The 57,190-nt window shown below is 60.0% G+C and carries 51 protein-coding genes; 33 read left to right on the forward strand and 18 right to left on the reverse strand.

The genetic code is table 11. The annotated features are described in order from the left end of the window. Positions 1-538: 538 nt before the first annotated feature. On the forward strand, positions 539-934 hold the full coding sequence (locus M0808_RS03700; RefSeq protein WP_247839968.1) for a DUF6124 family protein: 396 nt from the start codon (positions 539-541) through the stop codon (positions 932-934). A 63-nt stretch (positions 935-997) separates the two neighbouring features. Here M0808_RS03700 and M0808_RS03705 read toward each other — a convergent pair whose 3' ends face one another. The 4 genes from M0808_RS03705 to plsB form a co-directional block, all read right to left on the reverse strand. Continuing rightward, positions 998-1,687, reverse strand: coding sequence for a DUF4197 domain-containing protein (locus M0808_RS03705; protein WP_086792179.1), 690 nt, complete (start codon positions 1,685-1,687; stop codon positions 998-1,000). Positions 1,688-1,708: 21 nt separating this feature from the next. Next, the gene (locus tag M0808_RS03710) at positions 1,709-2,107 is read right to left on the reverse strand and encodes a YbaY family lipoprotein (RefSeq protein WP_098967439.1); all 399 of its coding nucleotides are present in this window, start codon (positions 2,105-2,107) and stop codon (positions 1,709-1,711) included. 50 nt (positions 2,108-2,157) lie between these two features. Beyond that, a complete protein-coding gene (locus tag M0808_RS03715; RefSeq protein ID WP_098967441.1) occupies positions 2,158-2,844 on the reverse strand; it encodes a hypothetical protein in 687 nt (228 codons plus the stop codon). A gap of 97 nt (positions 2,845-2,941) precedes the next feature. Further along, the gene (plsB, locus tag M0808_RS03720; RefSeq protein ID WP_210558109.1) at positions 2,942-5,440 is read right to left on the reverse strand and encodes a glycerol-3-phosphate 1-O-acyltransferase PlsB; all 2,499 of its coding nucleotides are present in this window, start codon (positions 5,438-5,440) and stop codon (positions 2,942-2,944) included. Positions 5,441-5,677: 237 nt separating this feature from the next. Here plsB and M0808_RS03725 point away from each other — a divergent pair, with 237 nt between their 5' ends. Then, positions 5,678-5,887, forward strand: coding sequence for a cold-shock protein (locus tag M0808_RS03725; protein ID WP_003222087.1), 210 nt, complete (start codon positions 5,678-5,680; stop codon positions 5,885-5,887). 145 nt (positions 5,888-6,032) lie between these two features. On the opposite strand, the gene M0808_RS03730 is transcribed toward M0808_RS03725, so the two are convergent. From M0808_RS03730 to M0808_RS03745, 4 genes are all read right to left on the reverse strand, one after another. Continuing rightward, positions 6,033-6,410, reverse strand: coding sequence for a hypothetical protein (locus tag M0808_RS03730; RefSeq protein WP_007964251.1), 378 nt, complete (start codon positions 6,408-6,410; stop codon positions 6,033-6,035). Between the two features lie 75 nt (positions 6,411-6,485). Continuing rightward, a complete protein-coding gene (locus M0808_RS03735) occupies positions 6,486-7,295 on the reverse strand; it encodes a putative RNA methyltransferase (RefSeq protein ID WP_247839970.1) in 810 nt (269 codons plus the stop codon). Beyond that, a complete protein-coding gene (gene dapE, locus M0808_RS03740; protein WP_247839972.1) occupies positions 7,295-8,446 on the reverse strand; it encodes a succinyl-diaminopimelate desuccinylase in 1,152 nt (383 codons plus the stop codon). Before dapE ends, M0808_RS03735 begins: the two co-directional genes overlap by 1 nt. Before the next feature lie 239 nt (positions 8,447-8,685). After that, positions 8,686-11,277 carry a glycosyltransferase gene (locus tag M0808_RS03745; RefSeq protein WP_247839974.1) on the reverse strand — a complete coding sequence of 864 codons (2,592 nt, stop codon included), beginning with the start codon at positions 11,275-11,277 and terminating at the stop codon, positions 8,686-8,688. Between the two features lie 382 nt (positions 11,278-11,659). On the opposite strand from M0808_RS03745, the gene tcdA reads away from it, so the two are divergent. Then, on the forward strand, positions 11,660-12,478 hold the full coding sequence (tcdA, locus tag M0808_RS03750) for a tRNA cyclic N6-threonylcarbamoyladenosine(37) synthase TcdA (protein WP_039762445.1): 819 nt from the start codon (positions 11,660-11,662) through the stop codon (positions 12,476-12,478). A gap of 99 nt (positions 12,479-12,577) precedes the next feature. Here the strand turns inward: tcdA and M0808_RS03755 are convergent, their stop codons facing one another. The 4 genes from M0808_RS03755 to M0808_RS03770 all read right to left on the reverse strand — a co-directional run bounded on the left by M0808_RS03755 (position 12,578) and on the right by M0808_RS03770 (position 15,766). Further along, a complete protein-coding gene (locus M0808_RS03755; RefSeq protein ID WP_115988119.1) occupies positions 12,578-12,982 on the reverse strand; it encodes a SufE family protein in 405 nt (134 codons plus the stop codon). Continuing rightward, a complete protein-coding gene (locus M0808_RS03760) occupies positions 12,979-14,184 on the reverse strand; it encodes a cysteine desulfurase (RefSeq protein WP_247839976.1) in 1,206 nt (401 codons plus the stop codon). Before M0808_RS03760 ends, M0808_RS03755 begins: the two co-directional genes overlap by 4 nt. A gap of 152 nt (positions 14,185-14,336) precedes the next feature. After that, positions 14,337-15,371 (reverse strand): 2,3,4,5-tetrahydropyridine-2,6-dicarboxylate N-succinyltransferase, encoded by a 1,035-nt coding sequence (dapD, locus tag M0808_RS03765; RefSeq protein WP_085697324.1) that lies wholly within the window; start codon positions 15,369-15,371, stop codon positions 14,337-14,339. 32 nt (positions 15,372-15,403) lie between these two features. Next, entirely contained in the window at positions 15,404-15,766 is a 363-nt protein-coding gene (locus M0808_RS03770) for an ArsC family reductase (RefSeq protein ID WP_003222107.1), read from the reverse strand. A gap of 293 nt (positions 15,767-16,059) precedes the next feature. On the opposite strand from M0808_RS03770, the gene M0808_RS03775 reads away from it, so the two are divergent. Continuing rightward, positions 16,060-17,691 (forward strand): Na+/H+ antiporter, encoded by a 1,632-nt coding sequence (locus M0808_RS03775; RefSeq protein ID WP_202369579.1) that lies wholly within the window; start codon positions 16,060-16,062, stop codon positions 17,689-17,691. A 21-nt stretch (positions 17,692-17,712) separates the two neighbouring features. Here the strand turns inward: M0808_RS03775 and M0808_RS03780 are convergent, their stop codons facing one another. The 5 genes from M0808_RS03780 to map all read right to left on the reverse strand — a co-directional run bounded on the left by M0808_RS03780 (position 17,713) and on the right by map (position 24,325). Next, on the reverse strand, positions 17,713-18,474 hold the full coding sequence (locus M0808_RS03780; RefSeq protein ID WP_223849621.1) for a hypothetical protein: 762 nt from the start codon (positions 18,472-18,474) through the stop codon (positions 17,713-17,715). Positions 18,475-18,621: 147 nt separating this feature from the next. Beyond that, positions 18,622-19,314, reverse strand: a complete 693-nt coding sequence (locus M0808_RS03785) for a M12 family metallopeptidase (protein WP_247839978.1) — start codon at positions 19,312-19,314, stop codon at positions 18,622-18,624. A 163-nt stretch (positions 19,315-19,477) separates the two neighbouring features. After that, positions 19,478-20,677, reverse strand: coding sequence for a succinyldiaminopimelate transaminase (dapC, locus tag M0808_RS03790; protein WP_115988116.1), 1,200 nt, complete (start codon positions 20,675-20,677; stop codon positions 19,478-19,480). Between the two features lie 121 nt (positions 20,678-20,798). Next, the gene (locus M0808_RS03795) at positions 20,799-23,501 is read right to left on the reverse strand and encodes a [protein-PII] uridylyltransferase (RefSeq protein WP_210558092.1); all 2,703 of its coding nucleotides are present in this window, start codon (positions 23,499-23,501) and stop codon (positions 20,799-20,801) included. A 41-nt stretch (positions 23,502-23,542) separates the two neighbouring features. After that, a complete protein-coding gene (map, locus tag M0808_RS03800) occupies positions 23,543-24,325 on the reverse strand; it encodes a type I methionyl aminopeptidase (protein ID WP_007964271.1) in 783 nt (260 codons plus the stop codon). Positions 24,326-24,698: 373 nt separating this feature from the next. On the opposite strand from map, the gene rpsB reads away from it, so the two are divergent. From rpsB to ispD, 23 genes are all read left to right on the forward strand, one after another. Further along, positions 24,699-25,436: a 30S ribosomal protein S2 gene (gene rpsB, locus M0808_RS03805; protein ID WP_003222119.1), complete on the forward strand. Its 738-nt coding sequence runs from the start codon at positions 24,699-24,701 to the stop codon at positions 25,434-25,436. 203 nt (positions 25,437-25,639) lie between these two features. Beyond that, a complete protein-coding gene (gene tsf, locus M0808_RS03810) occupies positions 25,640-26,503 on the forward strand; it encodes a translation elongation factor Ts (protein ID WP_027611027.1) in 864 nt (287 codons plus the stop codon). Positions 26,504-26,715: 212 nt separating this feature from the next. Continuing rightward, the gene (gene pyrH, locus M0808_RS03815) at positions 26,716-27,459 is read left to right on the forward strand and encodes a UMP kinase (RefSeq protein WP_003222124.1); all 744 of its coding nucleotides are present in this window, start codon (positions 26,716-26,718) and stop codon (positions 27,457-27,459) included. Further along, the gene (gene frr / locus M0808_RS03820) at positions 27,456-28,013 is read left to right on the forward strand and encodes a ribosome recycling factor (RefSeq protein WP_047291868.1); all 558 of its coding nucleotides are present in this window, start codon (positions 27,456-27,458) and stop codon (positions 28,011-28,013) included. Before pyrH ends, frr begins: the two co-directional genes overlap by 4 nt. Positions 28,014-28,027: 14 nt before the next feature. After that, entirely contained in the window at positions 28,028-28,783 is a 756-nt protein-coding gene (gene uppS, locus M0808_RS03825) for a polyprenyl diphosphate synthase (protein WP_003222128.1), read from the forward strand. Continuing rightward, positions 28,783-29,589: a phosphatidate cytidylyltransferase gene (locus tag M0808_RS03830; RefSeq protein ID WP_007964272.1), complete on the forward strand. Its 807-nt coding sequence runs from the start codon at positions 28,783-28,785 to the stop codon at positions 29,587-29,589. Before uppS ends, M0808_RS03830 begins: the two co-directional genes overlap by 1 nt. Further along, positions 29,586-30,776, forward strand: coding sequence for a 1-deoxy-D-xylulose-5-phosphate reductoisomerase (gene ispC, locus M0808_RS03835; protein ID WP_247839980.1), 1,191 nt, complete (start codon positions 29,586-29,588; stop codon positions 30,774-30,776). The genes M0808_RS03830 and ispC overlap by 4 nt, the downstream gene beginning before the upstream one ends. Positions 30,777-30,830: 54 nt before the next feature. Further along, positions 30,831-32,183 (forward strand): sigma E protease regulator RseP, encoded by a 1,353-nt coding sequence (gene rseP / locus M0808_RS03840; protein WP_247839982.1) that lies wholly within the window; start codon positions 30,831-30,833, stop codon positions 32,181-32,183. 74 nt (positions 32,184-32,257) lie between these two features. Further along, entirely contained in the window at positions 32,258-34,633 is a 2,376-nt protein-coding gene (gene bamA / locus M0808_RS03845) for an outer membrane protein assembly factor BamA (protein WP_098967465.1), read from the forward strand. Positions 34,634-34,678: 45 nt separating this feature from the next. Beyond that, the gene (locus M0808_RS03850) at positions 34,679-35,182 is read left to right on the forward strand and encodes an OmpH family outer membrane protein (protein ID WP_003222140.1); all 504 of its coding nucleotides are present in this window, start codon (positions 34,679-34,681) and stop codon (positions 35,180-35,182) included. Positions 35,183-35,185: 3 nt separating this feature from the next. Continuing rightward, the gene (gene lpxD / locus M0808_RS03855) at positions 35,186-36,241 is read left to right on the forward strand and encodes a UDP-3-O-(3-hydroxymyristoyl)glucosamine N-acyltransferase (RefSeq protein WP_096795835.1); all 1,056 of its coding nucleotides are present in this window, start codon (positions 35,186-35,188) and stop codon (positions 36,239-36,241) included. A 106-nt stretch (positions 36,242-36,347) separates the two neighbouring features. After that, the gene (gene fabZ / locus M0808_RS03860; protein ID WP_003222142.1) at positions 36,348-36,788 is read left to right on the forward strand and encodes a 3-hydroxyacyl-ACP dehydratase FabZ; all 441 of its coding nucleotides are present in this window, start codon (positions 36,348-36,350) and stop codon (positions 36,786-36,788) included. Further along, on the forward strand, positions 36,785-37,561 hold the full coding sequence (lpxA, locus tag M0808_RS03865) for an acyl-ACP--UDP-N-acetylglucosamine O-acyltransferase (RefSeq protein WP_007964278.1): 777 nt from the start codon (positions 36,785-36,787) through the stop codon (positions 37,559-37,561). The genes fabZ and lpxA overlap by 4 nt, the downstream gene beginning before the upstream one ends. Next, positions 37,561-38,694: a lipid-A-disaccharide synthase gene (gene lpxB, locus M0808_RS03870; protein ID WP_247840292.1), complete on the forward strand. Its 1,134-nt coding sequence runs from the start codon at positions 37,561-37,563 to the stop codon at positions 38,692-38,694. Before lpxA ends, lpxB begins: the two co-directional genes overlap by 1 nt. 8 nt (positions 38,695-38,702) lie before the next feature. Further along, entirely contained in the window at positions 38,703-39,329 is a 627-nt protein-coding gene (gene rnhB / locus M0808_RS03875; RefSeq protein ID WP_247840294.1) for a ribonuclease HII, read from the forward strand. 76 nt (positions 39,330-39,405) lie between these two features. Further along, complete coding sequence (dnaE, locus tag M0808_RS03880; RefSeq protein WP_097086450.1) at positions 39,406-42,927, forward strand: DNA polymerase III subunit alpha; 3,522 nt, start codon at positions 39,406-39,408, stop codon at positions 42,925-42,927. Positions 42,928-43,066: 139 nt separating this feature from the next. Continuing rightward, complete coding sequence (locus tag M0808_RS03885; RefSeq protein WP_064586192.1) at positions 43,067-44,014, forward strand: acetyl-CoA carboxylase carboxyltransferase subunit alpha; 948 nt, start codon at positions 43,067-43,069, stop codon at positions 44,012-44,014. A 133-nt stretch (positions 44,015-44,147) separates the two neighbouring features. Next, complete coding sequence (tilS, locus tag M0808_RS03890; protein WP_247839984.1) at positions 44,148-45,476, forward strand: tRNA lysidine(34) synthetase TilS; 1,329 nt, start codon at positions 44,148-44,150, stop codon at positions 45,474-45,476. A 274-nt stretch (positions 45,477-45,750) separates the two neighbouring features. Further along, positions 45,751-47,382: a CTP synthase gene (locus M0808_RS03895; protein WP_003222153.1), complete on the forward strand. Its 1,632-nt coding sequence runs from the start codon at positions 45,751-45,753 to the stop codon at positions 47,380-47,382. Positions 47,383-47,386: 4 nt separating this feature from the next. After that, positions 47,387-48,232 (forward strand): 3-deoxy-8-phosphooctulonate synthase, encoded by an 846-nt coding sequence (gene kdsA, locus M0808_RS03900; RefSeq protein ID WP_098967470.1) that lies wholly within the window; start codon positions 47,387-47,389, stop codon positions 48,230-48,232. A gap of 156 nt (positions 48,233-48,388) precedes the next feature. Beyond that, positions 48,389-49,678, forward strand: coding sequence for a phosphopyruvate hydratase (gene eno / locus M0808_RS03905; protein WP_098967472.1), 1,290 nt, complete (start codon positions 48,389-48,391; stop codon positions 49,676-49,678). Between the two features lie 171 nt (positions 49,679-49,849). Next, positions 49,850-50,128, forward strand: a complete 279-nt coding sequence (gene ftsB, locus M0808_RS03910; protein WP_007964293.1) for a cell division protein FtsB — start codon at positions 49,850-49,852, stop codon at positions 50,126-50,128. Continuing rightward, entirely contained in the window at positions 50,125-50,832 is a 708-nt protein-coding gene (gene ispD, locus M0808_RS03915; RefSeq protein ID WP_027611041.1) for a 2-C-methyl-D-erythritol 4-phosphate cytidylyltransferase, read from the forward strand. The genes ftsB and ispD overlap by 4 nt, the downstream gene beginning before the upstream one ends. 143 nt (positions 50,833-50,975) lie before the next feature. Here the strand turns inward: ispD and M0808_RS03920 are convergent, their stop codons facing one another. Next, positions 50,976-51,872 (reverse strand): LysR substrate-binding domain-containing protein, encoded by an 897-nt coding sequence (locus M0808_RS03920; RefSeq protein WP_095138366.1) that lies wholly within the window; start codon positions 51,870-51,872, stop codon positions 50,976-50,978. A 115-nt stretch (positions 51,873-51,987) separates the two neighbouring features. Between M0808_RS03920 and M0808_RS03925 the strand changes: the two genes are divergently transcribed. The 6 genes from M0808_RS03925 (at position 51,988) to M0808_RS03950 (ending at position 56,997) form a co-directional block, all read left to right on the forward strand. Further along, positions 51,988-53,100 carry an S-(hydroxymethyl)glutathione dehydrogenase/class III alcohol dehydrogenase gene (locus tag M0808_RS03925; protein ID WP_027611042.1) on the forward strand — a complete coding sequence of 371 codons (1,113 nt, stop codon included), beginning with the start codon at positions 51,988-51,990 and terminating at the stop codon, positions 53,098-53,100. 65 nt (positions 53,101-53,165) lie between these two features. Further along, positions 53,166-54,011 (forward strand): S-formylglutathione hydrolase, encoded by an 846-nt coding sequence (fghA, locus tag M0808_RS03930; RefSeq protein ID WP_027611043.1) that lies wholly within the window; start codon positions 53,166-53,168, stop codon positions 54,009-54,011. Between the two features lie 43 nt (positions 54,012-54,054). Beyond that, positions 54,055-54,528 (forward strand): 2-C-methyl-D-erythritol 2,4-cyclodiphosphate synthase, encoded by a 474-nt coding sequence (ispF, locus tag M0808_RS03935; RefSeq protein WP_027611044.1) that lies wholly within the window; start codon positions 54,055-54,057, stop codon positions 54,526-54,528. Next, on the forward strand, positions 54,525-55,583 hold the full coding sequence (gene truD / locus M0808_RS03940; protein ID WP_247839986.1) for a tRNA pseudouridine(13) synthase TruD: 1,059 nt from the start codon (positions 54,525-54,527) through the stop codon (positions 55,581-55,583). The genes ispF and truD overlap by 4 nt, the downstream gene beginning before the upstream one ends. Then, on the forward strand, positions 55,571-56,320 hold the full coding sequence (gene surE / locus M0808_RS03945; RefSeq protein WP_047601272.1) for a 5'/3'-nucleotidase SurE: 750 nt from the start codon (positions 55,571-55,573) through the stop codon (positions 56,318-56,320). Before truD ends, surE begins: the two co-directional genes overlap by 13 nt. A gap of 41 nt (positions 56,321-56,361) precedes the next feature. After that, a complete protein-coding gene (locus M0808_RS03950; RefSeq protein WP_169841266.1) occupies positions 56,362-56,997 on the forward strand; it encodes a protein-L-isoaspartate(D-aspartate) O-methyltransferase in 636 nt (211 codons plus the stop codon). Positions 56,998-57,190 lie beyond the last annotated feature (193 nt).

Genomic DNA, 57,190 nt, shown 5'->3' on the forward strand with positions numbered 1-57,190 from the left:
AACTGCCTGCACCCAATCCCTCTGTAGGAGTGACCCTGCTCGCGATGGCGGTCTAGTAGCCGACCAATCTCCAACTGCCCACACCCAATCCAAATGTGGGAGCGGGCTTGCTCGCGAAGGCGGCCTGACAGCCGACCAATCTCCAACTGCCTGCACCCAATCCCACTGTAGGAGCGAGCTTGCTCGCGAAGAGGCCCGCCCAGCCACCCAACCTCTTTGCTCTGTTTAAAAATGTTCCAGATAACCAGAACCTTCCCACAAGGTTTTCAGGTTGCCCGTCGGAAGCGCGATCTCTAGCCTGAGTGTGTCGCTGCAAAAATCAGCGACCGGGTTTCGCAGCCCGGTTAAACTTCAGACGCACAGCGTCCACCATCCGAAAGCGGGCGCTTTTTTATGCCTGTGTCATGGCGGTTGTGCGCGGGATACCTTCGGGTATGCCGGGTGCCTGAAGTCCCGGTCTGCGAACCTGCGTACAGCTGCCACCTTACATTCGTTTCGCAGCGAACGGTGGCGGCTCCACTACTTCAGCAGTTCCACCATGTTCAAACACACCCCGAATCCCCCCGAATCCGCACCAGAAGCCACCCCCGGCCGACCAACCGACCCCGTCTCCCCCTACGCCTTCCTCGACTCGCGCAAGCTCCACGACGCAGCCCTGCGTGCGCTCGATCACTACCTTCTGCCCGAGCCTGAAAAACAGCCCAAACCCGTCACTCAGCCCAGCACAATCTTCACTGTTCTCCCCGAAGTCGATTCCGAAACCCTGCTGGCCCATGCCTGTGAAACGCTGGCCTCGGCCAATGTCATGGCCAGTGAGTTGGCGTTTACCCTGAGCGGTCCGACGTGCAGTCAGCTTCTCGGTATCCAGCAGATGATTTCGCTCGCGGAGCTGTCGGTTAACCGCGTCCTCGATCAAGTCGATCCGCAAGGCTGACACGCAACAAAAAGCCCGCTGACCTTCACGGGTTCAGCGGGCTTTTGCGTGCAACGGCAAGAATTACAAAGTGCCGAACACCTTTTTCGCCAGACCCGTCGCTGCAGCAGCCGGATTCTTGCGAATGGTTTCTTCCTGTTTGCCGATCATTTCGAACAGGCCATTGAGCGCTTGTTCGGTGACGTAGTTTTCGACGTTGGCGCTCTTCGCATCCACCACGCCGAGGGTCGCGGCCTGGCCGGCGAAGGCGTTGTACTTTTGTGCGACGCCGACTTTGTCGGTGGCTTGTTTGACGATGGGCAGGAACTTGGCGCGGATCTGTTCGCGGCTGGTTTTGTCCAGGTATTGGGTAGCCGAGTCAGTGCCGCCGCTGAGGATGCCCTTGGCGTCGGCCACGGTCATTTTCTTCACGGCGTCGACGAGGATCGGCTGGGCCTGGGTCACGGCGCTTTCCGCGGCTTTGTTCATCGCGGTTTCGAGTTCGTCGACCTGGGCGCCCATGCCGAAGGCTTTCATCTTGCCGGCGACTTTACCGAGTTTGCCCGGCAGTTCGATTTTCACTTCCGGGTTGTTGCTGAAGCCGCCCGGGGTGCCGAGTTGTTTGACGGCGATTTGCGCGCCTTGGGTCAGGGCGTCCTTGAGGCCGCCGGTGGCGTCTTGTTGCGAGAGGTCGCTGAGCGACAGTGCCAGGGCGCTGGCAGAGATCATCAAGCCCGCGCACAGGCCGGCGAAGCGAAGGGTAGGGCGGAGCATGGCAGCTTCCTTGAAAGACAATTAGCGAATGGCGTCGACGCGGATTTTCAGCGGCTGCGGATCGTTGCCGTCCAGTTGCACGGCGTGGTTCTCGGTGGTGATGAACATCAGCTCGCCGTTGACTTCGATGCGCGCGCTGACCGAGTAGCGGTGGCCGGGTTTGACCTGGGCCGGATCGTAACTCAAGTGGAACGGCAGCGGCACCTGGCCTTTGACCGGGCCTTTCTGTTCGTCGATGACCACCGCCGGTGCGTCGGCCAGCGACACGTCCTGCAGGCTCACGCTCAGGGTCGCGCTTGGTGGCAGGGCGATGCGTTGCAGGTAGAACACTTCGCCGTCGAGGCCGACTTTGCCGGCGGGGGTGGTCGACTGGCAGGCGCTCAACAGGGTGGCTGCGGCGAGAAGGGTGAGTTTTTTCATCGGGACCTCTGAGACGTTTGCGCCGGAAGAATCCCGGCGCCGAAGGAAATCTAGCGGATTTTGGTGCCAGCGTCAGTGAACAAACGTAAGGGTTTTTCCAGCCACTGCATTAATTTCTGAAACGACAGCGCGCTTGTGTTGGGCATAGCGGGAGCCAGTTCGACTTGTTCAGGTGAGATCACAAGACGTTGATGGTAGCGGTTTTCAATACCCGTCAGTGCATAGCGTTTACCGGGTATAACGCTGTCAGGATCATATTTCAGATAAAACCCGGAGACTGACTGTTCGTCCTGTTTGACATGCACCAGCTCAACTTCGGGAGACTCTGCTTCATGCAGACTGATGGTGACCGCTTCTTCTGGCGCAACAATTTCGGCTTCTTGAGCCTCGACATATAGAAAACCGATCGGGCTCAGGTGCAGGGTTTGGCGATGGGGAGTGTTGTTGACAGTGACGAAGTAGTCCTGCTCGATCAGCAAGGGTATTTGGTCATGAAGGATCTGCACATTGACTTGGTACCTGACGCCTACATCGCCGTAGTGATGAGGGAAGTCAAATTTCCAGCCGGCGTCGAAGATCGCAGCACGGTGCCAGTCCTTGATGTTAATAGGCGATTGGGAATTGAAAACTTTGACGCTAACAATGGTTTCATTGACACCATCGGCAGGCGCGTGGAATTCGGGCGGTAGACGGAAGTCCAGGATTACTGTGCAAGTTTCTTCGTTTAACAGGCTCATCTCGATATCCGTATCGTGATTGGTGGGTTGCGCCTATTAATCCATGAATCAACTAACGGGGCCATTGAAGTGCGCGCCCGTTAGTTGTCAGCAAGTTTCAGACTTGTGGTGTATCCGCTGTTTCGGCGGCATCTTCACTGCGATGCAAAGCCACCTGACGAATCGACAGACGAATCTCCGCCGGCAACACCCGTTTGGCAGCGCCTTCGGCCAGTTCGCCGAGCAGTTCGTGGTAGCTCAGCTTGCCCGCTTCGTCGCGGCGCAGCACGTCGAGGTCGAGCAGGGTCTGGATGAAGTGGCGGAACAGGCTCTTGTCGAAGAACTCCGGGGCGTTCAAACCGTGGAGGATCGACAGGCGCTGGGCCATGACCGTGCACAGGTCCTCCAGCTCCTCGGCGCTGATGCTGTTCTGGCCGCTGTTGAGCAGCAGGGACACGGTCATGTAGAAGCGCTGCAGGGTCTGCGCGATGCTTTTCGACAGCAGGGTCAGCAGCACAAAGTGCCGCGAACTTGGCGCCGGACGCATGTACACGTCCTTCTCGAAACGCAGCAGGCCTTGCTCGACGAAAGCTTCCAGCCATTGATCGACCACGCCGTCCAGTTCCTCCAGGCTCCAGCGAATGAACAGCTCCGATTGCAAGTACGGATACAACGCGCGGGTGTAGCGCAGGATCTGTTCGCGGCTCATGCGCGAGGTGCTCTGGAAGAAGCTCGCCAGCAGCGCCGGCAAGGCGAAGATGTGCAGCACGTTGTTGCGGTAGTAGGTCATCAGGACGGCGTTCTGCTCGTCCAGATAGAGAATCTTGCCCAGCGCATCGTTTTGCTCGGACAGCAGATCCATGTCCTTCACATGCTCGATCAGCGCGCGACCATCGCCTTCCGGCAGGGTCGTGTGCGGCGAGTAAGGGACTTTGCGCAGCAGCGCCAGATACAGATCCAGCACCCGCGCCATGGCCCGATCGTCCAGTGCCAGGCGGGTGGTCGACAGCAGCGCCAGCGCCACCAGATTGACCGGGTTGATCGCCGCTGCTTCGTTCAAGTGCTGCGCGACTTTCTCGCCGAGGCGGTTGGTGGTTTCGTTGAGCCATGCCGGTTTGTACTGCGGGCCGAGTTCCTGCTGGCGCCAGTCTGGCTGTTCGCTGTCGAGGAACTCCGCGAGTTTGATCGGCTCGCCGAAGTTCACCGCGACCTGACCGAAGCGCTGCTTGAGCGCACCGATGACTTTGAAAATGTCGAAGATCGACTCTTTCTTCTTGCTCGCGCCACGCAGTTCGCCGAGGTAGGTACGACCTTCCAGCACGCGCTCGTAACCGATGTACACCGGCACGAAAACGATCGGCATCCGCGACGAACGCAGGAAGCTGCGCATCGTGATCGCGAGCATGCCGGTTTTCGGTTGCAGCATGCGCCCGGTGCGCGAGCGGCCGCCCTCTACGAAGTATTCAACCGGGAAACCTTTGGTGAACAGGGTGTGCAGGTATTCGTTGAACACCGAGGTGTACAGCGGATTGCCCTTGAACGTGCGGCGCATGAAGAACGCGCCGCCACGGCGCAGCAGGCTGCCGATCACCGGCATGTTGAGGTTGATCCCGGCGGCGATATGCGGCGGGGTCAGGCCGTTGCGGAACAGCAAGTACGACAGCAACAGATAGTCGATGTGGCTGCGGTGGCACGGCACATAGATCACTTCGTGACCCTGGGCGACCTTCTGCACGCCTTCGATGTGGTTGACCTTGATCCCGTCGTAGATCTTGTTCCAGAACCAGCTCAGCACCACTTCGAGAAAACGGATCGCGGTGTAGGTGTAGTCCGAGGCGATCTCGTTGCCGTAACGCAGGGCCTGAGCCTTGGCTTTTTCCGGGGAGATGTTCTCGCGTTCGGCTTCGTCGAGGATCGCTTGCTTGACCAGTGGCTGGTTGAGCAGGCCTTTGACCAGATTACGACGGTGCGAGATGTCCGGGCCGATGACGGCGGCTTTCAGATTGCGGAAGTGCACGCGCAGGATGCGCTGGGCCATGCGTACGGTGCGTTCGTGGCCCTTGTTGTGGTCGATCAGTTCGCGCAGGTGGATCGGCGCCGAGAACTGCACGCGAGTCTTGCGCCCCAGAACGATGATGCTCAGCAGTCGACGCAAGCGCCCGGTGACCGCCCAGCTGTCGGCGAACAGCAGCTTCCACGGACTGTTTTCGCTGTCCGGCGACTGGCCCCAGAACACGCTGACCGGAATGATCTGCGCATCTTCGGCGGCGTTCTGGGTCAGGGCGCTGACCAGACGGGTCAGGGTCGGCGGTGCGCCGCGCTTGTCCTGACGACCGAGCCAGTCCGGATCCGGCGTCAGATAGAAAAACGCCGCCGGTTCGATCAACGGCCCCACCGACACCGGCAGCACCGGACGCGGCAGACCGGCCTTGGTGCACTCGGTGTCGACCACCGCCAGATCGGTGAGCGAAGGGTTTTGCAGGACGTAGAACACCGGACGACTGCGGTCGAGGTTGAGGGTGAACGACGACTGGTTGATCGTCTCCGAGCGAACCCAGAGGTACAACAGTCGGCGCAAGGTGCCAAACACAAGACGGCGGAACGGGGAACGGGTCATACGGCTTCTGCGTGAGTTGATAAAACCGAGCAGATGCTCGGGCGGTCGACAGTTTGCCGGATTCATCGAAAATCGGCAAAAAAGCGGCGAAGTAATCTCCTGTTGAGACTTTTTGCGCCTGTCATATACTCGGCAATCTGTCGCCGGGGCCCTTTATGGACGTCGGGCGCAGGCTGACGTTCCGCAAAGGCTTTCCTGCGAAAAGCCTGTTCAATAATAAAAAAGGAGTATGAACAGATGGCAACACGTGAAACCGGCAATGTGAAGTGGTTCAACGACGCCAAGGGCTACGGCTTCATTCAGCGCGACGACGGGGTGGACGTGTTCGTGCACTACCGCGCGATCCGTGGCGAAGGGCATCGCTCGCTGACTGAAGGTCAGCAGGTTGAATATGCGGTGGTGACCGGCGAGAAGGGTTTGCAGGCTGAGGATGTGGTAGGTCTGTAACACAACTCTCCAACCCCCCCCAAAAAAAACCAAATGTGGGAGCGGGCTTGCTCGCGAATGCGTAGTGTCATTCAGCACATCTGTAGCTGATACACCGCATTCGCGAGCAAGCCCGCTCCCACATTTGGATCTGCGTTGACTGTTGTTACGCGGTTTTCCAGGTGATCTCTTCTTCACCGTCGGCGCTGATGCGAATCCAGCGATCAGCCGTTTCCTCACCCTCTTCCTCGACCCACGTTCCCGGTGCGCAACGCACTTCGACGTTCAGCGCGGCGAAAGCTGCACGGGCGCAGGCGATGTCGTCGTCCCATGGGGTCGCATCGCTTTCCAGGTACAGGCTGTTCCACTTGCCCACGGCTTTCGGCAACCAGGTCACCGGGATGTTGCCGGCCTTGCACTTGTAGGTCTGGCCTTTCTGTACCCAGTCGCTGCACGGGCCCAGAGCCTCACCGAGCCAGGCGGAAATTGCCTTGTGGTCGACGTCGGCGTCTTTCAGGTAAATCTCGATATCCGGTTGGCGCATGGATGTCCTCACTGCGGGTCTGAAAAATCCATTCGCGGATTTAGCCGGCCCCGGGCACTTGCCCGAGACCAAAAGTTATTGAAGAACGAAATAATCGTAGCGCATCGACACGGTGGTCACGAACGGCTCGGCCTGTTCGATCACGGCGGTGCGGCGTTCGGCACTGGCGCGCCAGCCGTGGGGCGTCATCGCCAGCAGGTTGGCGCGATCCTCGGGCTTGTCCAGCGTCAGTTTGAATTCCAGGGTTTCGCTGTGCGCCAGCGCCATACCTTCGGGCACTAATGCCAGATGCTTGTCGTCGGTGTATTCGCGCACTTCGTCGTACAGGCGTTCGCGCAACTCCATCAGGTGGCCGCTGGTCGGGCCGACCTTCATCAGGCCGCCGCCGACGCTGAGCAGGCGCTTGGCTTCTGCCCAGTCCAGAGGGCTGAAAACGCTGGCGAGAAACTGGCAACTGCCCGATGCCAACGGCACGCGGGCCATGCTGGCGATCAACCAGGTGATTGCCGGATTACGCTTGCAGGCGCGTTTCACCGCCTCGCGGGAGATGTCCAGTGCGTAGCCATCGGCGTCCGGCAGGGCCTCGGCGATCTGTGCGGTGTAGTAACCCTCGCCACAGCCGATATCGACCCAGCGCGCTGGCGCATAACTCGCCGCCAGCTCGGCCAGACGCTTGGCCACCGGCGCGTAATGCCCGGCGTTCAGGAAGTCGCGGCGCGCCTCGACCATCGCCTGATTGTCGCCAGGGTCACGGCTGTTCTTGTGCTGCACCGGCAACAGATTCAGGTAGCCCTGACGCGCACGGTCGAAGCGGTGGCCTGCGGGGCAGACCACGCCGTTGTCGACGCTGTTCAGCGGTTCACTGCAGATCGGGCACGCGAGCATCAGGCGAGCAACTTGATCAGGGTCTGGTAGTAGATCTCGGTCAGCACGTCGAGATCGGCCGCCAGCACACGCTCGTTGACCTGGTGAATGGTCGCGTTGACCGGGCCCAGCTCAACCACTTGCGTACCCATGGTCGCGATGAAACGGCCGTCGGAGGTACCGCCGCTGGTCGACGCCTTGGTCTCGCGGCCGGTGATGTCCTTGATGCTCGACGACACCGCGTCGAGCAGCGCGCCCGGCTCGGTGAGGAACGGCAGACCGGACAGCGCCCAGTCGACGTGCCAGTCCAGATCGTGTTTGTCGAGGATGTCGGCCACGCGTTTCTGCAGGCCTTCGACGGTGGATTCGGTGGAGAAGCGGAAGTTGAACACCGCCACCAGATCACCCGGGATCACGTTGGTTGCGCCGGTGCCCGAGTTGAGGTTGGAAATCTGGAAACTGGTCGGCGGGAAGAAATCGTTGCCATGATCCCAGTGCTCGGCAGCCAGCTCGGCCAGCGCCGGGGCCGCGAGGTGGATCGGGTTCTTCGCCAGGTGCGGGTAGGCCACGTGACCCTGCACACCGCGCACGGTGAGCTTGGCGCCCAGCGAGCCGCGACGACCGTTTTTCACCACGTCACCGACCAGCGTGGTGCTCGACGGTTCGCCGACGATGCACCAGTCCAGACGTTCCTTGCGCGCCACCAGACGTTCAACCACCGCTTTGGTGCCGTGGTGCGCCGGGCCTTCTTCGTCGCTGGTGATGAGGAACGCGACCTTGCCTTTGTGGTTCGGGTAGTCGGCGACAAAACGCTCGGCGGCCACGGTCATCGACGCCAGGCTGCCTTTCATGTCCGCTGCGCCACGGCCGCAGAGCATGCCGTGTTCATCGATCACCGCGTTGAACGGGTCGATCTGCCAGGCGGTCACCGGACCGGTCGGCACCACGTCGGTGTGGCCGGCGAAGCACAGCACCGGGCCGTCGTCGTTGCCATGGGTGGCCCAGAAGTTGTCCACGTCCTCGATGCGCATCGGCTCGAGGGTGAAACCGGCATCGCCCAGGCGCTGCATCATCTGCTTCTGGCAATCGGCGTCGACCGGCGTCACGGACGGACGGCGGATCAGGTCGATGGCGAGTTGAAGGGTCGGCGAAAGGTCGGCGTGGGCCGTCATGGAAAACTCCGGAGTCATGAATGTGGGCGCGGACTGACTGTAGGAGTGAGCCTGCTCGCGATTGCGGTGTGTCAGTCAACTTAAACATTGATTGTTACACCGCAATCGCGAGCAGGCTCACTCCTACAGGGGATAGTGTTCGGTCAGTCAGACCGTTATCCCGCCAAGCCCCGCAAAATGGCGGTTATCTTAAAGCAAAACGGCGACCATTGGCCGCCGTTTAGTGGATCAAAGAGGAATTAGACGACAGGCGCCGGCTCAGGCGCAGCGGCCGGTTTCGGCAGCGACGAGAGGAACGCCATGATCAGCGCGGCCAGGTATGGCAGCGACTGCACCAGCAGCATTGCGACCCAGAAGCGCATGTCGTTGCTCGGAATGCCCTGCACCAGGTAGATCCCCAGCGCCGCGCCCCACAACAGCAGCATGATGAACAGCTCTTCCCGCGCTTCGGAAATCGCCACCCAGAAACCATGGTTGTCGGCGTTTTTCGGCGTGCGGAAGAACGGAATGCTGCTGGTGAAGAAGCCGTACAGCACCGCTTTGGCGATGGTGTGCGACAACGCCAGCCCGGCCAATGCCGCGCAGAACGCATCTTTGAGGTTCACGCCGACGGCGCGACGGTAGAGGAAGATGATCTTGCCGACCTTGAACACGAACAGCGCCAATGGCGGGATTGCGAAAATCAGCAGCGGCGGATCGACCCGTTGCGGCACGATGATCATCGCCGCCGACCACAACAGCGCGCCGACGGTGAAGAAGATGTTCATGCCGTCCGCGACCCACGGCAGCCATCCCGCGAGGAAGTGGTAACGCTGGCCACGGGTCAGCTCGGTGTCCTTGCCGCGCAGCAGGCTGCGGGTGTGGCGCTTGATGATCTGGATCGCGCCGTAGGCCCAGCGGAAACGCTGCTTCTTGAAGTCGATGAAGGTGTCCGGCATCAGACCCTTGCCGTAGCTGTCGTGGTAATACGCCGCCGACAGGCCTTTTTCGAACACGCGCAGGCCGAGTTCGGCGTCTTCACAGATGCACCAGTCGGCCCAGCCCAGCTCTTCCAGAACCGAACGCCGGGTCATGGTCATGGTGCCGTGCTGAATGATCGCGTCGCGGTCGTTACGGGTGACCATGCCGATGTGGAAGAAGCCTTTGTATTCGGCGTAGCAGAGCTTCTTGAAGGTGCTTTCGTTCTGGTCGCGGTAATCCTGCGGCGACTGCACCACGGCGATTTTCGGATCGGCGAAGTGCGGCACCATGTGCTTGAGCCAGTTCGGATGCACGCAGTAGTCGGAGTCGATCACCGCGATCACTTCGGCGTCCTTGGCGGTGTGCGGAATCAGGTAGTTCAGCGCACCGCCCTTGAACCCGGCCAGCGGTGATACGTGGAAGAACTTGAAGCGCGGGCCGAGGGTGGCGCAGTAGTCGCGCACCGGTTCCCAGACGGCTGGGTCTTTGGTGTTGTTGTCGATGATCAGGACTTCGTAGTCCGGGTAATCGAGGGCGGCCAAGGCATCGAGGGTCTGTTTGACCATCTCCGGCGGCTCGTTGTAGCAAGGGACGTGGATCGAGACTTTTGGTCTATAGTCCGAATCGCCCACCACCGGCAGGAATTCACGCCGGCGCTTGTGGGTCCAGACCGCTTCGGCCAGTTCATGCGCTTCGGTCAGCAACACGATAAACACCCCGAGCGCACCCAGTGCCAGTAGGAAACCCACCGTCAGGCTGAACCACGTGCTGTATTGCTGGCTGTAGTCGTAACCGATCCACACCAGCACCGAACCGCAAAGGAACGCGATAAAGGTCAGGAAGGTGCGGCCACGCTGGCGCAGGGCCGAGCCGTCGATCATCAGCAGGGTCAGCGACAGCAGCGCCAGCACCACCGAACCGATGGCCAGCACGCGCCATTGCGGGATGGCGACGACCGGGCCTTCGAAGTTGAATTTCTGCTGGCGCGCGGCGTTGAACACGCCCCAGTAGGCGCCCACCGAACCTTCGTCACTGGCCTTCCACGGCTGGTCGAACGCTTCGATCACGAAGTAGTTGAAGCCTTGGCGGTTGAGCTTGTTGACCAGTGTGCGCAGGTAGATCGCCTGATCGGCCGGCGACGCATCGGCGCCACCGCGCATGCGCCCGTTGCTCGGCCAGCCGACTTCGGACAGCAGCAGCGGCTTTTTCGGGAACAGCTTTTTCAGGTCACGGGCGCGGTCGAAGACGAACTGTCCGGCCTTGTCCACGGGGATGAATTCCCAGTACGGCAGGACGTGCGCAGCGATCAGGTCGACGTGCTTGGCCAGTTCCGGGTGTTCTTCCCAGACGTGCCACTGCTCGGAGGTGGTCACCGGCACTTTCACCGCCGCGCGCACGCGATCCAGCAGCACGCTCAGTTGCTCGGCAGTGATTTCCTTGCGGAAGATCGCCTCGTTACCGACCACCACGCGAACCACGCTGCGCGAAGTATTGGCCAGTTCGATGGCGCGCTGGATCTCGCGCTCGTTGCGTTCCTGATCGGGGCTGATCCAGATCCCGAGGGTCACGCGCAGACCGAATTCTTCCGCCAGTTTCGGGATGTCCTGCAGCGAACCGTCGACCGAGTAGATGCGGATGTTGTCCGTCAGCTTGCTCATGATCTCCAGGTCGCGGCGCATTTCGTCGTCAGTCGGATACTGATCCTTCTGCGGGAACTGGCCCTGCTGGAATGGCGAATAAGAGAAACCGGAGATCTGCTCCGGCCAGTTGGGCGCGGAGACCGGGCGATTGATCAGCGCCCAGAAACCGGTGAACAGGGCGGCGATTGCCAGAACCACCACCAGGTTGAGACCAAATTTACGCGATGACATAGCTATTTCGGGTTCCAAAGGCTGTGGAACGAAGGAACGGATCGGCTTACGCCAAAAGGGCGCGAATCCTACACCGGCAGTTCACTGCTCGTACACCGGGCAGGAAAATGCCCGACATTGGGCAGTCCAACCTGATTTAAGTTCTTTAGTAACAGCTTGTAAGAGAAAACTTTGTTATTCAGTTATAGCAATTCCCAGTGGCGAGGGAGCTTGCTCCCGCTGGACTGCGAAGCAGGCTGCTTTCAAAGGGCCGCTTCGTGACCCGGCGGGAGCAAGCTCCCTCGCCACAAGGCTTGCGCAAAACGGCGGCGTTCACCGTTCATAGCGTTAAAGATGCTCTTGGCCGCCGACGGCCCTATAATGCGCGCCGGTTTTTGGGGTAATGGTCATGAGTACAGAAGATCCGCGGTTTGCAGGCATCGCCCGTTTGTATGGCATCGAGGGCCTCGAGCGCCTGCGTGCGGCCCATGTGGCGATTGTCGGCGTCGGTGGCGTCGGTTCCTGGGCGGCGGAGGCCATGGCCCGTTGCGGCGTCGGCGAGATTTCGCTGTTCGACCTCGACGACGTCTGCGTCAGCAACGCCAACCGCCAGTTGCACGCGCTGGACAGCACCGTCGGCAAACCCAAGGTCGAAGTGATGGCCGAGCGCCTGCGCGGGATCAATCCGGATTGTACCGTGCATGCGGTGGCGGACTTCGTGACGCGCGACACCATGGCCGAGTACATCACGCCGAACATCGACTGCGTGATCGACTGCATCGACGCGGTCAACGCCAAGGCTGCGCTGATCGCCTGGTGCAAACGCCGCAAGATCCAGATCATCACCACCGGCGGTGCGGGTGGGCAGATCGATCCGACGCTGATTCAGGTCTGCGACCTCAACCGCACGTTCAACGACCCGCTGGCCTCGAAAGTGCGTTCGACGTTGCGTCGCGACTATGGCTTCTCGCGTACCGTGACTCGCCATTACAGCGTGCCGTGTGTGTTCTCCACCGAACAACTGCGCTATCCGAAACCGGACGGCAGCATCTGTTTGCAGAAGAGTTTTGTCGGCGACGGGGTGAAGCTCGACTGCGCCGGCGGGTTTGGCGCGGTGATGATGGTCACGGCGACGTTCGGCATGGTCGCGGCGACCAAGGCGGTGGACAAGATTGTGGCGGGTGTGCGGCGCCCGGCGGATCGGGTCAAGCCTCAGGCTTGAGGTTGTCAGTGATGGCCTCTTCGCGAGCAAGCCCGCTCCCACGTTGGATCTGTGGCGTTCACAAATCCCCTGTGGGAGCGGGCTTGCTCGCGAAGGCGATCAGCCTGCCAACTCATTCATGCGCTTGAGCACGGCATTCAAGCCATTACTGCGCGACGGCGACAATTGCCGCGACAGCCCCAGTTGATTGAACCACTCGGGCAAATCCACCTGCCGCAACTCGGCAGCGCTCAAGCCGTTGACCCGCAACAGCAGCAACGCCACCAACCCACGAATCATCCGCGCATCGCTGGCAGCGCTGAACTGCCAGTGACCGTCCTGCAACTCACCCACCAGCCACATTTGGCTCTCACAGCCATGCACGCGATTGGCTTCACATTTGTCCGCGTCATCCAGCGGCGGCAGACGATCGCCAAACTGCATCAGCAACCGTGCGCGCTGTTCCCAGCCGGCAGCATTCTGAAAGGTCTGCAGCGCTTCGGCAGCGGCGAGCGGCAGGCTCATCGCAGCAACTCCAGGGCCTGATCCAGCGCTTCGAAGAAACGCTCCAGATCCTCGGAATCGTTGTACAGCGCCAGCGACACACGAATAGCGCCGGCCAGTTCGAAGCTTTTCAGCAACGGCATGGCGCAGTGATGCCCGGCGCGCACGGCGATACCTTGCTCGGTCAGCAAGTGCGCCAGATCGGCGTTGTGCACACCCTCGACGACGAAACTCGCCAGCGCCAATTGCGGCTTGCCCAGCAGACGAATGCCGTTGCGCGCGGCCAGGCCTTGCAGCAGGTAGGCGTGCAGCGCCGCTTCGTGGGCCGACACCGCGTCCTGATCCAGCCCGGCCAGATAATCGAGGGTCGCGCCGAGGCCGATCACGCTGGCAATCGGCGGCGTGCCCGCCTCGAAACCCAGCGGGGCAGGGCGGAAGCGTGAATCGTGATAATTGGCTTCCAGCACCATTTCGCCGCCGAACTGCCACGGCTGCAGTTGCTCAAGCGCCTTGGTGCGCCCGAACAGCACGCCGAGACCATCGGGGCCGTACAGCTTGTGGCTGGAAAACACATAAAAGTCGCAACCCAGCGCCTGCACGTCGTGGCGACCGTGCACCACACCTTGCGCGCCATCGACCACGGTCAGCGCGTTGTGCGCCTTGGCCATCGCCAACAGCGCCGGCAACGGTTGCCAGGCACCGAGCACGTTGGACAGCTGACTGACCGCCAGCAAGCGCGTGCGCGGGGTGATCAGGCGCACAGCCGTGCCGAGGTCGATCACGCCGTCGGCGTCCAGCGGCAGGATCACCAGTTTCAGGTTGCGACGTTGCGCCAGCTGCTGCCACGGCAGCAGGTTGGCGTGATGCTCCAGGGCGCTGATGACAATTTCATCGCCCGGTTGGAAAAGATGTTCCAGGCCATAGGCCAGGAGATTCAGCGCACTGGTGGCGCCATGGGTGAAGATGATCTGCCCGCTGTCACCGGCATTCAGCCACTGGGCAACCTTGAGCCGACTGTCTTCGAACGCCTGCGTCGCGTGGGCGCCGGGCAGATGCTGCGCACGATGCACATTGGCTGCGCCGTTGGCGTAGTAATGCGTCAACGCGTCGAGCAGGGCCTGGGGTTTTTGCGTAGTGGCGGCGTTGTCCAGATAGGTCTGGTCTTGCCGTTGCAGGGCGGCGATGGCCGGAAAGTCGGCGCGCCAGGGGGAGGGAATCATCACAGTTTTCAGCCCTGGTGAAGAGGGGCGGGATGTACGCCGAACCTTGTGGGAGCGGGCTTGCTCGCGAATGCGTCCTGTCAGTCAATAAGTTGCTGAATGACACTACGCCTTCGCGAGCAAGCCCGCTCCCACAGGGGGGATCATGTGGCTGCTTAGTTGTGAGCGTGCAGCGCTTCGTTCAGCTCGATCGCCGATTTGTGGGTCTTGCACTCCACGGCACCGGTTTCCGAGTTGCGACGGAACAGCAGGTCGGTCTGACCGGCCAGCTCGCGCGCCTTCACCACCTTGACCAGGTTGTTGTGCTCGTCCAACAGCGCGACCTTGGTGCCGGCGGTCACGTACAGGCCCGACTCGACGGTGTTGCGGTCGCCCAACGGGATACCGATACCGGCGTTGGCGCCGATCAGGCAGCCTTCACCCACCTTGATCACGATGTTGCCGCCGCCCGACAGGGTGCCCATGGTCGAGCAGCCGCCGCCCAGGTCCGAACCCTTGCCGACGAACACGCCAGCGGACACGCGGCCTTCGATCATGCCTGGGCCTTCGGTGCCGGCGTTGAAGTTGATGAAGCCTTCGTGCATCACGGTGGTGCCTTCGCCCACGTAAGCGCCCAGACGCAGACGTGCCGCGTCAGCGATACGCACGCCGGCCGGAACCACGTAGTCGGTCATTTTCGGGAACTTGTCCACCGAGAACACTTCCAGCAGCTCGCCGCGCAGACGCGCTTCCAGTTGCAGTTCGGCCAGTTCGCTCAGGTCGATTGCACCCTGGCTGGTCCAGGCCACGTTCGGCAGCAGCGGGAAGATCCCGGCCAGGCTTACGCCGTGCGGCTTGACCAGACGATGCGACAGCAGGTGCAGCTTGAGGTACGCCTCAGGCGTCGAGGTCAGTTGTGTGTCTTCGGCCAGCAGGGTGGCGACCAGTGGCTTGTGGCTCTCGGCCAGACGGGTCAGCAGCTTGCCTTGAACGGCGTCGATGCCTTTGACCGCTTCAGCCAGTTGCGCAGCCTGTGCAGTGGTGAAGGTGATGGCCTGGTTGCCTTCGGTGTAACCGAGGATCGGCGCAACAGCGGCGACCAGTTCGGCCGACGGGTTGAGCAGTGGCTGAGCGTAGAACACTTCCAGCCAGGCGCCTTGACGGTTTTGCGTGCCGACACCAAAGGCGATGCTGAACAGAGAGTTGGACATGTGAATACCTCTAGCAATAATTGACGGGCTGCTTACTTGAGTGCGGCCGCGTAGATGTCTGGCTTGAAGCCAATCAGGGTTCGGTCACCGAGATCGAGCACCGGGCGCTTGATCATCGAGGGTTGAGCGAGCATCAGTTCGATGGCTTTCGACTGGTCGAGATCGGCTTTACGTTCGTCGTCGAGTTTGCGAAAGGTCGTGCCTGCACGGTTCAACACCGTTTGCCAGCCGTGCTCGTCACACCATTGGGTCAGGTGCTCACGGTCGATGCCGGCGGTTTTGTAGTCGTGGAAGTCGTAGCTGACAGCGTGTTCATCGAGCCAGGTGCGCGCCTTCTTCATGGTGTCGCAGGCTTTGATGCCGAAAAGGTGCAACGTTTTACTTGAAACGGTCAAGGAATCGCCCCCTTTACAGGTGCTGGAAAAAAATGGTGTCGGATTATGCCATGACCAAACGGTTTCGCGGCGCCGAGGTTTATCTGCTTGCAGATTACCCTGTGGGAGCGGGCTTGCTCGCGAAAGGGCCGTGTCAGTCGAAATCATTGCTCAATGACCCACCGCATTCGCGAGCAAGCCCGCTCCCACAAGGGGATTTGCGACAGGGCTGCGACATAGGTGCAACGGTCAGACGCATCCTAAGCGGCTAATATGGCAGTTCAACGCTGTCGATTGTCTGAGATTTCCGCTTTATGCAAACCGCTTATACCGTCCTGATCCTGCTGATGCTGGTCAGCGTCTCCCGGCTGGTCGGACGGGTCATCCCGCTGCCGCTGCCCCTCGTGCAAATCGCCGCCGGTGCCTTGCTGGCCTGGCCGACACTGGGCCTGCACGTCGCGCTGGACCCCGAATTGTTCCTGTTTCTGTTCCTGCCGCCGCTGCTGTTTTCCGACGGTTGGCGCATGCCCAAACGCGAGTTCTGGCATCTGCGCGGGCCGATCCTGACGCTGGCGGTTGGCCTGGTGCTGTTCACCGTGGTCGGCGCCGGGTACTTCATTCACTGGCTGTTGCCGAGCATTCCGCTGCCGGTGGCCTTCGCGCTGGCCGCCGTGCTCTCGCCGACCGACGCCGTGGCGGTCTCGGCGATCTCGCAGAACCGCTTGCCGACACCGCTGATGCACATCCTGCAAGGCGAGGCGTTGATGAACGATGCCTCGGGTCTGGTGACGTTCAAGTTTGCCTTGGTGGCGGCGGTGACCGGGGTGTTCTCGCTGGCCAATGCCAGCCTGACGTTCGTACTGGTGGCGGTCGGGGGCTTGGCCGTCGGCGTCGCGCTGAGCTGGCTGGTCGGGCGCTTGCGCGCGTGGATGATTGCCCGGGGCTGGGACGATCCGGCCACTCACGTGGTGTTCATGTTGCTGCTGCCGTTCGCCGCCTATGTATTGGCCGAGCGACTGGGCGCTTCGGGGATTCTTTCGGCTGTCGCGGCGGGGATGATGCAGAGCTGGCTCGATCTGCTGCCGCGGCAGACCAGCACCCGGCTACTCAATCGCAGCGTCTGGTCATTGCTCGAATTTGCCTTCAACGGTCTGATCTTCCTGCTGCTGGGTCTGCAATTGCCGGACATCATCAAAGCGGTGGTCAGCCACGAACCGACGTTGTGGCCGACGCTGATGTATCGCGGCCTCGACGTGGTGGCGATTTTTCTCGCGCTGGTGCTGTTGCGCTTTATCTGGGTACAGAGCATCTGGCGCCTGTCGGTACTGCTGCGACGGCTGCGCGGCAAGGGCGACTTGACGCAAGTGCCGACCGCGCGATCCTGCTGGTTGCTGACTGTCGGCGGAGTGCGCGGGGCGGTGACGCTGGCCGGTGTGATGTCGGTGCCGATGTTGATGGGTAGCGAGGCGTTCCCAGAGCGTGATCTGCTGATCTTCATCGCCGCCGGGGTGATTCTGTTGTCGCTGATTTGCGCCTGCATCGCCTTGCCGTTGCTGCTGCGTGGCATCGAGAAAAGCCCGGACGACAAACGTCGTCAGGAAGTGCGCGACGCCTGGCGCAAGACCGCCGAGGCGGCGATCCATGCGCTGGAAACCGAAGAGGTCGGCCCGCAGGATGCGGCGCAGGCCGCACTCTCGGCGGAACTCAAGGCGCGGATCATGTCCGAGTATCGTCATCAGCTCGACGTGTTCAATGATTCGGCCGAAGCCCAGGCGCTGGCGTTCCAGATGGATCTGCTGGAACGCCGCTTGCGCTTGAAGGCGTTGCGGGCGCAACGCCTGGAGCTGTATAGCCTCAGCCGTCAGCACCAGATCGGTGATGACGTGTTGCGTGAGGTATTGGGTGAGCTGGATTTGAGTGAGGCGAATCTGGGTCAGGTCAAATAGCCCGACACGGACCTGATGCGCTCACTCACTCGCGGGGCAGGGATAAGCGTTCGCCATGAAGATTTTGTCCTTTTCGCTGAGATCCAGATTAATGAAGAGCTGGAAGTCTCCGATGGTCCAGGACTGGCTGATGCGATAGTGCATGATCGACTTTGGATCGTATTCCGAATAAATGCTTTCGTCGGGATTGCCGCGGTCAAAGTACCAGTCGTGCAGGCGTTTGCGCGTCACGCTGGCCTGGGAGTCGTCTTCTTCCGGGTCGGCGGTGATTCCAAATTGTGCATAGATGGCTGGTTTGTCCCAGGGAATATCTGCCGTGGGATTGGTCTGTTCATGCTCCGCGCCCAGCATGTGACCGAACTCATGCATGACATTGGCTGCGAAGTAACGTGGCAGACTCGGATGCGGCCACAGTGTCATGGTCGGCTCATCGGGATGTAGCAGAGCATCCGTACCTATCCGGGAGGAAAACGTTCCTTCCTGACTGAGTATGCGGATGTCGCCCACTTCACCTTCAACGAAATCGAATTTCAAGTTGATGTGCGGCAACCAGTTGCTGGCAGCGGCAATGGTCGCGTCCTTGAATTCCTGCGTACCGTTGAGGAAGGCGATGCGGAGAGTGCTGCCGGGAGTCCAGAATTTTGCCGGATTGTTTTTAGCCCACATTTTACTGAACCTCCGAAGTGCATTTGATGTTGCGGGAGGTGCGTGTGGTTTCGGTTTTTTTGTTTGGCTGAAGCCGGGTTGAGTGCATAACTGAACATCCATGTTTTCGTTCGTCATATGTAACTTCTCGGGTTGCTTGTTGTTCCCGGAAAGTCGCTTTGAATGAAGGATGCTAGTTGCTGCGCCTGAGCAGGTAAATTGGATATGTGTACGATTTTATGACGGATTACCGTGCCAACAGAACTGGCACGGTAAAGATGTGATTCAACGTGGGTAAATCAACTGCATGAGCTGTTTGTCTTTATCACTGATTTCGCGATTGATCGGATTCGCCCAATTGCCAAGCGTCAAATTGTTGGGAACAGGATGGTGCATGATGGATTTTCGATCGTATGGCAAGTAAAGCGCGTCGGCATCGTCAAAAGGCGTAAATATATTGTCGTCAACTTCGCCTCGCGACAGTGGATTCATCGGTCTGTTCTGGTAGTAGTTGTAAACATTTTCTTTATTCCAGGGGATTTGCGCCTTGGGGTGCTGGTGTTCGTGCATCGCGCCGAGTGCGTGGCCAAACTCGTGGATGACGACCGTCTCGAAGTCTTCGTGTTCGGGGTCGATGCCAAGGTTCATGGTTGGCGTGTCAGGAAACATATCCAGTGCATCGGTACCCAGAAATGAACTGTTCACCACACCCTCGGTGGCGATTCGAATCTCACCCTCTACGCCTTCAACGAACTCAAACTTCAAACTGATATAAGGAAGCCATTTTTCGGCGGCGGCAATGATTTTATCTTTGTGTTCCGGAGTTGGGTTATCCATGAAAGCTATTTTCAGAATGTGTCGGCTTGGCCAAAGTTTGTCGTAGTGCACCAATGAGCGTTTTTTTCGGCTGTTGTTGAGGGCGCTGGATTTGAGTTCTTTAGCCGGTTTTTGCAGCGTGCAATATTGAAAGTTGTCCATGCTTTGTCTTGCTCCTTGATTTGTCTTTTTGGTTGTTTCGCGCATGCAAAAAAACACTGCGCGAGATTAAGCTTCGGGCAGTGTCTGGAGTAGTCGTAAAGTGGTTTTAAATGTAACTTGAGGGGTATGTCCGTGCCAGATGACTGGCACGGATATTAAAAACTCAGTGTTGGCGGGTGATGAAGTCGCGGATCCGTTCTGCAGCTTCAACACATTCAGCCAAAGGCGCAACCAGTGCCATGCGCACGCGCCCGGCGCCCGGATTCACGCCGTCGACCTCGCGCGACAGATACGAGCCTGGCACGACAGTCACATGTTCCTGCTCGAACAGGTCGCGGCAGAATGCGGCATCATCACCGGCCACGTTCGGCCAGAGGTAGAAGCTGCCGTCCGGACGCTGTACGTCCATCACCGGGCTGAGAATTGCCAGCACTGCGTCGAACTTCTCGCGGTACAGCGCACGGTTGGCGCGTACATGCACTTCGTCATTCCACGCCGCAACGCTGGCCAGTTGGGTTTGCACCGGCATCGCGCAACCGTGGTAGGTGCGGTACAGCAGGAAACCCTTGAGGATATCCGCGTCACCGGCGACGAACCCGGAGCGCAGGCCCGGCAGGTTGGAGCGCTTGGACAGGCTGTGGAACACCACGCAACGCTTGAAGTCCTTGCGGCCCAGTTCGACGCAGGCGCTGAGCAGGCCCGGCGGCGGGGTCTGTTCGTCGAAGTACAGTTCGCTGTAGCACTCGTCGGCGGCGATCACGAAGTCGTATTCGTCGGCCAGGGCGATGAGTTTTTTCAGTACATCAACCGGGATCAGCGCGCCGGTCGGGTTGCCTGGCGAGCACAGGAACAGGATCTGGCAGCGTTTCCAGATGTCTGGCGACACGGCGTCGAAATCCGGGTTGAAGCCGTTTTCGTCCAGGCAAGGCAGGTAGTGCGGCTTGGCCCCGGCGAGGAACGCTGCGCCCTCGTAGATCTGATAGAACGGGTTCGGGCTGACCACCAGTGCATCGTCGCCACGGTTGACCACGGTCTGGGTGAAGGCGAACAGCGCTTCGCGGGTACCGTTGACCGGCAGTACATTGCGCGCCGGATCGATCCAGCCGCTCGGCACGCCAAAGCGACGTTCGCACCAGCCGGCGATGGCTTCGCGCAGGGCCGGGATGCCGAGGGTGGTCGGGTACACCGCCATCTGATCCAGATTGTTCGCCAGCGCTTCGGCGACAAAGCTTGGCGAGCGATGTTTCGGCTCGCCGATCGACAGGGCGATCGGGCGTTTGTCCGGGTTCGGCGTGACCGTGCCAAGCAGCGCGCGGAGTTTTTCGAACGGGTAGGGCTGGAGCTGGTTCAGAGCGTTGTTCATGGGGGCCTCGTTCAATGTGGGAGCGGGCTTGCTCGCGAAAGCGGTGTGTCATTGAATGATGTGTTGCCTGACACACCGCTTTCGCGAGCAAGCCCGCTCCCACAGGGGGGAAGTTGCTGGATCAAATACTGATGCGCGAAAGCTTGATATCCGGTTCCTGATTGACGCTCAGTTGCTCGACGATTGCGTCCTGCAAGCGGCTGCACAGCAGTGGGTCGGAGAGCGGCTGGTTGTGGGCGTCGGTGATGAAGAACACGTCTTCTACGCGTTCGCCCAGGGTCGCAATCTTGGCGTTCTGCAGCGACAGGTCGAACTCGAGGAAGATCCCGCCGATCCGTGCCAGCAGGCCCGGGCGATCCGGTGCCGTCAGTTCCAGCACTGTCACCGGACGCTGGGCGTCGTTGTGGATCGTCACCTGCGGCGCGAAGGCGAAGTGCTTGAGCTGGCGCGGTACCCGGCGCTGGATGATCGTCGGGTAATCGTCAGGATTGCGCAGCGCTTCGGTCAGGCCATCGCGAATCTGTTTGACCCGGGCCGGGTTGTCGCCGATCGAGTCGCCGTCGGTGTCGAGCACGATGTAGGTGTCGAGGGTGAACTGGCTGCTCGAAGTGATGACCCGGGCGTCGTGAATGTTCAGGTTGAGCTGGTCCATCGCGGCCACGGTCACGGCGAAGAAATCGTGCTGGTCCGGGGCGTAGATGAAGATCTGCGTGCCACCTTCGAACTCGCGCTGAGTGGTTTCCTTGATCAGCACCAGCGGACCGCCATCGGCCGGCTGCTGCAGGATCGCGTCACTGTGCCAAGCCACGTCGCCGGCGGTGTGACGCAGGAAATAGTCATCGCCCAACTGCGCCCACAACTGCTCGACGTCGTCCGGATCGGTGCCGCCGCGCACGAGGATGTCCAGCGCCGCACTCTGGGTCTGGCGGATCTGCTCTTCGCGATCCACCGGATTTTCCAGGCCACGGCGCAGAGCGCGTTTGGTCTCGGTGTAGAGCTGGCGCAGCAGGCTGGCGCGCCACGAATTCCATAGGGTCGGGTTGGTGGCGTTGATGTCGGCCACGGTCAGCACATACAAGTAGTCCAGACGGGTCTCGTCGCTGACGATCTGCGCGAAGTCGTGGATCACCTGCGGGTCGGACAGATCCTTGCGCTGTGCGGTGGTCGACATCACCAGATGGTTCTGCACCAGCCAGACGATCAGGCGGCTGTCCCACAGCGGCAACTGATGGCGCTGGCAGAACGCTTCGGCATCGACTGCGCCGATGTCCGAGTGATCGCCATGCCGGCCCTTGCCGATGTCGTGATACAGGCCGGCCATGTAGATCAGTTCGGGCTTGGGCAGTTTGGCCATTAGCTTGGCGGCCAACGGGAATTTTTCCGACACCTGGGTGTACTGCAACTTACGCAGGTGTTTGATCAGGTTCAGCGTGTGCGCATCGACCGTATAGATGTGGAACAGGTCGTGCTGCATCTGCCCGACGATGAAACCGAACTCCGGCAGGTAACGTCCGAGGATGCCGTAGCGGTTCATCCGGCGCAGGTTGCGGTGTACACCGATCTTGCACTTGAACAGCTCGATGAACAGGCTGGTGTTGCGGATATCGTTGCGGAAGTTGTCGTCGATCAGGTGCCGGTTCTCGCGCAGCAGACGAATGGTGTCAGCGCGCACGCCTTTGATTTCCGGCTGCTGGGCCATCAACACGAAGATCTCGAGCATGGCGAACGGCGTGCGGCGGAATACGTTGTCGTTGCGTGCTTCGATGTAGCCGTCGTGCAACTGGAAGCGCGAGTTGATCGGCTGCGGCGGTGCTTCGTCTTCCGGGGCGAGGATGACTTCCTCGAAGTGCTGGATGATCAGGTCGCTGAGTTGGGCGATGCTCATGACCACGCGGAAGTACTGCTGCATGAAGTTTTCGACGGCCTGTTTGGCGTCGTCGCCTTCAAAACCGAGCAGGCCGGCGATGGTCCGTTGATGATCGAACAGCAGGCGGTCTTCCGAGCGCCCGGCGAGCATGTGCAGGGCGTAACGCACTTTCCAGAGGAATTCCTGGGACGACGCCAACAGGGCGTTTTCGCTCTCGACCAGGAAACCTTCACCGGCGAGGGCGCGCAGGTTCAGGGTGCCGTACTGACGCCGGGCCACCCACAGAATCGTCTGGATATCCCGCAGGCCACCGGGCGAGCCTTTTACGTTGGGTTCCAGGTTGTATTCGGTGTCGTTGTACTTGTGGTGACGGGCCTTTTGCTCGGCGCGTTTGGCCAGGAAAAACTCCTTGGCCGGCCACATGTGCGCGGTGCTGGTGACATCGAGCATGCGCTGGCGCAGGCGTTCGGGGCCGCAGATGGTGCGGCTTTCCATCAGGTTGGTGACCACCGTCAGGTCGGCGCGGGCCTCTTCGGCGCATTCGTCGACCGAGCGTACGCTCTGACCGACTTCCAGGCCGATGTCCCACAGCAGCGTCAGAAAACGCTCGATGGAATCGCGGAAGACTTCGTGATCGGCGCTGTCCAGCAGGATCAGCAGGTCGATGTCGGAATAGGGGTGCAACTCACCACGGCCGTAGCCGCCGACCGCGACCAGTGCGATATCGGCGTCTTCGCTCCAGTTGAACTGCTCCCAGGCTTTTTGCAGGATGTTGTCGACGAACCATGCACGGTCTTCGATCAGTCGGCGGATGTCGCGGCCGCTGCGAAAACGCGTGTCGAGGACCTCGCGCGCCTGGCGGATCGCCTTCTTGAACGCCGCGATGGGACTCGCTTTCAGGGCCAGTTCAGCCTGGAACTGGCCGCGGTCGAAGAGTTCGGGATCCACCTGCGGCATCGATTGGCTTTCCTTCTATAAGGCTGGGAGCGTTCTTGGGATCAGGCCGAGACGCGCGGGATGGTGTCATCGGCGCGCAGGGTGAAAATCTCGTAGCCAGTGTCGGTCACTAGCAGGGTGTGTTCCCACTGCGCCGAGAGTTTGCGGTCCTTGGTGATGGCGGTCCAGCCGTCGCCCAGTACCTTGGTGTCGGCCTTGCCCTGGTTGATCATCGGTTCGATGGTGAAGGTCATGCCGGCCTTCAGTTCCATGCCGGTGCCGGCCCGACCGTAATGCAGGATCTGCGGCTCTTCGTGGAACACCTTGCCGATGCCGTGGCCGCAGAACTCGCGAACCACCGAGAAACCGTTCTTTTCCGCGTGCTTCTGGATGATCTCACCGATGTCGCCGAGGCGGCAGCCAGGTTTGACGATTTCGATCGCCTTGTACATGCATTCCTGAGTGACCTGCGACAGGCGTTCGGCCCAGACCGGCACTTCGCCAACGTGGAACATGCGGCTGGTGTCGCCGTGGTAGCCGTCCTTGATCACGGTGACGTCGATGTTCAGCGTGTCGCCATTCTTCAGCGGCTTGTCATTCGGGATGCCGTGGCAGACGACGTGATTGATCGAGGTGCAGATCGACTTCGGGTAGCCTTTGTAGTTGAGCGGGGCAGGGATGGCCTGCTGCACGTTGACGATGTAGTCGTGGCAGATCTGATTCAGTTGATCGGTGGTCACGCCCGGTTTGACGTGTTCGGCAATCATTTCCAGCACATCGGCGGCCAGTTTGCCGGCGACACGCATGCCAGCGATGTCCTCGGGGGTTTTGAGGTTGACGGTCATACAGGCTCTCTCTGCGCTCGGCGGCGCTTGCTGATACGGATAGGGTGGCAGGTGTGGGATTTGCGACCCTGAAAAACGCGATTCTACCAGACGAAAGGAGCAAATCCGCGCCTGCGTGCATCGCGTCTGTCTATACAATGGTGCGCTTGAAGGCGATTCCAAGGGGGCTGCGCCCATGTCCCTGGTGCGATTGCAGATTCCGGGTTCCGTTTCTGTGCACCCTGTGGTATAAAATGCGCCGCTTTCCGGGGATACCCCGAAAAGCTTAAATCCACACACGTGTCGACACGATGACCTGGGTGCTTTTGGCTTTATGCCACTGGTTGGTCATTGGGATACGTGGAGGCCAAACCCGACTTATTAAGGAACTATCATGTCCCAAGTCAACATGCGCGATATGCTGAAGGCCGGTGTGCACTTCGGTCACCAAACCCGTTACTGGAATCCGAAAATGGGTAAGTACATTTTCGGCGCGCGTAACAAGATTCACATCATCAACCTTGAAAAAACCCTGCCAATGTTCAACGAAGCTCTGACTTTCGTAGAGCGTCTGGCCCAGGGCAAAAACAAGATTCTGTTCGTCGGCACCAAGCGTTCCGCTGGCAAGATCGTTGCTGAAGAAGCAGCACGTTGCGGTTCGCCGTACGTCGATCACCGCTGGTTGGGCGGCATGCTGACCAACTTCAAAACCATTCGTGCTTCCATCAAGCGTCTGCGTGACCTTGAAGTTCAAGCCGAAGACGGTACTTTCGCCAAGCTGACCAAGAAAGAAGCGCTGATGCGCTCCCGTGACCTGGAAAAGCTGGATCGTTCGCTGGGCGGCATCAAGGACATGGGCGGTCTGCCAGACGCACTGTTCGTGATCGACGTTGACCACGAGCGCATCGCGATCACCGAAGCCAACAAGCTGGGCATCCCGGTCATCGGCGTTGTCGATACCAACAGCAGCCCGGAAGGCGTTGACTACATCATCCCAGGCAACGATGACGCAATCCGCGCTATCCAGCTGTACATGGGTTCGATGGCTGACGCAGTGATCCGTGGTCGCAACAATGTTGCTGGCGGCACTGTTGAATTCGCAGCTGAAGAAACTCAGGCTGCAGCTGAGTAATCGACGCCCTGGCGTTGACTCAGTAAGCAAAAAGGGGGCTTGGCCCCCTTTTTGCCACCTCGAAAACCGTTTGTTGGCGCCCACTTGTGGCAGCGCACCTCCTGCATTTGTAACGTGCAGCAGCTACAAGGTGTTTCGGGAAGAATTGAACGCCCGTTCGATCGGGTGGAATGGTTGAAAACCTATCCAAGAGGAATTTGAAAATGGCAGCAATTACTGCAGCGTTGGTTAAAGAACTGCGCGAGCGTACCGGCGAAGGCATGATGGACTGCAAGAAAGCCCTGGAAAAGGCTGACGGCGACATCGAAAAAGCCATTGATGACATGCGTGCTTCGGGCGCGATCAAGGCTGCGAAAAAGGCTGGCAACGTTGCCGCTGAAGGCGCAATCGCAATCAAGGACGACGGTAAAGCTGCCGTTATCCTGGAAGTGAACTCGCAGACCGACTTCCTGGCTCTGCAAGACGACTTCAAAAACTTCGTCGCTGCCAGCGTTGAAAAAGCTTTCGCTGACAAGCTGACCGACGCTGCTCCGCTGATCGCTTCGCAAGAAGCTGCTCGCGAAGCACTGGTTGCCAAAGTAGGCGAGAACGTCAACATCCGTCGTCTGGCCCGTATCGAAGGTGACGTTGTCGGTTCTTACCTGCACGGCAACAAGATCGGTGTCGTTGTGGCTCTGAAAGGCGGCGACGTCGAGCTGGCCAAAGACATCGCGATGCACGTTGCTGCAAGCAACCCTGAGTTCCTGCTGCCTTCGCAAGTTTCGGCTGAAGCGATCGAGCGTGAAAAAGCTGTTTTCCTGCAGCTGAACGAAGAGAAGATCAAAGGCAAGCCAGAAAACATTGTTGAGAACATGGTCAAAGGCCGTATCAGCAAGTTCCTGGCAGAAGCAAGCCTGGTTGAGCAGGCGTTCGTCAAGAACCCTGAAATCAAGGTTGGCGAGCTGGCCAAGAAAGGCGGCGCAGAAATCGTTTCCTTCACCTACTTCAAAGTAGGCGAAGGCATCGAGAAGCCGGTCGACAACTTCGCTGAAGAAGTTGCTGCCCAGCTGGCTGCCGCCAAGCAATAAGACGGTTTTTCAACTGTCGCCCGAAAGAGGCTGCCCGCTCACGCGCGCAGCCTCTTTTCAGATGGGGTTACCATTTTTTAATTGGTTTCCACTGGGAACTGACTTACAAAGCCAGGTTCCGATGGCGCTGAAGCAGCGCCAAGCTAGAGTGAACGGCAGCTGTAAAACAGCTTGCACAGAATTTTTTAAATACGCCGCAGGAGAGATTCGCAATGGCTCAGCAGGGCAGTGGTTATCAGGCTCGCTATAAACGCATTCTACTCAAGCTTAGCGGCGAGGCCCTGATGGGCTCGGAAGAGTTCGGGATCGATCCAAAAGTGCTGGATCGGATGGCGCTGGAAGTCGGCCAACTGGTCGGCATCGGCGTACAGGTCGGTCTGGTGATCGGCGGTGGCAACCTGTTCCGTGGCGAGGCCTTGAGCAAGGCTGGCATGGATCGGGTGACAGGCGACCACATGGGCATGCTGGCCACTGTGATGAACGCCCTGGCCATGCGCGATGCGCTGGAACGTGCCAATATCTCAGCCATCGTGATGTCGGCCATTTCCATGGTTGGCGTGACCGATCACTATGATCGCCGCAAAGCCATGCGCCACCTGAACTCCAAGGACGTGGTGATCTTCGCCGCCGGTACCGGTAATCCGTTCTTTACCACGGATTCGGCAGCCTGCCTGCGTGCCATCGAAATCGATGCCGACGTCGTGCTGAAAGCGACCAAGGTTGATGGCGTTTACACCGCAGACCCGTTCAAAGACCCGCATGCCGAGAAGTTCGATCATCTGACTTATGATGAAGTGCTGGATCGCAAGCTGGGCGTGATGGATCTGACTGCTATCTGCCTGTGCCGCGATCACAAGATGCCGCTGCGCGTATTCAACATGAACAAGCCCGGCGCCCTGCTGAACATTGTGCACGGCGGCGCTGAAGGGACTTTGATCGAGGAAGGCCAACAATGATCAACGAAATCAAGAAAGACGCCCAAGCGCGTATGCAGAAATCCCTGGAATCTCTGAACCACGCGTTCGGCCAGATTCGTACCGGCAAGGCTCACCCGAGCATCCTCGGCAGCGTCATGGTGCCTTATTACGGCACTGACACCCCGCTGAGCAGCGTGGCCAACGTCACCGTGAAAGATTCGCGTACCCTGCAAGTCGTGGCCTTCGAGCGCAACATGCTCGCTGCCGTCGACAAGGCGATCCAGAGCGCCGGTCTGAACCTCAATCCGACCAACCTGGGTGAGTTGCTTTTGATCCCGATGCCTGCCCTCACCGAGGAAACGCGCAAGGGCTTCACCAAGCAGGCTCGTAGCGCAGCGGAAGATGCGCGCGTTGCCGTGCGCAACATTCGTCGTGACGCATTGGGTGAGCTTAAAAAGCTGGTCAAGGACAAGGAAATCAGTGAAGACGAAGAGCGTCGTGCCATCGCTGATATCGATAAGCTGACCAAGGAATCCGAGGCCCAGATCACCAAGGCCACGGACGAGAAAGAAAAAGACCTGATGGCCGTATAAGGGTCGAGCTTTTAATGGACAAGACCAAGCAGTCTGCGCCGTCCGCGGTGCCGCGCCATGTCGCGATCATCATGGATGGCAATAATCGCTGGGCGAAAAAACGCTTTATGCCGGGTGTCGCCGGGCATAAGGCCGGCGTGGATGCTGTGCGGGCAGTGATCGAGGTGTGCGCTGAGGCCAAGGTCGAAGTGCTCACCCTGTTCGCCTTCTCCAGTGAAAACTGGCAGCGCCCGGCCGATGAAGTCAGCGCCTTGATGGATCTGTTCTTCAAGGCGCTGCGTCGTGAGGCCAAGCGTCTGAACGACAACAACATCAGCTTGCGCATCATTGGCGATCGCTCGCGTTTCCATCCTGAGCTTCAGGCAGCGATGCGCGAAGCGGAAGCCATGACCGCCGGTGCCAACCGTTTCATCCTGCAGATCGCCGCCAACTACGGCGGTCAGTGGGATATTGCCCAGGCGGCGCAGCGTCTGGCGCGTGAAGTTCAGGCCGGGCATCTGCGTCCGGAAGACATCACACCGGATCTGCTGCAAACCTGTCTGGCCACCGGCGACCTGCCGTTGCCGGACCTGTGCATCCGCACCGGTGGCGAGCACCGCATCAGCAACTTCCTGCTGTGGCAACTGGCGTATGCCGAGTTGTACTTCTCCGACCTGTTCTGGCCGGACTTCAAACACGAAGCCATGCGCACCGCGCTGGCCGATTTCGCTTCGCGCCAGCGTCGCTTCGGTAAAACGAGCGAACAGGTCGAAGCTGGAGCCCGGGTTTAATGCTTAAACAACGAATCATCACTGCGCTGATCCTGCTGCCGATCGCTTTGTGCGGGTTTTTCCTGCTCGAAGGCTCCGGTTTTGCGCTGTTCATCGGTCTGGTCGTGAGCCTGGGCGCCTGGGAATGGGCACGTCTGGCGGGCTTTACCGCGCAGTCGTTCCGTGTCGGCTTTGCCGCTGTCGTCGCGCTGATGCTGTTCGTCATGTACGTCCTGCCGGGCCTCGCCCCTTGGGTGTTGGGCGCTTCGGTGTTGTGGTGGGCGGTAGCGACGTACCTGGTGCTGACGTACCCGCGCTCGAGCGAGCACTGGTCCACGGCGGCCACCAAACTGGTGATCGGCTTGCTGATCCTGTTGCCGGCCTGGCAAGGGCTGGTGCAGATCAAACAGTACCCGCTGGGTAACTGGCTGATCATGGCGGTGATGGTGCTGGTCTGGGGGGCCGACATCGGTGCCTATTTCTCCGGCCGTGCTTTCGGCAAGCGCAAGCTGGCGCCGCAAGTCAGCCCGGGTAAGAGTTGGGAAGGCGTTTATGGTGGTCTGGCGCTGAGTCTGGTGATCACCGCGATCGTCGGCCTGGTGCGTGACTGGACCGTGGCCGAACTGCTCAAGGGCCTGATCGGCGCTGCATTGATCGTATTCATTTCGGTGGTGGGAGACCTCACCGAAAGCATGTTCAAGCGTCAGTCCGGCATCAAGGACAGCAGCAACCTGCTGCCCGGTCATGGCGGTGTGCTTGATCGCATCGACAGCCTGACCGCTGCGATCCCGATTTTTGCCGTACTGCTGTGGATGGCTGCACCGTGAGCCGCCCGCAACAGATCACTGTTCTTGGGGCGACCGGTTCGATTGGCCTGAGCACCCTGGACGTCATCGCTCGGCATCCCGAGCGTTATCAGGTTTTCGCCCTGAGCGGCTTTACCCGCCTGAGCGAGTTGCTGGCCTTGTGCGTTCGGCATGTGCCGCAGTTTGCGGTGGTGCCTGAAGTGGCTGCGGCGCGCGGTTTGCAGGACGACCTGCGGGCTGCTGGCCTGTCCACTCGCGTATTGATCGGGGAGGAGGGGCTGTGCCAGGTCGCCTCCGCGCCCGAAGTCGATGCCGTGATGGCCGCCATCGTCGGTGCCGCGGGCCTGCGCCCGACCCTGGCAGCGGTAGAGGCCGGGAAGAAAATCCTTCTGGCCAACAAAGAAGCGCTGGTGATGTCCGGCGCGCTGTTCATGCAGGCCGTGCACAAGAGCGGTTCGGTGTTGCTGCCGATCGACAGCGAGCACAACGCGATCTTCCAGTGCATGCCGCAGGATTTTGCCCGCGGGCTGGGTGCGGTCGGCGTGCGGCGGATTCTGCTGACGGCTTCGGGCGGTCCTTTCCGTCAGACGCCGATGAGCGAGCTGGCGCATGTTTCGCCTGATCAGGCGTGTGCGCACCCGAACTGGTCGATGGGGCGCAAGATTTCGGTGGACTCGGCCAGCATGATGAACAAGGGCCTGGAGTTGATCGAGGCCTGCTGGCTGTTCGACGCCAAGCCGTCGCAGGTGGAGGTGGTGATTCATCCGCAGAGTGTGATTCACTCGCTGGTCGACTATGTGGATGGCTCGGTATTGGCGCAGTTGGGCAACCCTGACATGCGCACGCCGATTGCCAACGCACTGGCCTGGCCTGAGCGGATCGACTCGGGTGTGGCGCCGCTGGATCTGTTTGCCATTGCGCGCCTGGATTTCGAGGCACCGGACGAACAGCGCTTCCCTTGTCTGCGCCTGGCGCGGCAGGCGGCGGAGGCCGGCAATAGTGCGCCGGCCATGCTCAATGCGGCCAACGAAGTGGCAGTCGCGGCGTTTCTCGACGGACGCGTTGGTTATCTGGAAATCGCGAGTATCATCGAGGACGTGCTGAACCTCGAGCCAGTGGTTGCGCTTGAGGATCTGGATGCGGTGTTTACCGCAGACGCGAAAGCGCGGATTCTGGCCGAACAATGGCTTGATCGTCACGGCCGATAGCCGTTGCAGAACCATGGCTTCACGCGGCACTGAACAGGATTGCGGAGAAAGTAGATGAGCGCGCTCTATATGATTGCCGGCACCCTGATCGCTTTGGGTGTACTGGTCACCTTTCACGAATTCGGCCACTTCTGGGTCGCGCGTCGCTGTGGCGTCAAGGTTCTGCGTTTTTCCGTTGGCTTCGGCATGCCGTTGTTGCGCTGGCACGACAAGCAGGGCACCGAATTTGTCGTCGCCGCGATTCCGCTGGGTGGCTACGTCAAAATGCTCGATGAGCGTGAGGGCGAAGTACCGGCCGATCAGCTTCATCAATCCTTCAATCGCAAATCGGTTCGCCAGCGCATCGCCATTGTCGCGGCTGGACCGATCGCCAACTTCCTGCTGGCCCTGGTGTTTTTCTGGGTGCTGGCGATGCTCGGCAGTGAACAGATCCGTCCGGTCATCGGTGCCGTCGAGTCCGGCAGCATTGCGGCCAAGGCCGGTTTGAGTGCCGGTCAGGAGATCGTTGCCATCGATGGCGAGCCGACTTCCGGCTGGGCGGCCGTCAATTTGCAGTTGGTCCGTCGTCTTGGGGAAAGCGGTTCCCTGCAATTGCTCGTGCGCGAGCAGGGCTCTACCGCTGACACGCCGCGCGAACTGGCGCTGGATCACTGGCTCAAAGGCGCCGATGAGCCCGATCCGATTCGCTCGCTGGGTATTCGCCCATGGCGCCCGGCCTTGCCGCCGGTGCTGGCCGAGCTCGATCCAAAAGGTCCGGCGCAGGCCGCCGGTCTGAAAACCGGCGACCGCCTGTTGTCGCTCGATGGCCAGGTGCTGGGTGACTGGCAGCAAGTGGTCGATACCGTTCGTACGCGTCCTGATACCAAAATCTTGCTGCGCGTCGAGCGCGACGGTGCTCAAATCGACGTCCCGGTGACCTTGGCTGCGCGTGGCGAAAGCAAGGCGCCGAGCGGTTATCTGGGTGCTGGCGTGAAAGCAGTGGACTGGCCGCCGGAAATGATCCGCGAGGTCAGTTATGGCCCGTTGGCCGCAATTGGCGAGGGTGCCCGGCGTACCTGGACCATGAGCATCCTGACGCTGGACTCACTGAAGAAAATGCTGTTTGGCGAGCTCTCGGTAAAAAACTTGAGTGGGCCGATAACCATTGCTAAAGTGGCGGGCGCTTCTGCCCAGTCGGGCGTTGCTGATTTCCTGAATTTCCTTGCTTATCTGAGTATTAGCCTGGGGGTTCTGAATTTGCTGCCCATTCCTGTACTGGATGGGGGGCATTTGTTGTTTTATCTGATTGAGTGGGTGCGTGGTCGCCCCTTGTCGGATCGGGTGCAAGGTTGGGGGGTGCAGATCGGTATCAGTTTGGTGGTCGGAGTGATGTTGCTTGCTCTGGTCAATGATCTGGGTCGACTGTAAAGCTTCGCTGAATTGCGAATCTGCCGCATTTTGCGGCAGTTTGTTTATTGCCAGTTGGAATAAGAAAGGACTTCATGAAACGTCTGCTGCTAACTGCGGTTCTCACCGTATTGATGATCGCCGAAGTTCACGCCGAGTCCTTCACTATCTCTGATATTCGCGTCAATGGCCTCCAGCGGGTCTCCGCGGGTAGCGTCTTTGGTGCCTTGCCGTTGAACGTCGGCGAGCAGGCGGATGATCGTCGCCTGGTGGAATCCACTCGTGCGTTGTTCAAAACCGGTTTCTTTCAAGATATCCAGCTGGGCCGCGAAGGCAACGTTCTGGTGATCACGGTCGTCGAACGTCCGTCGGTCGCGAGTATCGAGATCGAAGGCAACAAGGCGATCTCCACCGAAGACCTGATGAAAGGCCTCAAGCAGTCCGGTCTGTCCGAAGGTGAAATCTTCCAGCGCGCCACCCTCGAAGGTGTCCGTAACGAGCTGCAGCGTCAGTACGTTGCCCAGGGCCGTTACTCGGCGACCGTCGATACCGAAGTGGTTTCGCAGCCGCGTAACCGTGTGGCGCTGAAAGTGAAGATCAACGAAGGCACCGTGGCTGCCATCCAGCACATCAACGTGGTGGGTAACACGGTCTTCCCTGATGACGATCTGATCGACCTGTTCGAGCTGAAAACCACCAACTGGCTGTCGTTCTTCAAGAACGACGACAAGTACGCCCGTGAAAAACTCTCCGGTGACCTGGAGCGCCTGCGTTCCTACTACCTGGACCGTGGCTACATCAACATGGATATCGCTTCGACCCAGGTGTCCATCACCCCGGACAAGAAGCACGTCTACATCACCGTCAACATCACCGAAGGCGAGAAGTACACCGTTCGTGACGTCAAGCTCAGCGGTGACCTGAAAGTGCCTGAAGACCAGGTCAAGTCTCTGTTGCTGGTGCAGAAAGGCCAGGTTTTCTCGCGCAAGCTGATGACCACTACTTCCGAACTGATCACTCGCCGTCTGGGTAACGAGGGTTACACCTTCGCCAACGTCAACGGCGTACCTCAGCCGCATGACGACGATCACACTGTGGACATCCTGTTCGCCGTCGATCCGGGCAAGCGTGCCTACGTCAATCGCATCAACTTCCGCGGCAACACCAAGTCCGAGGACGAAGTGCTGCGTCGTGAAATGCGTCAGATGGAAGGTGGCTGGGCTTCGACCTACCTGATCGACCAGTCCAAGACCCGTCTGGAGCGTCTGGGCTTCTTCAAGGAAGTGAACGTCGAGACGCCGGCCGTTCCGGGTGTCGACGACCAGGTTGACGTGAACTACGCCGTTGAAGAGCAAGCTTCCGGTTCGATCACCGCCAGCGTCGGTTTCGCCCAGAGCGCCGGTCTGATCCTCGGTGGTTCGATCACCCAGAACAACTTCCTGGGTACCGGTAACCGTGTGAGCGTGGGCCTGACCCGCAGTGAATACCAGAGCCGTTACAACTTCGGCTACGTTGACCCCTACTGGACCGCCGATGGCGTGAGTCTGGGTTACAACGCGTTCTATCGCACCACCGACTACAAAGATCTCAACATCGACGTAGCCAGCTATGCGGTAGACAGCCTGGGTGCCGGCGTCAACGTTGGCTATCCGATCAGCGAGACTTCGCGTCTGACCTTCGGTCTGTCCGCACAGCAGGACAAGATCAAGACCGGTCAGTACACCGTTGACGAGATCTTCGACTTCGTTAACAAGGAAGGCGATCAGTACCTGAACTTCAAGGCGTCGGCCGGCTGGTCCGAATCGACCCTGAACAAGGGCGTACTGCCGACCCGTGGTCGTTCGCAGAGCCTGACGCTGGAAACCACGATTCCGGGCAGCGACCTGTCGTTCTACAAACTCGACTACCGTGGTCAGTTGTTCCAGCCGATCACCGAAAACTACACCCTGCGTCTGCACACCGAGCTGGGTTATGGCGACGGTTATGGTTCGACCGACGGCTTGCCGTTCTATGAAAACTACTATGCTGGTGGTTTCAACTCGGTACGTGGCTTCAAGGACAGTACTCTGGGGCCGCGCAGTACTCCGAGTCGTGGTACCAACCCGGGTACTTCGGTTGACCCGGATCAGGATCCGCTGCCGTTCGGTGGTAACGTCCTGATCCAGGGCGGTGCCGAGGTTCTGTTCCCGCTGCCGTTCGTCAAGGATCAACGCTCCTTGCGTACCTCGGTATTCTGGGACGTGGGTAACGTTTTCGATTCGCAGTGCAAGGACACCACCAACGCAAATGGCTCGACGTCCAACACCAAGTGTAACGACATCAGCCTGAGCAACATGGCCAGTTCCGTTGGTGTGGGTGTGACCTGGGTCACCGCACTGGGTCCTCTGAGTTTTGCTCTGGCGATGCCGGTCAAGAAACCGGATAACGCTGAAACTCAAGTGTTCCAATTCTCCCTCGGCCAGACGTTCTAAGCGTCTGACCCAAGATAACGACAATGGATTTTGTAGGAGTGCATCGTGCGTAAGTTGACTCAATTGGTTCTCCTGGCCTCCGTACTGGTGGCAGGCCCGGCGTTCGCCGACATGAAAATCGCCGTTCTGAACTATCAGATGGCATTGCTGGAATCCGACGCGGCCAAGAAATACGCCGTGGATGCCGAGAAGAAGTTCGGTCCGCAACTGACCAAACTCAAGACGCTGGAAAGCAGCGCCAAGGGCATTCAGGACCGTCTGATGGCCGGTGGCGACAAGATGCAGCAGGGCGAGCGTGAGCGTCTGGAGCTGGAATTCAAGCAAAAGGCCCGTGACTTCCAGTTCCAGTCCAAGGAGCTGAACGAAGCCAAGGCAGTTGCCGACCGCGAAATGCTCAAGCAACTGAAGCCAAAACTGGATAGCGCAGTGGAAGAAGTCATCAAAAAAGGTGGCTTTGACCTGGTGTTCGAGCGTGGCGCAGTGATCGATGTCAAACCACAGTACGACATCACGCGCCAGGTTATCGAGCGCATGAATCAGCTGAAGTAACCCATGACCGTGACTATCAAGCTCGGCCAGTTGGCCGAGTTCCTCGGCGCCACCCTGCGTGGCGACCCCGAGACGCAAATTACTGGGCTAGCCACCTTGCAGGAGGCTGGCCCAGCTCAGTTGAGCTTTCTGGCAAATCCTCAATATCGCAAATACCTGGCAAGTTCCCAGGCGGCTGCGCTGTTGCTCAAGGAAGCCGATGCCGAAGGTTTTGCCGGTAACGCGCTGGTGGTGCCGGATCCTTATCTGGCTTACGCCCGTATCTCCCATCTGTTCGATCCCAAACCGAAAGCCACTGCGGGTGTTCATCCCACGGCGGTGATTGCACCGGATGCGGTGGTTGATCCAAGCGCCAGCATCGGTCCGTTTGTGGTGATCGAGGCCGGTGCGCGAATCGGTGCGCAGGTCACCCTGGGCGCCCATTGCGTCATCGGTGCCCGCAGTGAAATCGGCGAGGGCGGCTGGCTCGCTCCGAGGGTGACGCTGTACCACGACGTGCGCATCGGCAAGCGTGTAGTGATCCAGTCCGGTGCCGTTCTCGGTGGTGAAGGCTTCGGTTTTGCCAACGAGAAAGGTATCTGGCAAAAGATCGCCCAGATCGGCGGCGTGACCATTGGCGACGATGTCGAGATCGGCGTGAACACTGCCATCGACCGTGGCGCGCTGGCGGATACCGTGATCGGCAACGGCGTGAAACTCGACAACCAGATCCAGATCGCGCACAACGTCCAGGTCGGTGATCACACCGCCATGGCGGCCTGTGTCGGTATCTCCGGCAGCACCAAAATCGGCAAGCACTGCATGCTCGCCGGTGGTGTCGGCCTGGTGGGGCACATCGATATTTGCGACAACGTTTTCCTGACCGGGATGACCATGGTGACCCACTCGATTACCGAGCCAGGCGCCTATTCTTCCGGCACAGCCATGCAACCGGCGGCCGAATGGCGCAAAAGCGCGGCCCGCATCCGTCAGCTCGATGACCTCGCGCGACGTTTGAAGCAGCTGGAAAAGCGCGTCGGGGAAGTGACCCCCGGCAGCAATGCTTCATCTGATGGCTGATACCATTTCCATATCAAGTGTGCACAGCCTCTAGACTGCCTCCTTGATTTGCTAGAGGAGTGCGCGTCAGTCGCGCTCCCAATCTTTACATAGGCTTCCCCCCGAAATGATGGACATCAACGAGATTCGCGAATACCTGCCTCACCGTTACCCGTTCCTGCTGGTGGACCGGGTGGTGGAACTGGACACTGAAGGCAAGCGCATTCGCGCCTACAAGAATGTCAGCATCAATGAGCCATTCTTCAACGGCCACTTCCCGGCGCACCCGATCATGCCGGGCGTACTGATCATCGAAGCGATGGCCCAGGCTGCCGGGATTCTCGGTTTCAAAATGCTCGACGTGAAACCGGCCGATGGCACCCTTTACTACTTCGTCGGTTCCGACAAGCTGCGTTTCCGTCAGCCGGTGCTGCCGGGTGACCAGTTGATCCTGGAAGCCAAGTTCATCAGCTGCAAGCGCCAGATCTGGAAATTCGAATGCCAGGCTTCGGTCGACGGCAAGCCAGTCTGCTCGGCTGAAATCATCTGTGCGGAACGCAAGCTATGAGTTTGATTGACCCTCGCGCAATCATCGATCCGTCAGCCGTTCTGGCTGACGGCGTCGAGGTCGGCCCGTGGTCGATCGTCGGCGCAGGTGTGGAAATCGGCGAGGGTACCGTGATCGGGCCGCATGTGGTCCTCAAAGGCCCGACCCGCATCGGCAAGCACAACCGCATCTACCAGTTTTCCTCGGTAGGCGAAGACACGCCGGATCTGAAGTACAAAGGCGAAGAAACCCGTCTGGTGATCGGTGATCACAACGTCATTCGCGAAGGCGTGACGATTCACCGTGGCACCGTGCAGGACCGTTCGGAAACCACGCTGGGCGATCACAACCTGATCATGGCCTATGCCCACATCGGGCATGACAGCGTCATCGGCAACCACTGCATCCTGGTCAACAACACCGCGTTGGCCGGGCATGTCCATGTTGACGATTGGGCGATCCTTTCCGGTTTCACCCTGGTGCATCAGTACTGCCACATCGGCGCCCACAGTTTTTCCGGCATGGGCACTGCCATCGGCAAGGACGTTCCGGCGTTCGTCACCGTGTTCGGCAACCCGGCCGAAGCGCGCAGCATGAACTTCGAAGGCATGCGCCGTCGTGGTTTCAGCGAAGACGCGATTCACGCGCTGCGCCGCGCTTATAAGACCGTGTATCGCCAGGGCCTGACCGTGGAGCAAGCGTTGGCCGAATTGGCCGAACCTGCTGCGCAGTTCCCGGAAGTTGCGCTGTTTCGTGACTCGATCCAGTCGTCGACTCGCGGCATCACCCGCTGATCATGGCCAGTCTGCGTATTGCGCTGGTGGCGGGCGAAGCTTCCGGTGACATTCTGGGCGCCGGCCTCATGCGCGCCCTCAAGGCTCAACATCCGGCAGTCGAGTTCATCGGTGTCGGCGGTCCGTTGATGCAGGCCGAGGGCCTGACGTCTTATTTCCCCATGGAACGTCTGTCGGTCATGGGGCTGGTGGAAGTCCTTGGGCGGCTGCGCGAGCTGCTCAAGCGCCGCAAGGACCTGATCGCCACGTTGATCGCCGAGAAGCCGGACGTGTTCATCGGCATCGACGCTCCCGATTTCAACCTCAACATCGAACTCAAGCTGCGTCAGGCCGGGATCAAGACCGTGCATTACGTCAGCCCTTCGGTGTGGGCGTGGCGCCAGAAGCGTGTGCTGAAGATTCGCGAAGGCTGCGATCTGATGCTCACCCTGTTGCCGTTCGAAGCAAAATTCTACGAAGAGCAGGGCGTGCCGGTGCGGTTCGTCGGTCATACGCTGGCCGATACCATTCCGCTGCAGGCCGATCGCGCCGCAGCGCGTGCCGAACTCAGCTTGCCCGACGGGCCGCTGGTGGCATTGATGCCCGGCAGTCGCGGCGGTGAAGTTGGCCGTCTCGGTGCGCTGTTCCTGGATACGGCCGAACGTCTGCGGGCCATGCGCCCCGGGCTGCGCTTCGTCATCCCGTGCGCCAATGCCGAGCGTCGCGCTCAGCTCGAAGAGCTGCTGGTTGGTCGCGACTTGCCAGTAACCCTGCTCGACGGCAAGTCGCATCTGGCCTTGGCGGCGTGTAACGCGGTGCTGATCGCCTCCGGCACGGCGACGCTGGAAGCGTTGCTGTACAAGCGGCCAATGGTCGTCGCGTATCGCCTGGCGCCGCTGACCTTCTGGATTCTCAAGCGCATGGTCAAGAGCCCGTACGTGTCGCTGCCGAACCTGCTGGCCCAGCGTCTGTTGGTGCCGGAACTGTTGCAGGATGATGCGACAGTCGAGGCATTGGCGCAGACCTTGTTGCCATTGATCGAAGGCGGCGAAGAACAGACCCGAGGCTTCGACGAGATCCACCGCACCCTGCGGCTGGATGCTTCCAATCAGGCGGCGGATGCCGTCCTCAACCTGATCGGTCAGAAACAATGAGCAAGACGATGCAGATGGGCCTGGATTTCACCCTGGTCGCCGAAGTCGAAGAGCTGGTGGCCGGTGTCGACGAAGTCGGTCGCGGCCCGTTGTGCGGCGCGGTGGTGACGGCGGCGGTGATCCTCGATCCGAACCGGCCGATCCTCGGCCTCAACGACTCGAAGAAACTCACTGAAGCCAAGCGCGAGAAACTCTACGACGAGATCATCGAGAAATCCCTGAGCTGGTGCGTCGCTCGCGCCGAAGTCGAGGAAATCGACGAGCTGAACATTCTGCACGCGACCATGCTTGCCATGCAGCGCGCAGTGGCCGGGCTGCATATTCAGCCGAAACTGGCGATGATCGACGGCAACCGCTGCCCGAAACTGCCGATGCGCGCTGAAGCGGTGGTGCAGGGCGACGGCAAGGTGCCGGCCATCGCTGCCGCGTCGATTCTGGCCAAGGTCAGTCGCGACCGTGAAATGGCTGCATTCGAATTGATCTACCCGGGGTACGGCATCGGCGGCCATAAAGGCTATCCGACGCCCGTTCATCTGGAAGCGTTGGTGCGGCTTGGCCCGACACCGATTCACCGGCGCTCCTTCGCCCCGGTGCGTCAGGCTTACGAGGCGCTTGAAGGCCTGACGCAGGTTTAGGCGCAAGGCTGATGTTTTGTTCGAGGCCCGGTACAATCCGGGCCTTGTTGTCTCTATGTAACTGGACAGGATCACTATGCCGGCTTCATTCGTTCATCTACGCCTGCACACTGAATACTCCCTGGTCGACGGGCTGGTGCGGATCAAGCCACTGGTCAAGGCGCTGACCGGCATGAACATGCCGGCCGTGGCGGTCACCGATCAGAACAACATGTGCTCCCTGGTCAAATTCTATAAAAACGCCATGGGCGCCGGCATCAAGCCGATCTGCGGTGCCGACCTGTGGCTGTCGAACAAGGATCCGGACGGGCCATTGAGCCGGATCAGCCTGTTGGTAATGAACGCCAAGGGTTATCGCAATCTCACCGAGTTGATCTCGCGCGGCTTCATAGATGGCCAGCGCAACGGCATGATCATCATCGAGCGTGAATGGGTCGCCGAGGCCAACGAAGGCCTGATCATGCTGTCCGCCGCCAAAGAAGGCGAGATCGGCATGGCCATGATCAGTGGCAACCCGGACGAAGCCGAAACGCTGGCGCGCGAATGGATGGCGGTGTTCCCGGATCGTTTCTATCTGGAGATCCAGCGCACCAATCGTCCCAACGACGAAGAGCAACTGCACGGTGCCGTGGCCCTGGCCGACAAGCTCGGCGCGCCGCTGGTGGCGACCAACGATGTGCGTTTCATCAAGCAGGAAGACTTCGCCGCTCACGAAACCCGCGTGTGCATCGGTGAGGGCCGTGCCCTCGACGATCCGCGGCGTTCGAAGAATTACAGCGACCAGCAATACCTCAAAAGCGCCGAGGAAATGGCCGAGCTGTTCAGCGACATTCCCGACGCGATCGAAAACACCGTCGAGATCGCCAAGCGCTGCAACATCGACGTGAAGCTGGGCAAGCACTTCCTGCCCGACTACCCGATTCCCGATGGCATGACCATCGACGAATATTTCCGAAAGGTGTCGTTCGACGGTCTGGAAGACCGCCTCAGCGTACTGCTGCCCAAGGACACTACCGAAGACTACGAGGCCAAGCGTCAGGTCTATGTCGACCGGCTGAATTTCGAGCTGGATATCATCATCCAGATGGGCTTCCCCGGTTACTTCCTGATCGTGATGGACTTTATCCAGTGGGCCAAGAACAACGGCGTGCCGGTGGGCCCGGGCCGTGGGTCGGGTGCCGGCTCGCTGGTGGCCTATGTGCAGAAGATCACTGACCTCGATCCGCTGGAATACGACCTGCTGTTCGAACGTTTCCTTAACCCGGAACGGGTCTCGATGCCCGACTTCGACGTCGACTTCTGCATGGACGGTCGTGACCGGGTGATCGACTACGTGGCCGAGAAATACGGTCGCAACGCGGTAAGCCAGATCATCACCTTCGGTTCCATGGCCGCCAAGGCTGTGGTGCGCGACGTGGCGCGGGCCCAGGGCAAGTCATTCGGCCTGGCGGATCGTCTGTCGAAGATGATTCCGTTCGAAGTCGGCATGACCCTGGAAAAAGCCTACGAGCAGGAGGAGATCCTGCGCGACTTCATCAAGGTCGATGAGGAAGCGGCGGAAATCTGGGAGATGGCGCGCAAGCTCGAGGGTGTGGTGCGTAACGTCGGCAAGCACGCCGGTGGTGTGGTAATCGCCCCGACCAAGCTGACCGACTTCTCGCCGATCTATTGCGACGAGGCCGGCGATGGTCTGGTGACCCAATTCGACAAGGACGACGTCGAGGCGGCCGGTCTGGTGAAGTTCGACTTCCTCGGCCTGCGGACCCTGACGATCATCGACTGGGCGCTTAAAACCATCAACCGTGACCGCGCCAAGGTCAACGAGCCGCCGCTGGATATCGCGTTTATCCCGCTGGATGACAAACCGACTTATCAGTTGCTGCAAAAAGCTGAAACCACCGCGGTATTCCAGCTCGAATCCCGGGGCATGAAAGAGCTGATCAAAAAGCTCAAGCCTGACTGTCTCGAAGACTTGATCGCACTGGTGGCCCTGTTCCGTCCGGGCCCGCTGCAATCGGGCATGGTGGATGACTTCATCAACCGTAAACACGGTCGCGCCGAATTGGCTTATCCGCATCCGGATTACCAGTATGAAGGCCTGCAGCCGGTACTGGCGCCGACTTACGGCATCATTCTGTATCAGGAACAGGTGATGCAGATCGCCCAGGTCATGGCCGGTTACACCCTCGGTGGTGCGGACATGCTGCGTCGGGCGATGGGTAAGAAAAAACCCGAGGAAATGGCTAAACAGCGCGGCGGCTTCATTGAAGGTTGCGCGTCGAACAATATCGACGCGGATCTTGCCGGTAACATTTTCGACCTGGTGGAAAAATTCGCCGGTTACGGCTTCAACAAGTCCCACTCCGCTGCTTACGGCCTGGTGTCGTACCAGACTGCCTGGCTGAAAGCCCACTACCCGGCGCCATTCATGGCGGCGGTGCTTTCGGCGGATATGCACAACACCGACAAGGTCGTGACCTTGATCGAGGAAGTGCGCACGATGAAGCTGCGCCTCGACGCGCCAGACGTGAACACTTCGGAGTTCAAGTTCACGGTGAACGACGAAGGCCGCATCGTGTACGGCCTGGGCGCGATCAAAGGTGTCGGTGAAGGTCCGGTGGAAGCGATCACCGAGGCCCGTCAGGCCGGTCCATTCAAGGATCTGTTCGACTTCTGCGCCAGGGTCGACCTCAAGCGCATCAACAAACGCACGCTGGACGGTTTGATCCGCAGCGGCGCGCTGGATCGCCTCGGGCCGTACTTCCACGATGAACAAAAGGCTTATCAGGCCAATATCGACCGCAACCGCGCCGTGCTGTTGGCGGCGATGGAAGAGGCGATCAAGTCGGCCGAACAGACCGCGCGCACCCGCGACAGCGGCCATGCCGACCTGTTCGGCGGGCTGTTTGTCGAGGAAGATGCGGACGTCTACGCGACGCACCGCAAGGCCAAGGAGCTGACCCTCAAGGAGCGGCTTAAGGGTGAGAAAGACACTCTGGGCCTGTACCTGACCGGTCACCCGATCGACGAGTACGAAGGCGAGATTCGCCGTTTCGCCCGGCAGCGCATCATCGACCTGAAACCGGCCCGCGACACGCAAACCGTGGCCGGGATGATCATTGCTCTGCGGGTGATGAAGAACAAGAAGGGCGACAAGATGGGCTTTATCACCCTCGACGACCGCTCGGGGCGGATCGAGGCGTCGCTGTTCGCCGATGCGTTCCACTCCGCGCAGTCACTGCTGCAGACCGACGCGATGGTGGTGGTTGAAGGCGAGGTCAGCAACGACGACTTCTCCGGCGGCCTGCGCCTGCGGGTCAAACGGGTGATGAGCATGGAAGATGCGCGGACCAATCTGGCCGAAAGCCTGCGCCTGAAGCTGCACACTCAGGACTTGAAAGGCGATCAGCTACGCTGGTTGGGTGAGCTGCTCAAGCGTCACCGCGGGGCGTGCCCGATCACCATGGAGTACACCAGTCCCGATGCGAAGACCTTGCTGCAGTTTGGCGAGACCTGGCGAATCGACCCGGCGGATGCGTTGATTCAAGCGCTGCGTGACCAGTTCGGGCGAGACAACGTCTTCCTCCAATACCGTTGACCGGCAAGTGCCATCATTGCGCTTGCCCACAACCTGAATTTTTAATCTCGACCTCAGCGCGCCTCTCCCTTAAGGTAGGGCGCGAATAGACAACCGGCCGGCCCAAGCTCATTTGGGACACGACCCAAGACGGACGCCTATGAACCCGAATTTTCTAGATTTCGAACAGCCGATCGCCGACCTGCAAGCCAAGATCGAAGAGTTGCGCTTGGTCGGTAATGACAATTCGCTGAATATCGGCGATGAGATCTCCCGCCTGCAGGACAAGAGCCGCACGCTGACCGAAGACATCTTCGGCAAGCTGACCAGCTGGCAGATCGCACGCCTGGCGCGTCACCCGAAACGCCCGTATACCCTCGACTACATCGAGCACATCTTCACCGAGTTCGACGAACTGCACGGTGACCGTCACTTCTCCGACGACGCGGCCATTGTGGGCGGCGTGGCACGTCTGGAAGACCAGCCGGTGATGATCATCGGCCACCAGAAGGGCCGTGAAGTGCGCGAAAAGGTACGCCGCAACTTCGGCATGCCGCGTCCGGAAGGCTACCGCAAGGCCTGCCGTCTGATGGAGATGGCCGAGCGCTTCAAGATGCCGATCCTGACCTTCATCGACACCCCGGGTGCTTACCCGGGCATTGACGCTGAAGAGCGTAACCAGAGCGAGGCTATCGCCTGGAACCTGCGCGTGATGTCGCGCCTGAAGACCCCGATCATTGCCACCGTTATCGGTGAAGGTGGTTCCGGTGGTGCACTGGCGATCGGTGTCTGCGATCAGCTGAACATGCTGCAATATTCGACCTACGCGGTGATCTCGCCGGAAGGTTGCGCTTCGATTCTGTGGAAAACCGCCGAAAAAGCACCGGATGCCGCTGAAGCCATGGGCATTACCGCCGAGCGCCTGAAAGGACTGGGTATCGTTGACAAGGTGATCGGCGAGCCACTGGGCGGCGCTCACCGTGATCCGGCGGCTGCCGCTGCGTCGATCCGTGCCGAGCTGAGCTCGCAGCTGGCGATGCTGAAGAAGTTCGACAACGAAGCGCTGCTCAAGCGTCGTTACGATCGTCTGATGAGCTACGGTCTCTGACAGATCTCGCAATACCCAATGTGGGAGCGGGCTTGCTCGCGAAAGCGGTATAACAGTCGACAGATGCGTTGATTGTTGAAACGCCTTCGCGAGCAAGCCCGCTCCCACATTTGATTTGGGCCAAGAGAAAGATATGGGTCAGTCCGTGAGTGATCTGCCTTCCCGGCTTCTGCTGAACCTTGCAGCCTGGCGCAATGCCAGGACCTGGCGCGTGGCTTTCTCCGGTGGTCTCGATTCCACCGTCCTGCTGCATCTGCTTGCGCATCTCGCAAAACACCATTCCCTGCCGGCGCTCAGCGCCATCCATATCCACCATGGCCTCCAGGCTGCGGCTGATGCGTGGCCGGCGCATTGTCAGTCGGTCTGCGATGCGCTGGGTGTGCCGCTGCACGTGATGCGGGTGACGGTGCAACCCGGCGCCAGTCTGGAGCGGGCGGCGCGGGAGGCGCGGTATGCGGCGTTCACCTCGCTGACCGAGGCCGGGGATTTGCTGCTGACCGGGCAGCACCGTGATGATCAGGCCGAAACCCTGTTGTTTCGTTTAATGCGCGGTGCCGGCGTTCGCGGTCTTTCGGCGATGCCGGCGCAGCGGCCATTGGGGCAGGGTGTGCTGCTGCGGCCATTGCTCGACGTCACGCGCGCCGAGCTTGAGGCTTACGCCCGCGCGCATCAGTTGCGCTGGATCGAAGACCCATCGAACGAAGATCGGCAATTTTCCCGCAACTACCTGCGCCATCAGGTGCTGCCTTTGCTCACCGCGCGCTGGCCGCAGGCGCAGGCGAGCATGGCCCGCAGCGCGGCGCACCTGCGTGAGGCGCAAGGCCTGCTCGATGAGCTGGCGCAGCTCGATCTCGCGCAAGCCGCCACGCCGAGCGAGTTTTCATGGCTGGGTCTGCCGTCGCTGGAGCTGGCGCCGCTGACGAGTCTGTCCACCGCTCGTCAGCGCAATGCACTCAGCCACTGGCTCGAACCGCTGACCCGGTTGCCCGACACTGACCATTGGTCGGGTTGGAACGACCTATGCGGTGCTGCCAGCGATGCATCCCCGGTCTGGCGTCTGGCCGACGGTGAGCTGCATCGCAGCGCCGGCCGGGTATGGTGGTTGAGCGGCGACTGGCTGCGCGCGCCAGCGGTCAGCGTCGAGTGGCCTGAGCCATCGACGCCGCTACGCTTGGCGAATAACGGGCGTGTCATGTTCAGCGGGCAGACTCCCGTCGGGCCGCTGCGCATTGGCTATCGGCAGGGCGGCGAGCTGATGCATCTGGCGGGGCGCGGCCACCGCGATCTCAAGCGCCTGCTCAATGAGCGCGCGGTGCCGGGCTTCGTCCGTGGCAGATTGCCGCTGCTGTTTCGCGGCGCAGAATTGCTCGCCGTGGCGAACCTGCCGGGGCTTGACGGGCAGGAGTCGGACGGCTGGAAATTGCATTGGCAGCCAACAGACGAAGATCAAGGTTTGAGATGAAAGGGGCATTCCGGTAGACTACGCTCCCTTCTTGATACAACTTCTGTGGATTCGCCTGAATTGCAGGAGTTGCCGATTACCAAGCAGTCTTTGCTGGGCGATTCCAAAAAATGTGTAGCGAGCAACGTACCGGTGTTTCATCTGCCGGTCTGTCCCAACGCGGCGGTTTTTTTGAAAGGTGCACTGTGATTAATGCAGGTGATCGGGGGCTTCGGCCTTCCTTCGCTTTCCCCGGCGGCTCGTACCGCTTTAACGCAGACTTCTAGGGTTTTTCATGACGCGCTACATATTCGTCACGGGCGGTGTTGTTTCTTCATTGGGGAAAGGCATTGCCTCGGCTTCATTGGCGGCCATCCTGGAGGCGCGGGGGCTTAAGGTCACCATGCTTAAGCTGGATCCGTACATCAACGTCGACCCGGGCACCATGAGCCCGTTCCAGCACGGTGAAGTGTTCGTCACCCACGACGGCGCCGAGACCGACCTGGACCTGGGCCACTACGAGCGGTTCATCCGCACGACCATGACCCAGAACAACAACTTCACCACCGGCCGTGTCTACGAGCACGTGCTGCGCAAAGAGCGCCGTGGTGACTACCTGGGTGCAACCATCCAGGTGATTCCGCACATCACCGACGAAATCAAGCGTCGCATCATCAAGGGTGCCGGCGATGCCGACGTGGCCCTGGTGGAAATCGGCGGTACCGTTGGCGACATCGAATCGCAACCGTTCCTCGAAGCCATCCGTCAACTGCGTGTGGAAGTCGGTTCCAAGCGCGCGATGCTGATGCACCTGACGCTGGTTCCGTACATCGCCACCGCTGGCGAGACCAAAACCAAGCCAACCCAGCACTCGGTCAAAGAGCTGCGTTCGATCGGCCTGCAGCCAGACGTGCTGATCTGCCGCTCCGACCATCCGGTGGATGTGTCGTCGCGTCGCAAGATCGCACTGTTCACCAACGTTGAAGAGCGTGCGGTGATCTCCCTGGAAGACGTCGACACCATCTACAAGATCCCGGCCGTGCTGCATGCCCAGGGTCTGGACGATTTCGTCGTCGAGCGTTTCGGCCTGCAATGCAATGGCGCCGACCTGTCCGAGTGGGAAAAGGTCGTCGATGCCAAGCTCAATCCAGAGCACGAAGTGACCATCGCGATGGTCGGCAAGTACATGGAACTGCTGGACGCCTACAAGTCGCTGATCGAAGCGATGAGTCACGCCGGCATCACCAACCGTACCAAGGTCAACCTGCGTTACATCGATTCCGAAGACATCGAGAACCAGGGCACTGCGCTGCTCGAAGGTGTCGACGCGATCCTCGTTCCGGGCGGCTTCGGTCTGCGTGGCGTGGAAGGCAAGATCACTGCCGTTCAGTACGCTCGTGAAAACAAGGTGCCGTACCTGGGCATCTGCCTGGGCATGCAAGTGGCGGTTATCGAGTTCGCCCGTAACGTGCTGGGCTGGAAAGACGCCAACTCCACCGAATTCGATCGCGCCAGCGGCCATCCGGTCGTGGGTCTGATCACCGAGTGGGAAGACGCCACCGGCGCGGTTGAAGTGCGTACCGAAGCGTCCGATCTGGGCGGCACCATGCGCCTCGGCGCTCAGGAATGCCTGCTCGAAGCCGGCTCCAAGGTGCACGATTGCTACGGCAAGGATGTGATCGTTGAACGTCACCGTCACCGCTACGAAGTGAACAACAACCTGCTGCCACAAATCATCGAAGCCGGCCTGAAAATCTCCGGTCGCTCCGCTGATGCCGCACTGGTTGAAGTGGTCGAAGCGCCGGATCATCCATGGTTCGTCGCTTGCCAGTTCCACCCGGAGTTCACCTCGACGCCACGTGACGGTCACCCGCTGTTCAGCGGTTTCGTAAAAGCTGCGTTGGCTCAACACCAGAAGAAGGCGTAACCCGATGGCACAGAAGATCATCCGCGTTGGCAACATCGAAATCGCCAACGACAAGCCCATGGTGCTGTTCGGCGGCATGAACGTGCTGGAAAGCCGTGACATGGCCATGCAGGTTTGCGAAGAGTACGTGAAGGTCACCGAGAAACTCGGTATCCCTTACGTGTTCAAGGCCAGCTTCGACAAGGCCAACCGATCTTCTGTGACCTCGTATCGCGGTCCTGGCCTGGAAGAGGGCATGCGTATCTTCCAGGACATCAAGCAAGCCTTCGGCGTGCCGATCATCACCGACGTCCACGAGCCGGATCAGGCCGCGGTCGTCGCTGAAGTCTGCGACATCATTCAGCTGCCGGCCTTCCTGTCGCGCCAGACCGATCTGGTCGTCGCGATGGCCAAGACCAACGCTGTGATCAACATCAAGAAAGCCCAGTTCCTCGCGCCTCAGGAAATGAAACACATCCTGAACAAGTGCGTGGAAGCGGGTAACGATCAATTGATCCTCTGCGAGCGTGGTTCGAGCTTCGGCTACAACAACCTCGTGGTCGACATGCTCGGCTTCGGCATCATGAAGCAGTTCGAGTACCCGGTATTCTTCGACGTGACTCACTCGCTGCAAATGCCTGGCGGTCGTTCCGACTCCGCCGGCGGTCGCCGCGCCCAGGTCACCGATCTGGCCAAGGCCGGCATGAGCCAGTCGCTGGCCGGTCTGTTCCTCGAAGCGCATCCGGATCCGGACAACGCCAAATGCGACGGCCCTTGCGCCTTGCGTCTGGACAAACTGGAGCCATTCCTGGCCCAGCTCAAAGCTTTGGACGAACTGGTGAAGAGTTTTCCGACGGTAGAAACCGCGTAAAGCTCATTTCTCCGGTAAAGTACCGCACGATTTGTCGCACATGCCCTCGGGCATGTGCGTTGTCGTCTGCAAGCTGCCCGCTGCACACCACTTGCCGACGGTCAAAAGATTTCCTCTAGCTGCGTCGTTTTCGTCAACTTTGGAGTGTTTACAACAATGGCAAAAATCGTCGACATCAAAGGTCGTGAAGTTCTCGACTCCCGTGGCAATCCCACCGTGGAAGCGGACGTGCTTCTCGACAACGGCATCATCGGCAGCGCCTGCGCGCCTTCCGGTGCATCCACTGGCTCGCGTGAAGCGCTCGAGCTGCGTGATGGCGACAAGAGCCGTTACCTGGGCAAGGGCGTGCTCCAGGCAGTAAAAAATATCAACGGTCCGATCCGCGATCTGCTGCTGGGCACCGACCCAAGCGACCAGAAAGCCCTCGACCACGCGATGATCAAGCTTGACGGTACCGAAAACAAGGCAACCCTGGGCGCCAACGCCATCCTCGCCGTTTCCCTGGCTGCGGCCAAAGCGGCTGCACAGGATCAGGATCTGCCACTGTACGCACACATCGCCAACCTGAACGGTACCCCGGGTGTGTACTCGATGCCGGTTCCGATGATGAACATCATCAACGGTGGCGAGCACGCCGATAACAACGTCGACATCCAGGAATTCATGGTGCAGCCGGTTGGCGCCAAGACGTTCTCGGAAGGTCTGCGTATGGGCACCGAGATTTTCCATCACCTCAAAGCTGTGCTGAAGGCCCGTGGCCTGAGCACCGCCGTTGGCGACGAAGGCGGTTTCGCACCGAACCTGGCGTCCAACGAAGACGCGCTGAAAGTGATCTCCGAAGCCGTGGCCAACGCCGGTTACAAGTTGGGCACCGACGTGACCCTGGCGCTGGACTGCGCAGCCAGCGAATTCTACGAAGACGGCAAGTACAACCTGTCCGGCGAAGGCCAGGTGTTCACCGCTGAAGGTTTCGCCGACTACCTGAAAGGTCTGACCGAACGTTATCCGATCATCTCGATCGAAGACGGTCTGGACGAGTCCGACTGGGCTGGCTGGAAGATCCTCACCGACAAGATCGGCGAGAAGACCCAACTGGTTGGCGACGACCTGTTCGTGACCAACACCAAGATCCTGAAAGAAGGCATCGATAAAAAGATCGCCAACTCGATCCTGATCAAGTTCAACCAGATCGGTACCCTGACCGAAACCCTGGAAGCCATCCAGATGGCCAAGGCTGCCGGTTACACCGCCGTGATCTCGCACCGTTCGGGCGAAACCGAAGACTCGACCATTGCCGACCTGGCTGTGGGCACCTCGGCTGGCCAGATCAAGACCGGTTCGCTGTGCCGTTCCGACCGCGTTTCCAAGTACAACCAACTGCTGCGTATCGAAGAGCAGTTGAATGGCAAAGCCAAGTACAACGGTCGCTCCGAGTTCCGCGGTTAAGCAGTAGATGGTAAAAAGACACCGGATTGTGTCGGAAAAGTCGTGACAGCGATGGATTTGCCACTAATCTGATGCCTTACATGCACAAGCCTGGATCTTCCAGGCTTCGTGCTATCAGACGTTTCAAAGTTTTGGCGTGGCTGTCTTTTTTCACTGGATACCTGATATTCGATGCGCAGTCCTTACTGGTTGTTTCTCGTTTTGCTCTTGCTGCTGGCCGGTCTGCAGTACCGCCTGTGGGTGGGCAATGGCAGTCTGGCGCAGGTCGCCGAGCTGAAGCAGCAGATTGCTGATCAGCACGCCGAGAACGAAGGCCTGCTGGAGCGCAATCGGGTGATGGACGCCGAAGTCAGCGAGTTGAAAAAAGGCATGGAGACCGTTGAAGAACGGGCTCGCCATGAGCTGGGCATGGTCAAGGACGGTGAAACCCTTTACCAGCTCGCGCAATGATCGATTCCCTGCCGGCCTTCTGGGCCGTGATTCCTGCCGCGGGCGTCGGTGCCCGAATGGCCGCGGACCGTCCCAAGCAATATCTGCAACTGGGCGGGCGCACAATTCTCGAACACAGCCTCGGCTGTTTCCTTGATCACCCGAGCCTCAAGGGGCTGGTGGTCAGTCTGGCTGTTGATGATCCTTATTGGCCAAACCTGGCTTGCGCCAGCGACTCGCGGATTCAGCGTGTCGAGGGCGGCACGGAGCGTTCCGGGTCGGTGCTGAACGCTTTGCTGCATTTGCATGCGCAGGGTGCCGATGACGATGACTGGGTGCTGGTGCACGATGCGGCACGGCCCAACCTGAGTCGCGACGATCTCGACAAGTTGCTGGTTGAACTGGCGGATGATGCCGTCGGCGGTCTGCTGGCCGTGCCGGCGCGCGATACCCTGAAGCGGGTCGACAAGCACGGTCGTGTGCTTGAAACCGTGGATCGCAGCGTGATCTGGCAAGCCTATACGCCGCAGATGTTCCGTCTCGGTGCCTTGCATCGGGCGTTGGCTGACAGTCTGGTGGCGGATGCGGTGATTACCGATGAAGCCTCGGCGATGGAGTGGGCCGGTCTGGCGCCGCGCCTGATCGAAGGGCGGGCGGACAACCTCAAGGTCACCCGGCCGGAAGACCTTGAGTGGTTGCGTCAACGCTGGGCCAATCGCCGCTAAGTGCTGTGTTGCCTGTTCTGCCGCCTTCGCGAGCAAGCTCGCTCCCACATTTGATTCGCGCCTGACACCCAATCTGCATCCACTGCGGATCCCCTGTGGGAGCGAGCTTGCTCGCGAAGGCGTCGGCACAGACAACCCATCACTCAGCTCCGATACTCCGGCCGCTCGGCCAATCCTTCCTTCAAGAAATCCACCAGCTTGCGCACCTTCGGCGACAAATGCCGCTGCTGTGGATACAACGCCCACACCGCCGTATTCGGCGGCTGATGCGCCTCCAGCAGCGAAATCAGCGCACCACTGTGCAAATGCTCCAGCACGTAATAGTCCGGCAACTGACACAGGCCGACCCCTTGCAGCGCCGCATCCAGCACCGCTTGCCCACTGTTGCAGCGCCAGTTTCCCTGTACGCGCTGGGAAAACTCCCGGCCGTTCTGTTCCAGTTGCCACAGGTCCGAACTGCCGATCAGGCAATTGTGACGGCTCAGTTCCGACAAGCTGTGTGGGCGGCCATACCGTTCCACGTAGGACGGAGACGCGCACAGGTACATCCGACGCGGCGCCAGGCGGGTGGCGACCAATCGAGAATCCTGCAATCGGCCCAGCCGGATTGCCAGATCCAGTCCCTCATGCACCAGATCGAGTTGACGGTTGCTCAGCTCGATGTCGACGCGCAGTTGCGGGTATTGCCCCATGAACCGCGTCACCAGCGGCACGATAAACCGCTCGCCATAGGCCACGGCGCAGGTCATGCGCAGCATGCCTTTCGGTTCGCTGGTCAGGTCGCCGACCGCGCGCAGAGCTTCCTCGCGACCGTCCTGCAGGCGCTGACAATGCTGCAGAAAGGTCTGACCGGCTTCGGTCAGGGTCACACGACGGGTGCTGCGGTAGAGCAGGCGCGTCTGTAATCGATCCTCCAGCCGTACGATTTGTCGACTGATGTGTGAGGAAGAAACCCCAAGGCGTTCGGCCGCAGCGGTGAATTGGCTGCATTCGGCGACGGCGACGAACTCGTCGATACCTTCCCAGCGGTTTTCGGACATTTGATTATCCCTGTACAGCAATAATATTTTGCATTTGTCCGGATTATTAATCAGTTGGCGCTGAACTACACTGCCGGTCTGGTTTTTTATTCATTGGATTCACTGGAGAGTCAGCATGATCAAGTCGCGCGCCGCCGTTGCCTTCGAGGCCAAGAAGCCGCTGGAAATCGTAGAAGTCGATGTGGCCATGCCCAAGGCCGGTGAAGTGTTGCTGCGCGTGGTGGCTTCCGGGGTTTGCCACACTGACGCCTACACCCTGTCCGGTGCGGATCCGGAAGGCATCTTCCCGTCGATCCTTGGCCACGAAGGTGGCGCGATCGTTGAAGCCATCGGCGAGGGCGTCACCTCGGTCGCCGTCGGTGACCACGTGATTCCGCTGTACACCCCGGAATGCGGCCAGTGCAAATTCTGCAAGTCGGGCAAGACCAACCTGTGCCAGGCGATTCGCGCTACTCAGGGCAAAGGCCTGATGCCGGATGGCACTTCGCGCTTTTCCTACAAGGGCCAAACGATTTTCCACTACATGGGTACTTCGACGTTCTCGGAATACACCGTACTGCCGGAAATCTCCGTGGCGAAAATCGCCAAGGATGCGCCGCTGGAAAAGGTCTGCCTGCTCGGTTGCGGCGTAACCACCGGTATCGGCGCGGTAATCAACACTGCGAAGGTCAAGCCAGGTGACACCGTGGCGATCTTCGGTCTCGGCGGCATCGGTCTGTCGGCAGTCATCGGTGCAGTGAAAGCCAAGGCTGCGCGGATCATCGCCATCGACATCAACCCGGCCAAGTTCGAGATCGCCAAGCAGTTGGGCGCCACCGATTGCGTCAACCCGAAAGACTTCGATCGTCCGATCCAGGAAGTGATCGTCGACATGACCGACGGCGGCGTCGACTTCTCCTTCGAGTGCATCGGCAACGTGCAACTGATGCGCGCGGCGCTGGAATGCTGCCACAAGGGCTGGGGCGAATCGGTGATCATCGGTGTTGCCGGTGCCGGTCAGGAAATTTCAACCCGTCCGTTCCAACTGGTGACCGGTCGCGTCTGGCGTGGTTCGGCATTTGGCGGCGTGCGTGGTCGTACCGAGTTGCCAAGTTACGTCGACATGGCGCAAAGCGGCGAGATTCCGCTGGATACTTTCATTACCCACACCATGGGTCTGGAAGATATCAACAAGGCCTTCGACCTGATGCACGAAGGCAAGAGCATCCGTACCGTCATTCATTTCTGATTAATCGCGACGCCACGGCTACAGACCTTGAAGGTTTATAGCCGTGGCCGCGTAGGAGTCTTTACATGAGTCTGGAAAACATCTCCTGTCAGAAAAGTTTCGGCGGCTGGCACAAGCGCTATCGCCACCGTTCCGACGTGCTCGGCTGCGACATGGTGTTTGCCGTGTATTTGCCGCCGCAAGCGGAGCAGGGCGGCAAGCTGCCGGTGCTGTATTGGCTGTCCGGCCTGACCTGCACCGACGAGAACTTCATGCAGAAAGCCGGGGCGATGCGCATGGCCGCTGAACTCGGTCTGATCATCGTCGCGCCGGACACCAGTCCGCGTGGCCCGGATGTGCCGGGTGATCCGGATGGCGCCTGGGATTTCGGCCTCGGAGCCGGGTTCTACCTGAATGCCACGCAGGAACCGTGGTCGCGGCACTATCGGATGCATGACTATGTCGTGCAGGAATTGCCTTCATTGGTTGAAGCGCATTTCCCGGCGTCGGACAAACGCAGCATCAGCGGCCACTCCATGGGCGGTCACGGTGCACTGGTCTGCGCGCTGCGCAATCCGGGGCGTTACCAGTCGGTGTCGGCGTTTTCGCCGATCAACAACCCGATGGATTGTCCGTGGGGGCAGAAAGCCTTCTCCCGCTATCTGGGCGAAGACCGTTCCAAGTGGAAAGAATGGGATGCCTGCGCGCTGATCGCTGAAGCCACCGAAAAACTGCCGTTGCTGGTCGATCAGGGTGATCGCGATGACTTCCTCGCCACGCAGCTCAAACCCGAAGCCCTGCAACAAGCTGCAAAACAAGCGGGGCATCCGCTGACGCTGCGCCTGCAACCGGGCTACGACCACAGCTATTTCTTCATCTCAAGCTTCATTGACGACCACTTGCAGCATCACGCACGCGCCCTGCGCGGTTAATGCAGGTAGAATCACGCCCTGACAAAAATCGGGGCGTTTTTTTATGCGTATTGGCCACGGCTACGATGTTCACCGTTTCGCTGAAGGCGATTTCATTACTCTGGGCGGCGTGCGTATTGCACACGGCTTCGGGCTGCTCGCTCATTCCGACGGTGACGTCCTGCTGCATGCCTTGAGCGATGCCTTGCTCGGCGCGGCCGCGCTGGGCGATATCGGCAAGCACTTTCCGGACACCGACCCGCAATTCAAGGGCGCCGACAGCCGTGTGCTGCTGCGGCATGTGGTCGCGCTGATCCACGCCAAGGGTTGGAAAGTCGGCAACGTCGACAACACCATCGTCGCTCAGGCGCCGAAAATGGCCCCGCATATCGAAGCGATGCGCGCGTTGATCGCCGCCGATCTGCAAGTTGAACTGGATCAAGTGAACGTGAAAGCTACCACCACCGAAAAGCTCGGCTTTGTCGGTCGCGAAGAAGGCATCGCCGTGCATTCCGTTGCCTTGTTGCTGCGCGCATGAACGAACTGCAATTGCTTGGCCCGCGGGCCTATGGCGAACCACTCGGCACTGCGGTTCTGAAAGCCATCGCCGAAGATTTTCAGGTCGATGAAGTGCTCGACATCCCGTTCAGCGGCGATGGTGAGCACCTGTGGATCTGGGTCGAAAAACGTGGCCTGAATACCGAAGAAGCAGCGCGCCGAATTGCCAAGGCCGCCGGCGTGCCGTTGCGCACCGTCAGTTATGCCGGGCTCAAGGATCGTCAGGCGTTGACCCGTCAGTGGTTCAGCGTGCAACTGCCGGGCAAGGCTGATCCGGATCTGTCGGCGGCGGAAAACGACACGCTGAAGATCCTCAAGACCACGCGGCACAAACGCAAGCTGCAACGCGGCGCGCATTCGGCGAACGGCTTCACCTTGCGCCTGACCCAGTTTGCCGGCGACAAGGATGCGATCGAGCAGCGTCTGCAACTGATCGCCAGGCAAGGCATTCCCAATTATTTCGGCGCCCAGCGTTTCGGCCATGACGGCGGTAACGTCGTTGATGCGCGTGCCTGGGCGGCGCGCAAGGCGCTACCGGAGCAGCGCAATGTGCGCTCGCGGCTGCTCTCGACGGCGCGCAGTTTTCTGTTCAATCAGGTACTGGCCGCCCGGGTGGCCGATGGCAACTGGCAGCAGGCGCAAGTCGGCGATCTGCTGGCGTTCACCGACAGCCGCAGTTTTTTCCCGGCCGGTGAGGCCGAATGCAGCGATCCGCGCCTGGCGATTCTCGACCTGCACCCGACCGGTCCGCAGTGGGGCGAAGGTGACTCACCGGCCGCCGGCGCTGTTCATGATCTGGAGCAGGGGATTGCCGAGCGTGACGCGGATCTGCGCGATTGGTTGATCAATGCCGGAATGAGCCACGAACGTCGCATCCTGCGGCTGCCCATTGGCGGGTTGTCGTGGCATTATCCCCAGCCTGACATTCTGCAACTGGAATTCGTCCTCCCGGCCGGATGCTTCGCCACCGTATTGGTGCGCGAACTCGTTGATCTGGTGCCGGTGGGGCAGACGGACAGCCCATGCGTATTCTGATTTCTAACGACGATGGGGTAACCGCACCCGGTCTCGCCGCGCTTTATGCTGCGCTGGCGGATTACACCGAATGCGTGGTTATCGCCCCGGAGCAGGACAAAAGCGGCGCCAGCAGTTCGCTGACGCTCGACCGTCCGTTGCACCCGCAATACCTGGCCAACGGTTTCATCAGCCTCAACGGTACGCCGACCGACTGCGTGCACCTGGGCCTCAACGGCCTGCTGGAGCGCGAGCCGGACATGGTGGTTTCCGGGATCAATCTCGGTGCCAATCTGGGCGATGACGTGCTGTATTCCGGCACTGTGGCGGCAGCCCTCGAAGGACGCTTTCTCGAGCGCCCTTCGTTTGCGTTCTCGCTGTGCTCACGACAGGTGGACAACCTGGCGACAGCGGCACATTTCGCGCGCAAACTGGTCGAGGCCCACGCCGGGCTGGACCTGCCGCCGCGCACGGTGCTGAACGTGAACATTCCCAATCTGCCGATCGATCATATTCGTGGCATTCAGTTGACCCGTCTGGGCCATCGCGCCCGTGCTGCGGCGCCGATGAAAGTGGTCGACCCGCGTGGCAAGGCCGGCTACTGGATTGCTGCGGCCGGTGATGCCGAAGACGGCGGCCCGGGCACTGACTTTCATGCGGTGATGCAGGGGTATGTGTCGATCACGCCGTTGCAGCTCGATCGCACTTTCAATGATGCCTTCAGAAGTCTCGACGGCTGGCTGGAGGAACTGCGCTGATGGCTCGTGAACACGAAGACAGACTGCGCAGTGGCATCGGCATGACGTCGCAGCGCACCCGTGAACGTCTGATCCAGCGTCTATATGAAGAAGGCCTGTCCAACGCCAAGGTGCTGGAAGTGATCCGCCGTACGCCGCGTCATCTGTTTGTAGATGAAGCGCTGGCGCATCGTGCCTACGAAGACACCGCACTGCCAATCGGCCACAACCAGACCATCTCCCAGCCTTATATGGTGGCGCGCATGAGCGAGCTGCTGCTGGAGGCGGGGCCGCTGGACAAGGTGCTGGAGATCGGGACCGGTTCGGGATATCAGACAGCCGTGCTGTCGCAACTGGTTGAGCGGGTATTTTCGGTCGAACGCATCAAGGTCCTGCAGGATCGGGCCAAGGAGCGCCTGGTCGAACTCAACCTGCGCAACGTGGTGTTCCGCTGGGGCGATGGCTGGGAAGGCTGGCCGGCGCTGGCGCCGTACAACGGTATCATCGTCACCGCAGTCGCGACCGACGTGCCGCAGGCCTTGCTCGATCAACTGGCACCGGGTGGGCGGATGGTGATTCCGGTCGGCTCGGGGGAAGTGCAGCAACTGATGTTGATCGTGCGTGAAGAACACGGCTTTTCCCGTCACGTATTGGGAGCTGTGCGCTTCGTGCCATTGCTCAATGGCCCGCTGGCCTGAGCATTTATTTGCGGGCGCTGAATTCCTTGCGCTGGCCTGTGTCTTACACCGGCAGTGATGGTTTAAACGCTACGAACTGTCCACGGGCAAACGTGTGCGTGAAGCGTTTTCGCATCTTTAACGGTAAAGCCGGTTCGGCCCGTTATACTTGCGACACTACTTGCCGCGATTCGGCATTCCACATATTTCAGCC

This window comes from Pseudomonas sp. MWU12-3103b (assembly GCF_023100615.1).
GTDB lineage: Bacteria > Pseudomonadota > Gammaproteobacteria > Pseudomonadales > Pseudomonadaceae > Aquipseudomonas > Aquipseudomonas putida_A.

Excerpts from the sequence above, each read along its gene's own strand:
- M0808_RS03700 (WP_247839968.1), top strand. The coding sequence starts at position 539 with ATGTTCAAACACACCCCGAATCCCCCCGAATCCGCACCAGAAGCCACC.
- M0808_RS03705 (WP_086792179.1), bottom strand. The coding sequence starts at position 1,687 with ATGCTCCGCCCTACCCTTCGCTTCGCCGGCCTGTGCGCGGGCTTGATG.
- M0808_RS03710 (WP_098967439.1), bottom strand. The coding sequence starts at position 2,107 with ATGAAAAAACTCACCCTTCTCGCCGCAGCCACCCTGTTGAGCGCCTGC.
- M0808_RS03715 (WP_098967441.1), bottom strand. The coding sequence starts at position 2,844 with ATGAGCCTGTTAAACGAAGAAACTTGCACAGTAATCCTGGACTTCCGT.
- plsB (WP_210558109.1), bottom strand. The coding sequence starts at position 5,440 with ATGACCCGTTCCCCGTTCCGCCGTCTTGTGTTTGGCACCTTGCGCCGA.
- M0808_RS03725 (WP_003222087.1), top strand. The coding sequence starts at position 5,678 with ATGGCAACACGTGAAACCGGCAATGTGAAGTGGTTCAACGACGCCAAG.
- M0808_RS03730 (WP_007964251.1), bottom strand. The coding sequence starts at position 6,410 with ATGCGCCAACCGGATATCGAGATTTACCTGAAAGACGCCGACGTCGAC.
- M0808_RS03735 (WP_247839970.1), bottom strand. The coding sequence starts at position 7,295 with ATGCTCGCGTGCCCGATCTGCAGTGAACCGCTGAACAGCGTCGACAAC.
- dapE (WP_247839972.1), bottom strand. The coding sequence starts at position 8,446 with ATGACGGCCCACGCCGACCTTTCGCCGACCCTTCAACTCGCCATCGAC.
- M0808_RS03745 (WP_247839974.1), bottom strand. The coding sequence starts at position 11,277 with ATGTCATCGCGTAAATTTGGTCTCAACCTGGTGGTGGTTCTGGCAATC.
- tcdA (WP_039762445.1), top strand. The coding sequence starts at position 11,660 with ATGGTCATGAGTACAGAAGATCCGCGGTTTGCAGGCATCGCCCGTTTG.
- M0808_RS03755 (WP_115988119.1), bottom strand. The coding sequence starts at position 12,982 with ATGAGCCTGCCGCTCGCCGCTGCCGAAGCGCTGCAGACCTTTCAGAAT.
- dapD (WP_085697324.1), bottom strand. The coding sequence starts at position 15,371 with ATGTCCAACTCTCTGTTCAGCATCGCCTTTGGTGTCGGCACGCAAAAC.
- M0808_RS03775 (WP_202369579.1), top strand. The coding sequence starts at position 16,060 with ATGCAAACCGCTTATACCGTCCTGATCCTGCTGATGCTGGTCAGCGTC.
- M0808_RS03780 (WP_223849621.1), bottom strand. The coding sequence starts at position 18,474 with ATGACGAACGAAAACATGGATGTTCAGTTATGCACTCAACCCGGCTTC.
- M0808_RS03785 (WP_247839978.1), bottom strand. The coding sequence starts at position 19,314 with ATGGACAACTTTCAATATTGCACGCTGCAAAAACCGGCTAAAGAACTC.
- dapC (WP_115988116.1), bottom strand. The coding sequence starts at position 20,677 with ATGAACAACGCTCTGAACCAGCTCCAGCCCTACCCGTTCGAAAAACTC.
- M0808_RS03795 (WP_210558092.1), bottom strand. The coding sequence starts at position 23,501 with ATGCCGCAGGTGGATCCCGAACTCTTCGACCGCGGCCAGTTCCAGGCT.
- map (WP_007964271.1), bottom strand. The coding sequence starts at position 24,325 with ATGACCGTCAACCTCAAAACCCCCGAGGACATCGCTGGCATGCGTGTC.
- rpsB (WP_003222119.1), top strand. The coding sequence starts at position 24,699 with ATGTCCCAAGTCAACATGCGCGATATGCTGAAGGCCGGTGTGCACTTC.
- tsf (WP_027611027.1), top strand. The coding sequence starts at position 25,640 with ATGGCAGCAATTACTGCAGCGTTGGTTAAAGAACTGCGCGAGCGTACC.
- pyrH (WP_003222124.1), top strand. The coding sequence starts at position 26,716 with ATGGCTCAGCAGGGCAGTGGTTATCAGGCTCGCTATAAACGCATTCTA.
- frr (WP_047291868.1), top strand. The coding sequence starts at position 27,456 with ATGATCAACGAAATCAAGAAAGACGCCCAAGCGCGTATGCAGAAATCC.
- uppS (WP_003222128.1), top strand. The coding sequence starts at position 28,028 with ATGGACAAGACCAAGCAGTCTGCGCCGTCCGCGGTGCCGCGCCATGTC.
- M0808_RS03830 (WP_007964272.1), top strand. The coding sequence starts at position 28,783 with ATGCTTAAACAACGAATCATCACTGCGCTGATCCTGCTGCCGATCGCT.
- rseP (WP_247839982.1), top strand. The coding sequence starts at position 30,831 with ATGAGCGCGCTCTATATGATTGCCGGCACCCTGATCGCTTTGGGTGTA.
- bamA (WP_098967465.1), top strand. The coding sequence starts at position 32,258 with ATGAAACGTCTGCTGCTAACTGCGGTTCTCACCGTATTGATGATCGCC.
- lpxD (WP_096795835.1), top strand. The coding sequence starts at position 35,186 with ATGACCGTGACTATCAAGCTCGGCCAGTTGGCCGAGTTCCTCGGCGCC.
- fabZ (WP_003222142.1), top strand. The coding sequence starts at position 36,348 with ATGATGGACATCAACGAGATTCGCGAATACCTGCCTCACCGTTACCCG.
- lpxA (WP_007964278.1), top strand. The coding sequence starts at position 36,785 with ATGAGTTTGATTGACCCTCGCGCAATCATCGATCCGTCAGCCGTTCTG.
- rnhB (WP_247840294.1), top strand. The coding sequence starts at position 38,703 with ATGCAGATGGGCCTGGATTTCACCCTGGTCGCCGAAGTCGAAGAGCTG.
- dnaE (WP_097086450.1), top strand. The coding sequence starts at position 39,406 with ATGCCGGCTTCATTCGTTCATCTACGCCTGCACACTGAATACTCCCTG.
- M0808_RS03885 (WP_064586192.1), top strand. The coding sequence starts at position 43,067 with ATGAACCCGAATTTTCTAGATTTCGAACAGCCGATCGCCGACCTGCAA.
- tilS (WP_247839984.1), top strand. The coding sequence starts at position 44,148 with ATGGGTCAGTCCGTGAGTGATCTGCCTTCCCGGCTTCTGCTGAACCTT.
- M0808_RS03895 (WP_003222153.1), top strand. The coding sequence starts at position 45,751 with ATGACGCGCTACATATTCGTCACGGGCGGTGTTGTTTCTTCATTGGGG.
- kdsA (WP_098967470.1), top strand. The coding sequence starts at position 47,387 with ATGGCACAGAAGATCATCCGCGTTGGCAACATCGAAATCGCCAACGAC.
- eno (WP_098967472.1), top strand. The coding sequence starts at position 48,389 with ATGGCAAAAATCGTCGACATCAAAGGTCGTGAAGTTCTCGACTCCCGT.
- ftsB (WP_007964293.1), top strand. The coding sequence starts at position 49,850 with ATGCGCAGTCCTTACTGGTTGTTTCTCGTTTTGCTCTTGCTGCTGGCC.
- ispD (WP_027611041.1), top strand. The coding sequence starts at position 50,125 with ATGATCGATTCCCTGCCGGCCTTCTGGGCCGTGATTCCTGCCGCGGGC.
- M0808_RS03920 (WP_095138366.1), bottom strand. The coding sequence starts at position 51,872 with ATGTCCGAAAACCGCTGGGAAGGTATCGACGAGTTCGTCGCCGTCGCC.
- M0808_RS03925 (WP_027611042.1), top strand. The coding sequence starts at position 51,988 with ATGATCAAGTCGCGCGCCGCCGTTGCCTTCGAGGCCAAGAAGCCGCTG.
- fghA (WP_027611043.1), top strand. The coding sequence starts at position 53,166 with ATGAGTCTGGAAAACATCTCCTGTCAGAAAAGTTTCGGCGGCTGGCAC.
- ispF (WP_027611044.1), top strand. The coding sequence starts at position 54,055 with ATGCGTATTGGCCACGGCTACGATGTTCACCGTTTCGCTGAAGGCGAT.
- truD (WP_247839986.1), top strand. The coding sequence starts at position 54,525 with ATGAACGAACTGCAATTGCTTGGCCCGCGGGCCTATGGCGAACCACTC.
- surE (WP_047601272.1), top strand. The coding sequence starts at position 55,571 with ATGCGTATTCTGATTTCTAACGACGATGGGGTAACCGCACCCGGTCTC.
- M0808_RS03950 (WP_169841266.1), top strand. The coding sequence starts at position 56,362 with ATGACGTCGCAGCGCACCCGTGAACGTCTGATCCAGCGTCTATATGAA.